Below are 41,517 nucleotides of genomic sequence, written 5' to 3'. Positions count from 1 at the left end.
GCAGCCCAATTACGCATGCTCTGGGCCGGAAGCGTCAGGAGACGTGATGGCAGACTGCTCTGGAACCACGAACGCTCCCCTGTACATAGCGATCCTTCTTGCGCCTTGGTGCAGAAGGTCCGGTTGGGTCAGAAATGCTTGGCAATTGGGTCGGAATTGCTTGGCGCGGCCCACTGAAAAGATTCAGAAAATTCGCGGCCAAGAGTCGGAAATGCGCGGCATTCGACATTCTTGTTAAAATTCTCATGAAAACGACATGCTCGTCAGGTTTGTGACAAAAGTAATTTTGGCTTAGGTGTTTCACTACCTCAAGTTTTAAGCTGATTGGGGTCCTGATGAAGCGCACAATGTGCTCGGTATGCGGGTTCTGCGGACCTCCCAGAGCATAGATGTCATTTAATCTAATGTTCGAGGATATTGCTCTGCGCTCTAGGACGTGAAGGGGCGCAGTGTGCTACAGGTTCTCGCTCTTGGGTCACGTCCCACAAGACCACCTGCTGCACTCGATTGATCGGTTTGTTGATCTGGATAGTATTTGCTCCCATACCGACAAATATCACTCGACTGGCCACGGCATTTCAATCTGCACATAGAGCCCTGCCTTTAACGGCAACTGAGGGTTTTCCGAGAACAACAACTCCGCGCCATGAAGATTTGCGATGGTTTTGACGAGCGAAAGCCCCAGCCCCACGCCTTCGGTGGTTCGGCTGCGTTCCAAGCGGTAGAGAGGTTGTGTGACATGGCCGAATTCTTCAGGCGGGATGCCCGGCCCGTCATCTGCCACACCAATCTGTCGACCATGGGCCAAAATCCAGATCCGCGTGCCCTTGGGGGTATGGCGGATCGCGTTTTCCAGCAAGTTGGCGATCGCCTGCATCAACAGGACGCGATCTCCCGACACGACGACGGGGTCGGTTTTGTCCAGCATCAAACTCCGCCCGGAGTCCTCGACCACATAGCGATAGGTCTCGAACATATCTTCCGCGACCTGCCCCAAATCCACTGGCGCAAAAGAGGCGCGCGCCGTGCCTGTTTCAAGCTTGGCGATGCGCAGGAAAGCATCAAAGATTGCAGTAATCTGTTCTGCCTGCGCCACGGCGGCTTCAATAGACGTTGTGCTATTGCCACCATCTTCGCTCGCCATCAAAGCTTGATCCAGACGGATGCGCAGACGCGCCAGCGGGGTCTTGAGATCATGGGCGATATTGCTGGCAAAGTCCCGCGACTGCCGGATAAGTGCGTCAAGTTGATCGAGTGTTGCATCCAGCTGCCGCGACAGATCACCAAGGTCATCGTGGCGTGTGGAGCCTCCTACGCGCGCTGAAAGATCACCAGTGCCGAAGCTGCCAAGAGCACCGGATATCGCGTTGATCCGGCGCTGTGTCCGCGCTCCCAAGTAAAGGCCCAGACAAAGGGCGGAGAACGCCGCCCCAAGCCCGACAAGCCCCATGGTTTCCAGCATGATTTGCAGGAAATCGTCCTGACGGCGCAAGTCCGTGGCCACGATCAACTGCCCGCCTCTCACCGGACCGGCCAGATAAATCCAGTCCTCATATCCGTCAAGCTCGCCTACCTGCGGTGACGCGGATTGCCCGCGCTGCCAGAAACGCCAGTCAAGTTCCAGAGAATTGTGAATTCCCTCCGCGATATCCCCGCGTCCGGGGAAATATTCGATGCGTTCGTTCTTGGCGTCAGGATAGCGGGCCGGATCGAACCCGAGACGTTCGATATCGGTGCGAACTTCGGCAAAACGGATCTGGAGTTCATCCTCGATCCGTCTTTGCGTCTCGCGTTCAAAAGCAGAGATGGCTATCGCTCCTGCCACCACGAGGATCAGGAGAAAGGTAATCGTGATTGTAATAGCCTGCCGCATGGCCGACATGCGCGAGATCGCGGCCAGATCAGGAAACCGGTTCAAAGACATAGCCCGCCCCGCGTCTGGTCCTGATGACGATGTCGCCAAAGGGCTTCTCGATCTTGGCGCGCAAGCGGCTCACATGGGTTTCGACGACACTGGTGGTCGGATCGAAATTCATGTCCCAGACCTTTTCCAACAGCATGGTGCGCGTGAGCACACGCCCGTTTGAACGCACAAACGTTTCCAACAGACGAAATTCCTTCGGGTTCAGATCGACCGGCTTGCCTTGCCGCACACAACGTTGCTTCAACAGATCAAGCCGGATGTCGCCCGCAACAAGTGTGGTTTCGTCCGCGTTGGACAAATCGACATGACGCCGCCCTAAAGCGGCGACACGGGCATCAAGCTCGGTAAATGCAAAAGGTTTGGGCAAATAATCATCCGCGCCGGCGTGTAGACCTTCGACCCTGTCATCAACATCCCCAAGTGCCGTCAAAAGCAGGACCGGTACATTGTTCTTGGCCGCACGAATGGCGCGCAGCAGGGACAGTCCGTCTAGACCGGGTGTCATGCGATCTAGGATCAACAAATCATAATCGGAACGCGTTGCTGCAACCAGAGCCTCTCGTCCATCCAGCAACCAGTCGATCACATGGCCGGACCGGCTCAACCCGTCGCGCACCCATTCGCCGATTTCGGGATCATCTTCCAATAGGAGGATCTTCATGTGCAGCCTTATCTTTACGCGTTGATACCTATGCGGAAAAACGCCTGTTCACCGGCGGTATTCTGTCATGTCTTCCCCCCGTTCATAGTCGTGAATAGCCAAAGGAACAAAACGCAAATACCTTACAAATTTGTAATCTTCCCTTCAGCCCTCAGCAAAGTCGTGGGGCTATGTATGGAATCAGACGAGGCTTTGCGCCCGAAAACAAGGAAATTGATCATGCACTTGAAACTTGCACTCCTGACCGCTTGCACGGCGCTCGCCAGCGCAGCTCATGCCGACACTTTCGCCGCTGACGTCTGGGTCGACAACTGGTTCTCCATGAGCGTCGATGGCGTGCAGGTGGCGGAGGACAGCGTTCCGATCACGACCGAGCGCTCGTTCAATGCAGAAAGCTTTACCTTCGAGGCAGAGCGCCCCTTCGTGATCGGCCTGACGATGAAGGATTTCAAGGAAAACGACACCGGTCTCGAATATATCGGCACGCGTCGCCAACAGATGGGCGATGGCGGTGCAATCGCACAGATTCATGATGCCGATGGCGGGCTTGTCGCGGTGACGGATTCAGAGTGGCAATGCCTTGTCATACATAAGGCTCCCCTTGATCCGGCCTGTGCTGACGAAAGCGATCCCGTAGCGGGGGAAGGTGCCTGTGCGTTCGAGATCACGGAAGAGCCCGAAGGCTGGGATGCAGCGGATTTCGACGCATCCGGATGGACTGCGGCCACCGAACACAGCGCTCGCGAGGTCAGCCCGAAAGAAGGTTACGACCTGATCGACTGGGATCCATCGGCCAAGCTGATCTGGGGTCCGGACCTGAAAACGGACAACACGATCCTGTGCCGTCTGACCGTGGAATAAACGGAACCGATCGTCTTGCGAAAAAGCGGACTGCCCCTTTGGGGGCAGCCATCCCACCGGACGTTATTTGAAAGAGAACCCCATGACATTGCCCACCTCCGTTACTTCCGCCACCCGCAAACTTGGCACCCTTGCAGTGCTCTTCGGTTCGGTCTCGGCCTTCGCCGCGCCGTTGCAAGCGCATGAGGATCATGTGCGTAGCGATCAAACTCTCGATGCAGAGGCCCGTTGCGAGGCGGTGAAAACCTCGGTCGCAGAGGCGGGCTTTTCCGACAAGGTGACAGTCACATGCGAGGATGGAAAGGCGATCATTTCGTCAGACACCTATCCCGATCACGAGATGATGACCGGCATCGTCGGCACGAACGAACAAATCCCCGTGCCCGCCAAACAGTATGATGCGCCGATCCCGCTGGAGCCGGCGCTGGGCGACACACCGCAAACCCGTGACGCGGCTCTTGGCGTGGCGGTCAATGGCGTGCCGATCTTCGACTATACCGGCGGCGGTGAGATGACACAGGAAGATCTCTATCACTACCAGACCCAGCACGACACCTATCAGACACAACAGCTTGATGCCTGTGGTGGTCACGCGGGGCGCGGCGATGATTATCACTACCACATGAAACCCGTCTGCATGATCGCTGACATGGAAAACGCAGGGGATGATGCGATCATCGGCTGGGCCTTCGACGGCTTCCCGATCTATGGCGACAACAATCCCGACGGCACGCCGATTGTCGAGGGGATGCTGGATGTCTGCAACGGCCAGACGGACGAAACCTTCGGCTATCGTTACCATACCTCCGAGGACGCCCCCTATATCGTGCAATGCCTGATGGGAGAGGTCGAGGATTTGCGTGATCTGCCGCGCACGGCGCCTTTGGTCGATGCAGCCACAGGGCAAGGGACAGAGCCCGGACGTCCTCCCGCTGGTGGCGTCGAGAACCTGATCTTCACGCAGGAAGAGGACGGCAGCCGCAGTATGGATTACAGCTATCAGGGCGAGGATTACTACATTCGTTACAGCCCGTCTGATACCGAGAACTGTTACAATTTCGAAACCAAGACCGTGACCAATGGTGGCGAAATCAAAACCGGGGAGTTCTGCCGTTGAGACAGCCATTCAAGCTCGCAATCGGCATGGCTCTTCTCTCAATGATGAACGGTATCGCAGGATGTGCAACAGCAGGAACGGCCTTTACACTGACAAGCCCGGCGCTTGAGGATGGCGGCCGTCTTCCCGCCGATCTGAAATGCACCCGAGATGGCGGTGAAGGTCTGTCGCCGCCCCTTGAATGGACCGGTCTTCCTGCGGGGACCAAAAGTCTGGCACTCATCATGCACCACTATCCACGCGGAACCGCCGAAGGGCGCGACGCCCCCAGTCAATACTGGCTTCTTTGGAACATCCCCGCCGACACGCAAGCGATCCCGAAAGGCAATCCCGCATCAATTGGCGATGAAGGTTCTGACAAGGATGGCAACTTCACAGGTTACACCCCACCGTGTTCTCCCGGCGCGGCGGTGCATGAATACACGATCACACTCTACGCACTTGATGCAGCACCAGACACCTTGCCCGATCACGACAGTATCGCCGTTGATTGGGCGGCAATGATGACGGCCATTGAAGGCACTGTGATAGATCAAGGCAGCCTGACGTTTCGGAATTGACTATGAATATGCTTGCCATCAACGCCTAAGGCATCCTGAATGGCTAAGGGGCTGAAAACCAGAGCCGGATCAAGAGAGATGGTTTAAACATGGTTGCGGCGGGCATCCGGGATGGATAGCGCCCGCCGCAAACGGCAAATCAAAGGTTTCGGGGGGGGTGAACCCTTGATCTACCGTATTCTTGTCCGGCCCTATTGGCGCGGAGGTTGGGGGAGGGCTTCGGTCAAAGCATCCTCGCTGACACCCAGTGTCTCAGCCGCCACCGCAAGATCAGGACGATCCTGACCGGACGATATGAGCGCCTGCAAAAGTTCTGTCGCGGTAACGCCGAGTTTTCCGGCCGCTTCATCAAATCCCGGCGGGGTGTTCATGTGACCAGCGCCAATGGTGCCTTCGTGACCTGCCGCATGTCCCATATCCTCGCCGCGCGGGGCGCCGATGCCGACGGACGCTGTGGTGGTGAAGTTGTCCTGTGCCTGCACACCCACCAGACAGGGAGGCAGGTTCGGGAAGTCTTCGGAAGCGTGATAGTGATAGGTGATACCAAGTGAGGTTTCCCCGACATGACCATTGCATGTGTCGAGGTCTTCCGGTTTGGAGCCATCTTCTTCATCGCTGCCGAACATGGGATAGCCGTCAAAAGCGTAGCCGAACTGTGCTGTTTTATCCTGTTCAAGGTGACAGTGGGCATCTACGCCTTCGGTTTCGAATACGGTCTCCACATCCGTGGCTGTTGCATGCCAATGATACCAGCCGCCGGGATCAATATGGCCGCCGCACAGATCAAGCGCAGGCATATGACCTGTGTCCAGCACACTGGGCGCATCGGCAAAGACGGGAACACCGTCCAATGCAACACCAACTTTACCCACGGTGCCAATCTCTTCGGGGTCTTCGGCCATTTTCGGATCGATGGGCAGAAGCATCGTCACGGTGACATCGGGATCTGCCGTCACATTGATACAGGCATGATCGGCTTCGGGACGGGTATTGGCATTGTCTACGATGTAGACATTGCCGTCCTCGTCAAAAAAGCGATAGCCCAGTTCGTCAAGCATGGTCAGGAAGTCTTTGTCGATCCGGTAGAGCTTGGCATTTGCACCGTCCCAATCCCAAAGACCGCCTTCATCGTCGATTGTGACCGGACAAAAGGGACCGATATCCAGTCCTTCCGGCAGATAGTTGACGGTGATTTTATAGCAGGAGGCTGCGGTCCCGTCCTCAAGCGTACACGACACGACTTCAGGGGCGCTGATGAAGATATTGTCTTCAAACCGTGAGAGGTCTGTGTGGGCCATCGCCGCTGAAGGCACCATCAAAGCGATTGTGCCATGTCGCAAGAGCGAGAGGACGGAAAACTGGGTCGGCATATATGGGTCCTTTCGGGGCGGCGTTAGCTGCGCGGTCCGCCTTCGGGAGTGCAAGCCAAAGGGGCGTTTGAATCAGGCGAGCTACAGGTGCCGGACATGGATTCTCCATCGCGGCCCGAGAAGCTGCAGGAGGCACCCGAAGACTTGCCGGAACAGGCATCCATCGCTTCGCTCGGCGGGCGTTGTTGCTGTCCACCCGAGGATTGCGCAAGGATCAGATAGCCGTCGGCTGTGCTGGCAAAATCCATGGTGCGTGTTTCAGCTTGGGCCGTAAGGCCGTTGGTCAGAGCCAAAGTTGCGGTGAGAAGGAAGGTCTGCGTGTTCATTTGTGCCTCTCGTTGTGCATTCTGTTTCGATGCATCCGGTATGCGCCCTCTATGCGCAGTAAAATTGCAGCAAATTTGCAGTTTTGATGCAGATTGAGAAAAAACACGCTTTGTTGGTGGAAAAACACAAGCGCGCAACGGAATTTACAAGAAGGGTGCTAAAGCCATTTGGCATGAATATGAGGCATGGTTGCGGCCCTAACCCTTAGTCTTCAAACGCATATCCGACACCATAGACGGACCGCACCGGATTCCAGTCTGAAACCGCCTCGCATTTGCGGCGGATGTTGCGGATGTGGCTGTCGACGGTGCGATCATAGACATCCGCATCATCGGGAAAAGCCAGAGCTAGAAGTTGGTCGCGGGAATAGACCCTTCCTGGATGGGCATGAAGAGTGGCCAGGATTTTGAATTCCCGCCGTGTCAGATCAAGGTTCTGACCATCCAAGGTTACACGCCACCGGTCATGATCGACGAACAACCCCTTGTCACTATCACTGACTGCTTGCGGCGTTTGGGGTGTTTGAGATCTGCGCAGAACGGCACGAGTACGTGCGACAAGTTCTCTTGGGGAATACGGTTTGCACAGATAATCGTCCGCACCAAGCTCAAGGCCCAGCAGGCGATCGATTTCTTCGACCTTGGCGGTGGTCATGATGATCGGGGTTGTATTGCAGGCTCGCACTTCGCGGCAAATGGTCAATCCGTCTACTTTGGGAAGCATGAGGTCCAGAATGACCAGATCATAGTTGCCGGAACAAATCTGTGCGACTGCTTCTCCACCGTCCGGCAGATGATCTACCGCCATACCATCGGCGAGAAGGTAGTCGCGAACAATTTCCGCAAGGGCAATTTCATCTTCGACAATGAGAATGCGAGGGGAGGTCATGAAGAAAGCTCCGGAAAAGTGATGACAATACGCAAGCCACCCAGACCGGATGTCTCTGCGTGAATGGTTCCATTGTGCGCGACAACAATCGCCTGAGTGATCGACAGGCCAAGCCCTGATCCTCCAAGCGCGCGTGCGCGCGAAGACTCGGCGCGATAGAACCGGTCAAAAAGGTGCGGGATTTGCTCGGCTTCAGGCGCAGGTGCGCTGTCCTCAAACAGGCAGATCAGTCTGTCTTTTTCAGAGTGCAGGGACAGTTTCAACCGCCCCGGCGCATCAGTATAGCGCAGGGTGTTTTGCAAGATGTTCTCGATCACCTGTGACATACGATGCGGATCGCCCTCGATATATGCCGCCTCGGGCAAGCTCGTCTCCACCGATATTCCGCTCCGTTCAAACAGCGGCTGTAAGGTGGTCAGATGTTCCGAGATGAGGTCTGCGAGGTTCAATCGTTGCGTGTGGGTGATCAGTTCGCCCTCATTGGCAAAGCTCAGAATTTTCAGATCTGAGACAAGCTGCGATAGCCGTGCAAGGGTTGCGTGCATTTCCGAGAGCGTCTTTTCGTCCGGCTGGCGAATGCCGTCTTGAATGGCTTCAATCTGGGCGCCGAGCACGGCGATCGGGGTCTGCAATTCATGGCTGGTGTTGGAAATCCATGTCCGTTCGGCTTGTGTTTTGCGTTCCAGCGTTTCCGCCAAGACGTTGTAATGGGAGATCAACTGCCCGAGCTCATCATTTCCGTGAGGTGGAATGCGCGAGTCATAGGCACCGTTGGCCAGTCGTTTGGCGCCTGTCTCCAGTGATTTGATCGGCCCCAGAATGCGGCGTGTGACAGGGAATGCGACCAGACCGGACAGGATCAAGGCCACAAGGGCCGTCACGCCGAGAGAGAAATACTGTCGGGAAAGGAAAAACTGATCGGTTGCCGTGATGGCATTGATCGGGGCGCTCAGGCCGAGATAGCCGATAACAGGTTGTGTGTCGCACGCGTTGTCGAGACAGATCGGGCTGCGCTCGAAAAGCTCGTTGTCGGAACGCGCCCCTGCAATCAGGGTGCCGTCTGCATCATAGAGCACAAGGCGCGCATGGGGCGGACCGCTAAGGGTGCTCTCGTCAATTGGTGGAAATTCATTCTGCGCTATAGCGTCCGTTGAACGTGGGTCAACTCCGACCTGATCCGGCATGGGGCCACCGTGAGGCGGCTCGTTTGGCGGCGGTCTCTGTCCGGACATAAAGGGAGGAAGTGGAGCTTTGTTCCCTCTTCCGGAAAGTTCCTCCATGAGAAACTCCGTCCAGATTTCTGGCGGACCGAAGGAGGGCCAAACTCCGTCGTTTTGGGCGTAAACTTCCGCAAGTGTCTTGCGAAGTGGTGTCATACGGGACAATTCCGTGCGCAAAAGATGCGTGGCAAAGCCTTTGCGGATCGACAAGGTGGCGGTTAGGGCCATGACGACAATCATCAGGATCGCCGTGGCGGCAATGGCCGTGAAAATACGCAGGGTTAGAGAGTTTTCGAACTTGATCATACCGATGCGTTTCCAGAGAAATGTGCAAAGAGAGTGCAGAGGATATGTTCTCGCACAGAGTTCGGTCAGCTGTGGCACAGTGAGCACAATTCCTCCGATACGTCTTGCCTCCAAAGCCTCTCTGTGCGCAGTGGAAACCTATGTCAGCCGAAACCATTATACCAGCGCGACGCGGTGGTTTCTTGTTTGATGGGGCGGATTGCGGCAACCCGCCCTCTCTCGAGCGCATGGAGTGATGGGGTCGGATTACGGCGCAGGAACCACCACGACCGCAGAAGCGGCAGGGGGCGGAGCTGCAACAGGGGCAACAAATGGCGGAAAGCATCCGGCCAAACAACTTATGCCGATGATTCCAAGAACAAGTGCGATTGTGTGGATGGTCATTTTCGATCCTCGTTTTACAGGAAGTGACCAAACCTGACGCCAATAATATGAAGCCAATGTCCACGAAATGTTGTGGTGGTTTGAAAGCTGTTCGCCCTACAAAAATGTGATTGGAAAGACGGGGAACACCACCCATCTGCGAGGCGGTTCATGATGGTTCGTCTCGTTCGTTCTGCGATCCTTCTGACACAGCGCTCCGAATCTACGCGGAGCCCCCTTTCGCGGACGTCATCATGCGCCGAATACGTTACGCATCATTTCCGGGTTTTCCTTGATCCACACGGCGGCCCCTTCGGCGACAGTCTGGTAGACTGCGGCTCCTATGGCTTCTCCCAAAGCTGTGTGAAGCCCTGCATAGGCTGTGTCGCCTTTGGGGGCGGCGATGGCGATGCAATCTGTGCCGGTGCCTGTGACGGGGCCGTGAGGCAACCGCAATCCGGCGTCCACCACGGCGGCTGTGCGGGCCTGTGTTGCGATGCTCAGGGCTTCGATCTGGGCCGCTTCGGTCAGCCCTTCGGTAATCTGCACTGCGATGTTGATGGTCCCGTAGCGTTCAAAGGACCAGTCGCGGGGCGTGCGGGTGCCGATGCGTTCGGCGTTGCCCAGCCCGACCGTGGCGATGGCGGCCACGCGGGCACCTTCGACACGCGTCTCTTTGCGCTGGAATTTCGTGACATCGCGGGAGGTGAGCATACCCACCGCTTCTGTATGTCCTGCCTCGGTCATCTCCGCCGTGACCCAGTCGGAAACGGCAAGGTCCACGGGCAGGTCGGCATTGCGCAATTCGCGCCAGACGATCCTGTCGGCCATGACGAAACCGGAGCGATAGGGGGCAAAGCTCAGCACGCGCAGGGAGGCGCCCAGTTCGGCGACGAGCCAAGGGGGCTCAAGACGGGGATGCAGCAGGGGCGGGGTCATGCGCTGCCCTGCGTGATATGGCCGAGGGGTTGCACCACAAGCCCTTCGGCGGCGTCCGAGATATAGCAGCGGATTGAAAAGACCTCGGACAGGAGCGCTTCGGTCAGGACATGACGCGGGGGGCCGTCCGCGACGATCCGGCCCGCGTGGATCACCACAAGGCGCGTGCAATGACGGGCGGCCAGCCCCAGATCATGAAGCGACGCGACAACCGCGCGACCATCCTTGGCGATGCCGGAAAATGTCTCCATACAGGCGATCTGATGCGCCGGATCAAGGCCCGCTGTCGGTTCGTCGGCCAGCAAAAGCGGCGTGTCCTGTGCCAGCGCGCGGGCAATCAGCACACGGGCCTGTTCGCCGCCCGAGAGCCCTGTGGCTTTGCGATCCGCGAGGGCTGTCAGGTCCATGCGCGCCAATGCTGCAAGGACTTCGGGCGCGTCTTCGCGTTCGTTTTGCGCCAGAGAAACAAGATGCGCGACCCGCACCGGCCATGCGATCTCGCGGGCTTGGGGCAACCATGCGACTGCCTTGGCTCTTTGGGCGGGGGAAAGCTTGGCGAGCGAGCTGTCACCCTCTGCGGCAATGAGGCCGAGAGCGGCGCGGAGCAGCGTGGATTTGCCTGCGCCATTCGGTCCGATGAGACCCACAAATTCGCCCGGTTCGACTGTTAGAGACGCATGATCGAGCGTGACGCGCGCGCCATGTCTGACGGTCAGGTTGTAGGTGGTGAGCAAGCTCATGAGCGCCCCCGCATCCGCCAGATCAGATGGAAGAACACCGGCGCACCGACCAGTGCCATCAACACGCCCAGTTTGAGGTCGCGTCCGGGCAGGATCAGCCGCACGGCAATGTCTGCGGTTAAGACCAGAGCCGCTCCGCCCAATGCAGAGGTGAGCAGGAGGCGGGCAGGGCGGGCGCCGACCAGCGGGCGTAGCACATGGGGCACGACCAGCCCGACAAAGCCGACGGCGCCTGCAACGGCCGTGGCCGCACCAACGGAGGCCGCCACGCCGCCGACGAGGATCAGGCGCAAACGCTTGAGATTGATACCCATTGTGGCGGCGGCTTCTTCGCCCAAAGTCAACCGGTCGATGCCGCGTCCAGTGAAGGCGAGCAAGGCCCATCCGACCAGCATCACAGGCAGGGCCGTCCAGACGTGTAGGAACGAACGATCCGCGAGCGATCCCATCATCCAGAAGACAATTTCATTGGCAGCAAAAGGGTTTGGCGAAAGGTTGAGCACCAGCGCGGTGAGGGCCGAGGACAGGGCGGACACGGCGATTCCCGCGAGGATCAGGGAGAGGGTGCCGCCGGAGCCGGCGAGCAGGAGGATGAGGAGGACGCAGAGGGCGGCGCCGGTCAGGGCGGCGAGGGGGAGAGCCAGTGCGAAGAGCGCGGCCAGACCGCTCTGGAGCGCGATCACGGCGCCCAGCGCGGCGGAGGCGGAAATGCCGATCACGCCCGGTTCGGCCAGAGGATTGCGTAGATAGCCCTGCATCGCGGCCCCCGACAGGCCGAGGCTCACCCCCACCATCACGCCCAGAATGGCCCGCGGCAGACGGATCTCGCGCATCACGATCGGCAGCGGCCCCTCACCGCCGCCAAACAGCGCGGCAAGGCTGTCCATCACGGACACATCCGCCACACCGACCAGCAAAGAGGCCATAAATAGCCCAGCAACCAACACGGTCAGAACGGCAAGAAGCCTCGGGTAAGTCATTCATCCTGCTCCAGTTTTTCCCGCTCTGCACGCAACTCTCCGATGGCGTCCAGCACAGAGGGTAAACCGCAAATCCAGTCCTTGTCCTGCATGGGCATATGCCCGCCCGTGAGACGGGTCAATGCCGGGTGCGAGAGCACCTCCTCGGCGCGGGCGGTGCCCGGATAGTCGGCTCCGGAAATCACCAGATCGGGGTCCGCCATGACCAGCGCCTCAAGCGGCACGAAGCCGCCCGCAGGCAGGCCGAGCTGCGCGGCAAGCGTGGCAAATCCGGCCGTGTCGATGATCTCGCCCGACAGGCTCTGCGCGCCGGAGGTGTAGCCGTTGACCGCGTAAGTGGCCGCTGTGGGACGTCGGCCTTGCGTCGGATTTATGTCGGACAAGTGTCGGGCAAAATCGTCCGCCATCTCGCGTGCCACATCCGCACGTCCCAGCGCCTCTCCCATCTTCACCATATTGGCGGAGACATCCTCCAGAGACTGCGCAGGGGCGAATTCGACAACCTCCACCCCGAGGCGGCGCATCATCGAAACGGTGGCCCGCGCGGTGAACTGTCCGGCCAGAACCAGATCGGGGTCCAGCAGGTAAATCTCTTCGGCCAGCCCGTTGTTCGTCGGATAGGCGCGGGCCTGCTCCGCCATGACCGAAGCGCGCGGGTCTCGGGCCATAGTGGTGACCGACACCAACTGCTCCGGCGCGGCGATCATCATGGCAAGTTGGTCGGTGCACAGATTGATCGACACGACACGTTGCGGCGTGGCATCGGCACAAGCCGCCGCCCCCGACAGAGCGAGGGTGGCTGCGAGGGATATGACACCCGAGTTTCGCACTCAGAACGACGCTTTGAGACCGAGATAGGCCGAGCGCCCCGGTGTGTTGTAGCCGGAGGCCGTCTCGTAATCTTCATCGGTGAGATTGTCGGCCCGCAGATAGAGTTGAACCGTGTCGGTCAGATCGTAAGACAGGCTCGCGTTGAAGAGGGTGTAGTCGTCGAGACGTGTTGATGTGTCGAGAAGATCGGCGACGTGTTGCACGCTGAACGTGCCGGACAGGCGATCCGAGAGCGTCGTGTCCAAACCCGCCACGACATCATGGCGCGGAACCCGCGTGGCACGCGCGCCGTCGTTTTCTGAATCTGTATAGGTATAGCTGCCGAACAGGGTGACGCGTTGGGACAGGCGATACTGACCGGACAGCTCGACGCCTTGCGACGTGGTGGTGCCGCCGATTTGTTCGTATGCCCAAGTGTCGTAGTTGTAGTTAATCTTGTCATCGATTTCCGTATAGAACAGCGTCGCCTTCACAAAATCATCACCCATAAACCGGCGCTCGACACTCAGTTCTGCGCTGCGGCTGGTCTCTTCTTTGAAATCGGGATCTCCGCCGTAGCCGAAACGCTCGGAGAGGGATGGTGCGCGGAAGCCGGTGCCCAACACCGCGCGGAGGGTCCAGTCGGGTGCAACCTCCCAAGCGGCGGCAAGACGGCCCGAAATATTCTCGCCGAGATCGGAGTGATCATCATAGCGCAATGCGGCAGACAGGTTCAGCCCTGCCATCGGTTCAAAGAGAAACTCGCCCTTGAGGGCTGTGTTGCGATCAATGCCGTTTCCATAGGTGCCGTCATAAGATTCTTCGAGATATTCCGCGCCGAATGTTAGAGTCGTGCTGGCCGAAAGGTCCGTTGATCCAAGATAGCTGACTTCTTTGCGCTCGCTCGAATAGTAATAGCTGGAGGAGCCGGAGCCGTAGGTGCGGTCGGATTGAAAGAAAGAGGCGCTCAATTCGTGCGAGATTTGCGCTGTTTCGAACTGGGCATATGTTCGCACCCCTTTTTGTTCGCGGGTGGCGGTCGCATCAATGTCCCAATCCGTATCATACTCAAGGTCGCTGTCGCGGTAGAACCCCGTCAGGCCGAGCGTCAAGCTGTCATTGATGTCATGTTCAAGGCCGAAGGTCAGGAAGGTTTCCTCAAACCCGTCATCTTCGTCATTGCTGGACGAGGATGAAAACCCGTCGGTTTTGAAATGCGAGAGGCTGAAGGCGATATGCCCCTTCTCGCTCTCGACCATATTGGTCACGCCGGCGGAATATGTGTCGTAGCTGCCGGCTTCGAGCGTTGCTGAAAGGCCGGGGGTTTGTGGTGTGGTGTTCATCTCTACAAGGCCGGCAATGGCTTCGGAGCCGTAGAGCGCGGATTGCGAGCCTTTGACCACTTCGGCGGAGGCAATGCCGTAGGAGCGTAGCCCGCCAAAGTCATAGGCAGACTGTGGGGCGGAAGGGTCGGTGATGTCGATGCCGTTGAGACGGACACCAATATATTCCGATCCGAGACCGCGGATGCGCAGGGTGGCTGAGGCGCCAATACCGCCATTCTTGCTGACAGAGATGCCGGGCAAGGTATCGAGAATATCGGCAACGGTCTTGCTTGGTGTCGATAGGGAGTCTTCTCCCACCGTTTCCACCGTCGCGCCGGTTTCGCTTTTGGCGACGGGGATGAGGCTTCCCGACACGATGATTTCATCCAGCAGGTAAATCTCGCCGGTGTCTTGTGCGAGCAGGGGGGAGGTGGTCAGGGCGAGGGCGGCTGTGGTGAGGCGCAGGAGGCGCGATGTGGGGCGGGTACGCATGATTTCGATCCTTGAGCGGGGGGGCGTTTGCCCCGTGGATGTGAACGCGTCCGGGAGGAAATCTCCGCAGACAGTGAGAGCGTCACCGCTGCGGGTCTACCGCTTCCGTGGCACCCCTCGCGCCCGGAAAAGGGTGAACATTCAAGCAGGTCTCCTGGCTCACGGATCGCAGCGGTCGCCCACCTTCCCGGGGGTATCCCAGTGGTATGAGAGGCGTCGCTCACCGTTCACAGTTGCGGGGGCAGCCACGGCTTTGATCCTGCATCTGTGGCGGTGGACCATCCCGTGTTCCCTTTTCATCGGCGAGATCACCGAAACTTGAACAGGGCGCAGGAAAGCGAAATGGCCGGAGAAGTCAAGATTCTCCGGCCTGTCGCGGGCTGTTCTGTGGCGTCACGTCGCGGCAGGGGCACGCCTGCGCGGGGGATCAGCGGTTTTTCTTCATGGCATCCATGAGTGCGGCCCCCAGTGCGCCGGTGCTGTTGCCTTGGGAGGCGTTGCGGGGTTTTGCGGGTTTGGATTTGGAGCCGCGTGCGGGAGTGGCGTCCTTGCGGGGCTGGCCGGTTTTGCCTTGGGGCTTGCCCTGTGTCGGGCGTTCGCCACGGTCGGGTTTTGTGCCGTCCTTGCGCATGGACAGGCCGATGCGCTTGCGCGCGATGTCCACTTCGGTGACGCGCACGGAGACGATGTCGCCCGCCTTGACGACTTCATGCGGGTCTTTGACGAAACGGTCGGCCAGCTGGCTGACATGGACAAGCCCGTCCTGATGCACGCCGATGTCCACAAAGGCCCCGAAGGCGGCGACATTGGTTACCGTGCCTTCAAGGCGCATGCCGGGTTTGAGGTCTTTGATTTCCTCGACCCCGTCGGTGAAGGTGGCGGTTTTGAATTCCGGACGCGGGTCACGGCCCGGTTTTTCAAGCTCCGCGAAAATGTCGCGTACGGTGGGCAGGCCGAAGGCGTCGGTGACGAAATCTTCGGGGCGCAGGCCCTTGAGCGCGGAGGGGCTGCCCATGATGTCGCGCATGTCGCGGCCACAGGCTTTGACGATCTTGCGGGCCACGTCATAGGCTTCGGGGTGGACGGAGGAGGCATCGAGCGGCTCGTCCCCGTCGCGGATGCGCAGAAAGCCCGCACATTGTTCAAAGGCTTTCGGGCCGAGGCCGGAGACTTTCAACAGGGCTTTGCGGGAGGGGAACGCGCCGTGACTGTCGCGATGGGTCACGATGGATTGCGCAAGCGACGGCCCGAGACCTGCGACGTGGGCGAGCAGCGGGGCGGAGGCCATGTTCAAATCCACCCCCACGGCGTTCACCGCATCCTCGACCACGGCTTCGAGCGCCTGCGACAGGCGGCGCTGGTCCACGTCATGCTGATACTGGCCGACACCGATGCTCTCCGGCGTGATCTTCACCAGTTCCGCCAGCGGGTCCTGCAATCGCCGCGCGATGGAGACCGCGCCGCGCAGGGACACGTCGAGATCGGGAAATTCGGCGGCGGCCAGTTCCGAGGCGGAATAGACCGAGGCACCGGCTTCGGAGACGACCACCTTGGTGGGCGCATTGATGCCTTGGGGCAGGAGCTTGAGCGTCTCGCCCACAAGTTTCTCGGTCTCGCGGCTGGCGGTGCCGTTGCCGATGGCGATCAACTCGACACCGTGGCGGGTCACCAGATCAATGATCTTCGCCTCCGCCCCGCGCAGGTCCATCTTCGGCTGGAACGGGTAGAGCGTTGCGGTCTCCAGCAGCTTGCCGGTGGCATCCACCACCGCCGCTTTCACGCCTGTGCGAATTCCCGGATCGAGACCGAGTGTGGCCTTGGCCCCCGCAGGGGCGGCCAGTAGCAGGTCTTTGAGATTGCGCGAGAACACGGTGATTGCATCCTCATGGGCGCGCTGGCGCAATTCGCCCAGAAGATCAATGTGTAAGGAGATGGAGAATTTCACCCGCCACGCCCAGCGTGCCACGGTGCGCAGCCAGAGATCGCCGGGCTGGTCCGTGCCCGCGCCGAGATAGGCGGCAATCATGGCAATCGCCCGATCCGCGCCTTCTTCCGGCTCCGGCGCAATCTCCATCGAGACGATCTCTTCCTTGGCCGCGCGCAAAATCGCCAGAGCGCGGTGGGAGGCAATCTCGGACCATTTCTCCGAATGGTCGAAATAGTCGGAAAACTTCGCGCCGGCCTGTTCCTTGCCCTCGATCACCTTGGCGGTCACACGCGCCTCGCGCCGCATGAAGTCGCGCAGCTTGCCCAGAAGCTCGGCACTCTCAGAGAGTTCCTCGGTGGCAATGTCGCGCGCACCGTTGAGCGCGTCTTTGACGGTGGGCACGGCCTCCGTGACAAACCCCTCGGCCAGAACTTCCGGCGCTGCGCTGCGCTGGGCTTTGATCGCCTGCAACAGCGGCTCCAGTCCGTTTTCACGCGCGATCATCGCCTTGGTGCGGCGTTTCGGTTTGTAGGGCAGGTAGATGTCTTCGAGCGTGGATTTGCTGTCCGCCCTGGCAATGGCGCGTTTTAGATCGTCGGTCAGCTTGCCCTGCTCGTCGATGGATTTGAGAATCGTCACCCGCCGCGATTCCAGTTCGCGCAGATAGGACAGCCGGTCGTTCAGAAGCCGCAGTTGTGTGTCGTCGAGACCGCCCGTCACCTCTTTGCGGTAACGCGCGATGAAGGGCACGGTCGCACCCCCGTCCAGAAGCCCGATGGCGGCGCTGACCTGACTTTGCGAGGCCGCGATATCTGTGGCGATGGTGCGGGAAATGCGGGCGGCGGTTTGCGGATCTGTGGCGGTGCTCAAATTTGGTCCTCCTGTCGGGAAGACCGTCTTACCCTCCCCGACAGGCCGCGCCAAGAGGGGGCGTGACGCAAGAGGACCGCGTCAGCAGAACGCAGCCCATCTCGGTCTTCGGTTTGCAGAGACGGCGAAGGTCTCAGGAGCGCGGGCGTTCCTTTTTCGGATCGTAATGCGGGAAGGGCGCGACGCGGGCGGAGTAGCGTTTGAGGTGTCCGTCCAGCTGGCCGACCTCGACATGGGTGCCGATCTCCGCATGGGCCACGTCGATGCGTGCCAATGCGATCCACTGGCCGGTGCGCGGGCTGCGCATGGCGGAGCAGATCTCGCCCACCTGTGCGCGTCCGATGCGGATGCAATCCCCGTGCGCCACGGCATTTTGCCCGTCGATCTCAAGCCCGACGAATTTGCGTGAGGGCGTTTCCTTGCGCCGCAACAGCGCCTCGCGCCCGACGAAATCGGCGGTCTTGGATTTCAGCGGCACGGTAAAGCCGACACCGGCTTCGAACGGGTCGGTCTGGTCGGAGAAGTCATAGCCCGCAAAGACCAGCCCCGCTTCGATCCGCACGAGGTCCAGCGCCTCCAGCCCCATCGGTTTCATGCCGACCTTCTGGCCTGCCTCCCAGACGGCTTTGAAAATCTCCGCGCCATGTTTCGGGTGGCAGAAAATCTCGTAGCCCAACTCGCCCGTGTAGCCGGTGCGCGAGATCACGACGGGGATGCCCTGATCATCGCCAAGGCGGGCGGGGGTGAAGCGGAACCAGCCCATCTCGTTGAGCGCGGGTTGGTGCGGTGCGGTCCAGAAAAGCTCGCAGATCAGATCGCGCGATTTCGGGCCTTGCACCGCGAGGTTGTGCATCTGGTCGGTGGAGGAGCGGATCATGACGTTGAGGCCGAGACGCTTGGCCTCTTCGCGCATCCACACGCCGCCCTCGTCGGAGCCGCCGATCCAGCGGAAGTTATGCTCTCCCAGACGGAACAAAGTGCCGTCGTCGATCATGCCGCCGTGCGGGTAGCACATGGCGGAATAGACCACCTGACCGATGGCGAGTTTCTCGACATTGCGGGTCAGCACCCAGTTCATCAGGGCTTCGGCATCGGGGCCTGTGACTTCGAATTTGCGCAGGGCCGAGAGGTCCATGACCACCGCGCCTTCGCGGCAGGCCCAGTAGCTTTCGATCGCGTCACATTCGGGGAAGGAATTTGGCAGCCAGAACCCGTTATAGTCGGAAAAGTCGCGGGTCATGGTTTTGAAGCTGTCATAAAAGGCGCTTTCACGCGTCATGATCGGATCCTCGTCAGGGGTCGGGCGCCATGCAGTGGCGCGGGAAAAGCGTTCTTGAGCGCCATAGGTGCGCACATGGATGTCGGTGAGGTGCCAGCCGTTGGCCGCCGAAGTGTCATCGGGGCAGGAGGAGGACACGCAGATGAGATCGGTCAGCGCGCGCAGCAGGACATAGTCGCCGGGCCGCGACCACGGCTCGTCGGCCAGCATCACGCCATGTTCGTCCACGCCGGTGTTGAAAAAGAAATTCGCCGCCATCCATCCGGCACGGGCGGGGATGCCGTAGGGATCGAGCACGCCGTTGAAATTGTCGGAGCAATTCGCGTGCCCCGGATAGCCCAGATCGTCGTAATATTTGGCGTTGCAGGCCAGTCCGAAGGCATCGTGGCGTCCGCAGGTGTCCTGCACCACTTCGACGAGCGCGGTCTGGTCATGGTCGAAATATTTCGCATGCAGGCCGGGCATCGGGTAGGCGTGGCCCTGAATGGTGCGGGTGGTGGTGACGTCGAGCGGGAGGAACATGCCCTTGTCCACCTTGCGCGCGTCGAAACACTGGAAATCGGTGCATTGGCGGCCATCGACATCCATGATCTGGATGAATTCGCCCTTTTTGACCGTGTAGGCCTGTGCCGTGGCGGAGCTGATGCGGATGTCTTGCAGCGTGTCGGCCAGCGGATCGGGCAGGGCAAAGCTGCCTGCCATGCGCGGCTCTGCGCGGGTGAGTGTGACCGTGAGCGGCGTGGCGGTGGTCTGGGCCTCGAAATCCGGTTCTGGTGCGGGGGCGGTGACGAGCAGCCAGCCTGCGGCCTGTGCGGTGAAGCTGACGCCTTCGCCTGCGGCACTGGTGGCGGAGAACAGGCCGATGCTGCCAGCGCCTGCAAGCGCGATCCGGCGTTTGGCAAGGCCGAGGCGCAGGCGGGCCATGCCGGGCAGGGGGCTGTTCACGGTGGCGCGCAGGGCCTCGCCCGTGGCATCCGCCGCCCAGCCGAGCACGCCGGCATCCACGCGCCCGTCGGTATGGGCGGCCAGCAATTCGCAGCGCTGCCCGCCCTCTGTGTTGGTGATGGTGATCCGGTCACCGGTCTTGAGTTCCACGAGCGTGGCACCGCCGCCCTGAACGGTGTGACGTTCCTCGTCGGGCGCAAGGCTGTAGGCCGAGGCGCGGCGGGGCTGTGAGGGGTGCGGAGGGCCCGCACGGAAGGGAAGGCCGGAAGGATCGAGGATCAATTGGATCTCCATCGGTCATAAAAAAATCCGGGGGTGCAAGGTCGCAAGCCCCCGGATCAGGGGAGAGGGACGCGCCCCCGATGGGGGGCACGCGTTGGATCAGTTCTGCAAATAGGCTTCCATGCTGTCATCGAGCGCATCTTTCCACGGGGTGTGGTGCGCGGGGGCCAGCGTGCCCGTGATCGGGGAGACATAGGCATTGTTGCGGAAGGTCATGATGCCTTGCTTCTTGTGCTTTTTCCATTGGAAGAACGCCTCGTTGGCCGCGTCGACATCGAAGCTCGGATAATCCGTATCCGCGATCAGTTCTTTGACATATTCGCCTTGGTAAGCGATGCAGTCGTTGTCGGTCTCGTTCTTGGCCTCTGCGGCCACACGCGCCTCGACATCTGCGGCCATTGTCGCGGCATCGGGCAGGTCGATCCGGCCCAGAATGATGTCACGCACATACCACGCCTGCGCGTCGAACATGTTGAACGTATACCACTGGTCCTGCATGCCGAGATAGAACATCTTCGGGTTCGGATTGTAGACCACCCCCTTGTAGAGATCCGCCGTGGCCAGAACATTGGCTGTTTTCAGGCGCAGATCGTCGGGCAGGAAGGGGAAGTAGTGTTTGTAGCCGGTGCACAGGATGATGGCATCGACATCTTTGGTGGTGCCGTCCTTGAAATAGACCGTCTTGCCCTCGACCTTTTCCAGCGCCGGTTTCTCTTCCCAGTTGTCCGGCCATTTGAAGCCCATCGGCGCGGAGCGGTAGCAGCTTGTGATCGACTTGGCGCCGTATTTCCAGCATTGCGAGCCGATGTCTTCGGCGGAATAGGAGGCCCCGACCACCAGCACATCCTTGCCGGAAAACTCGCGTGCATCGCGGAAGTCATGGGCGTGGATGATCCGGCCGTTGAACTGGGCAAATCCCGGATATTCCGGCACGTTCGGGGAGGAGAAGTGACCGGAGGCCACGATCACATTGTCGAAGCGTTCCTTGTAGACGCGGTCGTTTTCCATGTCGTGAACGGTGATCTCGAAATCGCCCTTCTCGGCGTCATATTCGACCCAGCGAATCACGGAGGAGAAACGGATCCACTTGCGCACATCGGCTTTCTTCACGCGGCCTTCGATATAGTCGAACAGCACAGCGCGCGGCGGGTAGGAGGCGATCTGTTTGCCGAAATGTTCCTCAAAGGAATAATCCGCAAATTCCAGACCCTCTTTCGGGCCGTTGGACCAGAGGTAGCGATACATCGAGCAATGCACAGGCTCGCCATTCTCGTCTACGCCGGTGCGCCATGTGTAGTTCCAGAGCCCGCCCCAGTTTGATTGTTTCTCGAAGCAGACGATTTCCGGAATCTCGGCGCCTTTTTGCGCGGCGGACTGGAAGGCGCGCAGTTGTGCGAGACCGGAGGGGCCTGCGCCGATGACAGCGACTCGTTTGGTCATGATAAAACTCCCGTTGGATGTTGGTATCTGTGCGTTGTGTTCTGGTATGGACCAATGATTTGAATTGGTTCTTTTGGATTAACTCCGGTTTGGTCCAAAAATTTTCTGCTGGTCAATGAATTTTCCTTAGAGGAATATGTTATTCGGAAACTATCTGGGTCTTTTGACCTATTTTTGGGCGCGAGGTGAAATTATGAGCAGCGGATCGCTGGCGCAAAGACTGGCCGTTGCAGGCTCCCTGCCGCGTTTGAGCGTGCAGGATCGCGCCCCTGTCCGCATCGGTGCGCTTGTGCCCATGTCAGGCGGCGAAGAGTTCTGGGGCCGGCCCGGTGTCGAGGGCTGCGAGCTTTGGGTCGACTGGATCAATGCTCATGGCGGCATGATGATTGGCGGGCGGCGGCATCTTGTGGAACTGACGGTCTGTGACAGTGGCGAGGGGCCGGAGGCCACGCTGGAGGCGGCGCGTCAGATGGTCGAGACCCAGCGCGTGCGGCTGGTGCTGACACTGGGCGGCAGCGACATGCGGCTGGCCCTGCCGTATCTGATGCAGCGGCGGATTCTCACGGCGACGCTCTTGCCCTCCGATCTTTCGCCGGACTTTCCCTATCTCATCGCCCCTGCCGAGGTGCATCCGTTCTTCAATGTCACAGGCGTGGACTGGCTTGCGCGCAACCGGCCCGAGGCCCGACGCGTGGCCCTGTGTTCACAGACCGACCTTTTGGGTCTGCCCTCTCTGGCCACCTATCGCGCCGCCTTTGATGTGGCCGCGCGCGAGGTGGTCAAGGAAGTGCTCTATGACGTGGGCGGCGCCGATCCCGCCGCGATTGTGGCGGAGATGATGTCGGTCTCGCCCGATGTGCTGTGCTGGTGTTCGTCCAACCCGCAGATGATCGAAGAGATGACCGTGGCGGCGTTCGAGGCCGGATTTGCGGGGGAAATTCTGGCCTGCACCTGTGACAACTACCAGCAGTTGATCGCCAGAACCTCGCCGGAGTTCATGGAGCGGTTCACTTTCCAGTTTCCCGATTTCGACGATCCCGAACTTGCGGATACGGGGTTCTTCTTTCACCGCCCGAAAGCCTTTTATGACCGTTACACAGAGCGTTTCCCCGGTCACTGGACGGCGGTCAGCTGGGAATATGCCTCGATCCTTGATCTGTGGCATGAGGCGGTGGAGACGGCGGACAGCCTGACCTCGGTCTCCGTGCTGGCGGCGTTGAAGCGCGGGCGGCGGATGCCCCATGCCTTTGGTCTGGCGACTTGGTGGGGCATGGATGTCTACGGGATCGACAATGCCTTGGTCGGGGACTGGCCGGTGGTGGCGATCCGCGATGGCAAGGCGCGGATACAGGAGTTCGGCTCCGTGCTGGGCTGGCTGGAGGCGCATGGTGCACGGCTGATGACGGAGCTTGGCGCACTTGGCCAGCTTTGGCACCAGCGCGACACGCCCGATCTGGCCCGCGCCTTGGCGCGTGAATGAGTAAGAGAGAATGAGTGTGACAGGAGAGACAGGTTTGAAACAGGAAGATACAGCTTTGCGCCAGAACCCCCATGCGGTGAAAGAGCAGCGGGAGAAGAATCTGGAAGTGGCCATCGGGCGGCAGGTGCGCGAGTTGCGCAAGCGCCAGAGGCTCACGGGGGCCGATCTGGCCGCGCAGACGGGGCTGTCTGTGGGGATGTTGTCCAAGATCGAGAACGGGGTGATCTCGCCCTCGCTCAATACCATCTCCGCGCTGGCCCATGCGTTGCGCGTGCCGTTGGTGCAGCTGTTCTCCGGCTATGAGGAAGAGCGCGGCTGTATGCATGTGAAAGCGGGCGAGGGGGTTGAGATCGAACGCGCAGGCACACGCGCGGGGCATCAATACAGCCTTCTGGGTCATATCGGGTCCAACAATTCCGGCGTTGTGGTGGAGCCCTATCTGATCACGCTCGACAGCACGTCGGACCGGTTTCCGGCGTTCCAGCATGAGGGGATCGAGATGCTCTATATGCTGGAGGGGCGGGTGAACTACCGCCACGGCGAACAGATTTACGAGTTGGAGCCTGGGGATTCGCTGTTGTTCGATTCGGATGCGCCGCACGGGCCGGAGGTGATTGTCGAGCTTCCGGCGAAATACCTGTCGATCATCACCTATCCGCAGGCGCGTTGAGGTGCGGCGATCTTTTCATTTCGCCTAATTTTGGGGCGAATCGCCGCTTTGCTCCGCGAGTCTGAGTAAAAAGCAGGCAGGTTTCCTGAGGGTAAGAACTTTTTCCAAATAGGATAAAAACTTTCTTGAAAGGAAATTAGGTTTCCCACTAGTGAGGTTGTGACGGCGCAAGACGCCGCTGAACACACCCACTATGGAGGAACCTATGTGTGGCATTGTTGGCCTCTTCCTGAAAAAGGATGAACTGCGCCCCCAGCTGGGCGATATGCTGACCGATATGCTTATCACCATGACCGACCGCGGCCCCGACAGTGCAGGGATCGCGATCTATGGTGAAGAAGCGGACGGTATGGTGAAAATCACGGTCCAGTCGGATACGCCCGACGCGGCCTTCGCCGATCTCGATGCCGCCGTATGTGCCGCCGTCGATGCGCCGGTGACGATCAAGGTGGTCGATACCCACGCGGTTCTGACCCTGCCTGAGGCGGTCGAGCAAGAGGCCATCGCCTATCTCGAAGAGAAGGGCCTGCGGATCATGGGCTCCGGCGCGACTATGGAAATCTACAAGGAAGTCGGCCTTCCCAAAGACGTGGCGGCCCGTTTCGGCCTGCGCGACATGGGCGGCTCCCACGGCATCGGCCACACCCGTATGGCGACCGAATCCGCTGTGACCACGATGGGGGCGCACCCGTTCTCCACCGCCGACGACCAGTGCCTCGTGCACAACGGCTCGCTGTCGAACCACAACCAGATGCGCCGCAAACTCGCCAAGAAAGGCGTGTTCACCCGCTCCGAGAACGACACCGAAGTGGGCGCGGCCTATATCTCCTCGCGCATTGCCGAAGGGGCCTCTCTGGGCGAAGCGCTTGAAGGCACGATCAAGGATCTCGACGGGTTCTTCACCTTTGTGACGGGCACCAAGAACGGCTTTGGCGTCGTGCGCGACCCGATTGCCTGCAAACCCGCCGTGATGGCCGAGACCGACGACTATGTCGCCTTTGCCTCCGAATACCGGGCCTTCGCAGACCTTCCGGGCATCGAAGCAGCCCGCGTCTGGGAACCGGAACCCGCAACTGTCTATTTCTGGGAGCGATGATCCAATGACCACGACACTTGATAAAACAGTGCTCGATATGACCGCCATGGAACTCCGTGAGGTCAACACCACGCTTCAGGCCGCCGCCAAGGCACAGGCCAATGCAGCGTTTGAAATCATCAACCCGCGCGGCTCCCATGCGATGGCCTGCGGTCTTGACGGTCCGCTCGATGTGACGATCAAGGGCTCCACCGGCTACTACTGCGCCGGTATGAACAAGGACGCCACCGTCACCGTCGAAGGCTCCGCCGGTCCGGGTGTTGCCGAAAACATGATGTCCGGTGTCGTCACGATCGAAGGCGATGCCTCGCAATATGCGGGCGCGACCGGTCATGGCGGGCTTTTGAACATCAAGGGCAATGCCTCCTCGCGCTGTGGCATCTCGATGAAAGGCATCGACATTGTCGTGCATGGCAACATCGGCCACATGTCCGCCTTCATGGCGCAATCGGGCAATCTGGTTGTGCTGGGCGATGCCGGTGATGCGCTGGGCGACAGTCTCTATGAGGCACGCCTCTTTGTGCGCGGCAATGTGAAATCTCTGGGTGCCGACTGCATCAAGAAAGAGATGCGCCCCGAGCATATCGAGATCCTCAAGGAGCTTCTCGAAAAGGCCGGAGCCGACGCCAAGCCCGAAGAGTTCACGCGCTACGGTTCTGCCCGCAAGCTCTACAATTTCAACATTGATCACGCCGACGAATACTGAGGAGCGCGAGATGGACAAGACACCACAAACCGAACCGCGTCAGAGCTGGACCTTCTCCAACTCCGTCAACTCGGAAATCCGTCGTGCGGCCGACACCGGCATCTACGACATTCGCGGGGGTGGCGCGAAACGCCGCGTGCCCCATTTCGACGACCTTCTGTTTCTGGGCGCGTCCATGTCGCGCTATCCGCTCGAAGGCTATCGCGAGAAATGTGACACCTCCGTTCTGCTGGGCACCCGATTCGCGAAAAAGCCCATCGAGCTGAAAATCCCGATCACCATTGCGGGCATGTCCTTCGGGGCGCTTTCCGGTCACGCCAAAGAGGCCCTTGGCCGCGGTGCGACGATGGCGGGCACCTCCACGACCACGGGTGACGGCGGCATGACCGAAGAGGAACGCGGCCATTCCGAGAAACTCGTCTACCAATACCTGCCGTCGCGCTACGGGATGAACCCCGACGATCTGCGCCGTGCGGATGCGATTGAAATCGTGGTTGGCCAGGGCGCGAAACCCGGCGGTGGCGGGATGCTTCTGGGCCAGAAAATCACCGAACGGGTCGCGGGTATGCGCAACCTTCCGGTGGGGATCGACCAGCGCTCTGCCTGTCGCCACCCCGACTGGACCGGACCGGATGATCTGGAAATCAAAATCCTCGAAATCCGCGAGATCACCAACTGGGAAAAACCGATCTACATCAAGATCGGTGGCGCACGGCCCTATTATGACGTGGCGCTTGCCTGTAAGGCGGGGGCGGATGTGATCGTCCTCGACGGGATGCAAGGCGGCACCGCGGCCACGCAGGACGTGTTCATCGAACATGTCGGCCAGCCGACACTGGCCTGTATCCGTCCGGCGGTTCAGGCGCTTCAGGATCTGGGCCTGCACCGCGAAGTGCAGCTTGTCGTCTCCGGCGGCATCCGCAACGGGGCGGATGTGGCCAAGGCGCTTGCGCTGGGTGCGGATGCTGTGGCCATCGGCACGGCGGCTCTGGTGGCGCTGGGCGACAACGACCCGAAATGGGAGGCCGAGTATAACAAGCTGGGCACCACGGCGGGCGCCTATGACGACTGGCACGAAGGCCGCGATCCGGCGGGGATCACCACGCAGGATGTGGAACTCATGAAACGTCTCGATCCGGAAGTGGCGGGCCGCAAGCTGCGCAACTACCTCAACGTGATGACACTGGAGTGCCAAACCCTAGCGCGCGCCTGTGGTCACAATCACGTCCACAACCTCGAGCCGGAAGACCTCTGCGCCCTGACGATGGAAGCGGCGGCTATGGCACAGGTGCCGCTCGCGGGCACCAACTGGTATCCGGGCAAGCCGGGCTTTTGATCTAGAGGGGCCTTCGGGCCCTTCTTTCGTAAAAGACAGACAACAGGGATTAAAAGATGAGCAAACTTGCAAAATTCGCCGAGGAAAAAGGCGTAAAATATTTTATGGTGTCCTACACCGATCTCTTCGGCGGGCAGCGTGCCAAGCTGGTGCCTGCGCAAGCGATTGCGGATATGGAAGAAGACGGCGCGGGCTTTGCGGGCTTTGCCACATGGCTGGACCTGACGCCTGCGCACCCCGATATGCTGGCCGTGCCGGACCCTGACGCGGTGATTCAACTGCCGTGGAAACGCGATGTGGCATGGGTGCCCGCCGACTGTGTGATGGAAGGCCAGCCCGTCGAGCAGGCCCCGCGCAATGTGCTCAAGAAACTGGTCAAGGAAGCCGCCGAGACCGGCCTGCGCGTCAAGACGGGGATCGAAGCGGAATTCTTTTTGCTGACGCCGGACGGAGAGAAAATCTCCGACCCGTTCGATACGGCGGAAAAGCCCTGTTACGACCAGCAGGCGGTGATGCGCCGCTATGATGTGATTGCCGAGATTTGCGATTACATGCTGGAGCTGGGCTGGGGCCCGTATCAGAACGACCACGAGGATGCGAACGGCCAGTTCGAGATGAACTGGGAATTCGACGATGCGCTGGTGACAGCGGACCGCCATTCCTTCTTCAAATTCATGGTCAAATCCGTGGCCGAGAAACACGGGCTGCGCGCGACCTTTATGCCCAAACCCATCGAGGGTCTGACCGGCAACGGCTGTCACGCGCATATCTCGGTGTGGGATCTCGACGGCAAGACCAACGCCTTTGCCGGCAATGCCGGTGGCCAGATCGGTGAGGTGGGTCTGTCCGAACAGGGCGGGTTCTTCCTTGGCGGCATCATGAAACATGCCGAAGCTCTGGCGGCGATCACCAACCCGACGGTGAACTCCTACAAGCGCATCAACGCGCCGCGCACCATGTCGGGGGCCACTTGGGCGCCGAACACGGTGACGTGGACGGGCAACAACCGCACACACATGGTGCGCGTTCCGGGGCCGGGCCGCTTTGAATTGCGCCTGCCGGACGGGGCGGTGAACCCCTATCTGTTGCAAGCGGTCATCATCGCCGCCGGTCTGTCGGGTATCCGCTCCAAAGCAGATCCGGGCCCGCGCTATGACATTGATATGTATGCCGAAGGTCACAAGATCGAAGGCGCGCCGAAACTGCCGCTCAACATGCTCGATGCGATCCGTGCCTATGATGCCGACCCTGAGTTGAAATCCATGCTGGGCGACGATTTCTCGGCCTCTTTCATCAAGATGAAGCATCAGGAATGGAATGCTTTCGTGTCGCATTTCTCGCGGTGGGAGAAAGATAACACGCTCGACATCTGAGTGCGAAATTCCCTGAGTGAGGGTTTCCCCGCCTTCACTGTCCCTGAGGGCCCGGTTTACGCCGGGCCTTCTTTTTTGCGTAAGGCTGAGGGGGCCATGCCGAAGGCTTTGCGGAAGGCATCCGAGAAATGCGCCTGAGAGGAAAACCCCGCCATCTGCGCGATTTCGGCCAGAGGGATGCGGGTCGTCTCGATCAGTTCCTTGCCGGTTTCCAGACGGATGCGGCGGTATTCCTCCATCACCGAACGGCCCGTGGTCTCGCGGAACTGGCGTTGCAACTGGCGGGTGGAGAGGCCGGAGAGCGCGGCGATCTGGTCCTGTCCCAGAGGATCGGCGATATGCGATTGCATCAATTCCAAGGCCGCGGCGACCCCGTCGGGCAGGGGGCCATAGCGTGCGGCAAAGGAACTGCGCTGGGGCGCTTCGGCGGCGCGGACCTCGGTCTGGATGAACCAGTCGGAAATCTTCTGCGCAAACCCCGTGCCGTGGTCGCGTGCGATGATGGCATGCATCATGTCCAAGGGCGCTGATCCCCCCGCGCAGGTGTAACGGTCGCGGTCGATGACAAAGAGCTTGCGCTCCAAAAGCCAGTCGCCGGGCAGGGTCTCGAAATCGTCGTAATGGTGCCAGTGGACGGTGAACCGCCGGTTCTCCAGCAGCCCCGCTTTGGCCAGAACCACCGCCCCGCCGGAGATGCCGCCAAGCGCCACGCCGTTGCGGTCGGCCTGTCTGAGCCACGCGAAAAGAGCGGGGTCGGTGATGCGCGCAGGCGTGCCGCCCGCGACCACGAACAGCACATCATACAGCGGCATCGCATCCTGAAACGGGCGCGTCTGGAAGCTGGCCCCGACGGAGGATCGGGCCTCTGTGCCGGTGGCGGAGAGCAGGGTGATGTCATAGCGCAGGGTGGGCGAAAACAGGTTCGCCGCGCGCAGCGGTTCGAGGGCCGAGGCGGTCGACAGAAGCGCATATCCGTCGAGCAGGAGAAAGGCGATTCGGCGCATGGGCACACTCCGGCAGGTTTTTGGACATCATGTCCTGATAAAGAAACTATATGACCTTATGATGGAAGAACAGCGCCAAAATCACCGCTAGAACAAAGGTGTGATGAAGGAGCGCATCTATGAAATTCTCAGGTTTCAAAGTCGTGAAAGAGGCCCTGACCGGGCATAAGGGTTGGACGCCTCTGTGGCGCAATCCGGAGCCGAAACCCGCCTATGACATCGTGATTGTCGGCGGCGGCGGACATGGGCTTGCGGCGGCCTATTACCTTGCCAAGACCTTTGGCAAACTGAACATCGCCGTGTTGGAAAAGGGCTGGATCGGGTCCGGCAATGCGGGTCGGAACACAACGATCATCCGCTCCAACTACCTGTTGCCGGGCAACCAGCCCTTCTACGAGTTCTCGATGAAGCTCTGGGAAAATCTGGAACAGGACACGAATTTCAACTCGATGGTGTCCCAGCGGAGCATTATCAACCTGATCCATTCGGACGGGCAGCGCGATGCCTTCCGCCGTCGTGGCAATGCGATGATGATCTCGGACGCAGGTGCGCGGCTGTTGAGCCGGGAACAGCTCAAGGACATGGTGCCCTTCCTGAATTTCGACAATGCGCGGTTCCCGATCAAGGGCGGGCTGATGCAGACCCGTGCGGGCACGGCGCGGCACGATGGTGTGGTCTGGGGCTATGCGCGTGGCGCGGATATGCGCGGCGTGGACATTATCCAGAATTGCGAAGTCACCGGCTTCAAGATCGAAGACGGGCGTGTGCTCGGGCTGGAAACCTCGCGCGGCTTTATCGGGGCGAAAAAGGTCGGCGTCTCTGTCGCGGGCTCTTCAAGCCGTGTCATGGCCAAGGCGGGGATGCGCCTGCCGATTGAAAGCCATGTGCTACAGGCCTTTGTCACCGAAGGGCTGAAACCCACTATTCCGGGCGTCATCACCTTTGGCGCGGGGCATTTCTATGTCAGCCAGTCCGACAAGGGCGGGCTTGTATTCGGTGGCGATATTGACGGCTACAATTCCTACGCACAGCGCGGCAATCTGCCGGTGGTCGAGGATGTGGTCGAAGGCGGCATGGCGCTCATGCCGATGATCGGGCGCGCGCGACTATTGCGCGGTTGGGGCGGTCTGCTGGATATGTCCATGGACGGCTCTCCGATCATCGACAAGACCCATATCGACGGGCTCTATCTCAACGCGGGCTGGTGTTACGGCGGGTTCAAGGCCACGCCGGCCTCCGGCTATGCCTTTGCGCATTTGCTGGCGACAGACACCCCGCACGAGACCGCGACCGCCTTCCGCATGGATCGCTTCAACCGCGGTTATGTCATTGACGAAAAGGGCGTTGGCGCCCAACCCAATTTGCACTGAGGTAGAGAGCTATGTTGATCCCTCATCCCCTTCTCGGCCTGCGCGACAGTCAGGAATTTACCTATCTGGGCGACGCGGCGCTGATGAACCGGCCCGATCCTGCCACCCCTGACGCCGAAGCGGTGTTTTGCGACTATGTTTTCCTGCGGGACAATCCGGCGGGCGTGCATCGTGAACTGTGGTTCCACGAGCAGGGCGACCGGAGCTGGCTTGTCGTCACGCGCGACACCACGACCCATGAAATCCTCGGTGCCGAACTTGCCTCCGATGTGAAAGGAGCTGCCAAATGACCCGTCTCACAGGTGGTCTCGTTGACCGGTCCAAACCGCTGAATTTCACCTTCAACGGCAAATCCTTCAAAGGTTTCGAGGGCGACACGCTGGCCTCGGCCCTGCTGGCCAATGGCGTGCAGCTTATGGGGCGCAGTTTCAAATACCACCGCCCGCGCGGGGTGTTTGCCGCAGGGTCCGAAGAGCCCAACGCTATGGTCGAATTGCGCACCGGCGCGCGGCAGGAGCCGAACACACGGGCCACAGTGACCGAGCTTTTCGACGGTCTCACGGCGCGCTCGCAAAACCATATGGGGCCGCTGGAGCGCGACCTTCTGGCGGTTAATGACGTGCTCTCGCCTTTCTTTGCGGCGGGGTTCTATTACAAGACCTTCATGTGGCCGAAAGCCTTCTGGGAAAAGCTCTACGAGCCTGCGATCCGCAAGGCGGCGGGGCTTGGGTCGCTGTCGATGCTGCCCGATCCCGATGATTACGACAAAGGTTTCCTGCATTGCGATCTCCTGGTCGTAGGCGGCGGGGCTGCGGGGTTGTCGGCGGCGCTGACCGCGGGTCGCGCAGGGGCCGAGGTCGTTCTCGCCGATGAGGATTTCGCGCTTGGCGGGCGGCTTTTGATGGAAAGCGACCTGCTGGACGAGGCGGAGGCCACTGCATGGATTGCGGCGGTGAAGGCCGAGCTTGAGAGCCTGCCCAATGTGCGCATCATGACCCGCACCACGGTGTTCGGCGTCTATGATCACGGCATTTTCGGCGCGGTGGAGCGGGTGTCGGATCACCTGCCCACACCGGGCGACAATGTGCGCCAGACCCTGTGGCGGATCACCGCGAAACGGACCGTGCTGGCGGCAGGGGCCACAGAGCGGCATATTCCCTTTGCCGACAATGACCGCCCCGGCGTGATGCTGGCCGGTGCGATGCGGGCCTATGCGAACCGCTGGGCGGCCAGTCCGGTCAAACAAGGCAGTGACGCGATTGCGATTTTCACCAATGGCGATGACGGGCACCGCACGGCGATGGACCTGATGGCCAAAGGCGCGAAGGTGCTGGGCGTGATTGATGCCCGCGCGGACGCCAAAGCCTTTGGCGATTACGAGCTGTTCGCAGGGGCGACGGTCACAGGCACCAAGGGGCGTCTGGGCCTGAGCGCTATCGAGATCACCCGTGGCGGCCAGTCGCAATGGCATTCCGTGGGCGCTCTGGGTGTGGCTGGCGGCTGGAACCCGAATGTGCATCTGTCGTCCCATCATCGCGGGCGTCCGGTCTGGGACGAGCGGCTTCTGGCCTTTGTGCCAAGCCCCGACGGGCCGAAAGGTCTCATCCCTGCCGGTGCGGCAGCGGGCAAGGGCGGCACGGCCGAGGCGTTGCAGGACGGTATGGCTGCGGCAATCAGGGCTTTGGCCGAGCTGGAGATCACAGCCGCCGAGCTTCCCCTGCCGAAAGCTGAAAATGCCTCTGCGGAACAGGCGGCCTTCTGGCATGTTCCGGGGACAAAGCGGGCCACGAGAAAAAGGGCATGGGTGGATTTCCAGAACGATGTGACCGTGAAGGACATCGCGCTGGCGCATAAGGAAAATATGAAGCCGGTCGAGCATCTGAAACGCTGGACCACGCTGGGTATGGCCACGGATCAGGGCAAGACCTCGAACATTTCCGCGCTGGCGGTGATGGCCGAACTGACCGGCAAATCCATCCCCGAGACAGGCACGACGATCTTTCGTCCGCCTTACACGGGGGTTTCCCTGTCGGTGTTGGGCGGCGGTGATACGGGGCCTCTCTTCCGCCCGCGCCGTCTGACACCGACGCATTATTGGGCCGAGGCGCAGGGCGCTGAATTTGTCGAAGTGGGCCAATGGATGCGGGCACAATATTTCCCGCAAAAAGGCGAGACCACATGGCGCGAGACCGTGGACCGCGAAGTGCTGGCCGTGCGCTCCGGTGTGGGGTTGTGCGATGTGACCACACTGGGCAAGGTCGATGTGCAGGGCGCGGACGCGGGCGAGTTTCTCAACCGTATCTATGCCAACATGATGGGCACGCTGAAAGTCGGCAAGGTTCGCTATGGCCTCATGCTGCGCGAGGACGGTCACGCCTATGACGATGGCACCTGTGCGCGGCTGGGTGAGGATCACTATGTGGTCACGACGACCACTGCCAATGCGGGTCTGGTCTATCGCCAGATGGAATTTGCCCGTCAATGCCTCTGGCCGGAGCTTGACGTGCAGTTGATCTCCACCACCGACGCATGGGCGCAGATTGCCGTGGCCGGTCCGAAGTCGCGCGAACTTCTGTCGCGGCTCGTGGACGGGTTCGATATGTCGAACGAGGCCTTCCCCTTTATGGGCTGTGCCGAGTTGACCATCTGCGGCGGGTTGCGGGCGCGACTGTTCCGTATCTCGTTTTCCGGTGAACTGGCCTATGAGATCGCCGTGCCTGCCCGTTTTGGTCAGGCGCTGATGGAGCGGCTGATGGAGAAGGGCGCGGATCTGGGCGTGACCCCTTACGGGACGGAGGCGCTGGGCGTGCTGCGGATCGAGAAGGGCCACGCGGCAGGGGCCGAACTCAACGGCCAGACCACGGCGCAGATGTTGGGTCTGGGCAAGATGGTTTCCGCCAAGAAAGACAGTATCGGCGCGGTGATGTCGCGGCGCGAGGGCCTTGCGGCGGACACGCGGCGGCTTGTGGGCTTCAAATCCGTGGAGCCGCAGACACAGGCCATGGCCGGTTCGCATCTCTTCACAGAAGGGGCGGCGCAGACGATGGACACCGATCAGGGTTGGCTCACCTCGTCGTGCTACTCGCCGCATCTGGAAAGCTATATCGCGCTCGGCTTCCTTGAGAATGGCGATACGCGTCTGGGCGAAGTGCTGGTCGCGGCCAACCCGCTCGAAGGGCAGGCCGTGAAGGTCGAGGTGGTCTCTGCCCATTTTGTTGATCCCGAAGGAGGACGTCTCCGTGATTGATCTTGTGACTGATTTAACCCCGATCTGTGCGCTTGGCGGCACGGTGGCCCGTATCGAGACCTTTGGCGGTCTGACGATTAAGGAAGATTCGGAGCTTGGTCTGGCCTCGCTGGCCTTGCGCAAGGGCCAGAGCGCGCCGCAGCCTTTTGGTTTGACGCTGCCCGATGTGGGGCAGGCCGTATCGAAAGGCAGCTATGGCGCTTTCTGGACCGGACGTGACCAGTGGATGATCGAAGGACAGGGGCAGGGCGCGACTGATTTCGCCGCAGCTGTCAGGGCCGAAGCCTCTGACGCCACTGTGACGGAACAGACCGACGGGTTCACCGCCTTTGAAATCACCTCAGCACACGGGCCCGCTCCGATCGAGGCGCTGATGCGCAAGCTCGTCAACATCGACCCGAAGGCCTTGGGCGCGGGGCAGACCACACGCACGGGGCTGGAACATATGACGGTCTTTCTGATACGCCGCGCCGACGACCGGCTGGCCGTGATCGGGATGCGCACATTGGCGGGGTCGCTGTGGCATGCCTTGGCCGTGGCTGCGCGCCGCCTTGAAGATTGAGTTGGAGAAAAGCATGACTGCACAAATCATTGACGGGAAGGCCTTTGCCGCCACCGTTCGCGAAAAGGTTGCCGCCCATGTGGCGCGTCTGAAAGAGGTTCACGGGATCACCCCCGGACTGGCCGTGGTGCTGGTGGGGGAAGACCCTGCAAGTCAGGTCTATGTGCGCAACAAGGGCAAGCAGACCGTGGAATGTGGCATGAACTCTTACGAGCATAAACTGCCCGCAGAGACGTCAGAAGCCGATCTTCTTGCACTTATCGAACAACTGAATGCCGATCCTGAAGTGCATGGCATCCTCGTGCAACTGCCTTTGCCGGACCATCTCGACAGTGATCTGGTGATCAATGCCATCGCGCCTGAAAAAGATGTGGACGGGTTCCATATCTCCAATGTCGGTCTGCTGGCGACGGGGCAGAAAAGCATGGTGCCTTGCACGCCGCTGGGCTGTCTCATGATGCTGCGCGATCACCTCGGCAGCCTCTCCGGTCTCAATGCCGTGGTTGTGGGGCGCTCGAACATTGTCGGCAAACCGATGGCACAATTGTTGCTGCGGGACAGCTGCACCGTGACCATCGCGCATTCGCGCACCAAGGACATCGAAGAGGTCTGCCGCCGCGCCGATATTCTGGTTGCCGCCGTGGGGCGCCCCGAGATGGTCACTGGCGACTGGGTCAAGCCCGGCGCGACCGTGATCGACGTGGGTATCAACCGGATCGACGCGCCGGAAAAAGGTCTGCGCGAGGATGGCACCGTGAAAACCAAACTCGTGGGGGATGTCGAATTTGACAGCGCCAAGGAGGTTGCCGGTGCGATCACGCCGGTGCCCGGTGGTGTCGGTCCGATGACCATTGCCTGTCTTCTGGCCAATACGGTGACGGCAGCCTGCCGCGCCAACGGTCTTCCCGAGCCCGAAGGGCTCACCGCTTAATCAACGATAAAAACACTAGAAAACAATACCAACATCGAGGGCGCGCTTCAGGGGAGCGCCTTGCATCTGGAGAACAAGATGACGAAATATTGCCTCACCGTGACCTGCGCGACCCAGCGCGGGATCGTCGCCGCCATCGCCACCTTCCTCGCGGAGCACGGGTGTAACATCACCGACAGTTCGCAGTTCGACGACTCGGACACGGGCCATTTTTTCATGCGGATCAGCTTTGAGTCGCAGGAAAACGCGGATCAGGCTGCGCTTGAAGACGCTTTCGCCCCCATCGCCAAAGACTTCGGCATGACCTACGCCTTCCACGACGAGAGCGTGAAGATGAAAGTGGTCATCATGGTCTCGCGTTTCGGCCATTGTCTGAACGACCTGCTCTACCGTGTGCGCATTGGTGCGCTGCCGGTCGAGATCGTGGCGGTGATCTCGAATCACATGGATTATCAGAAGGTTGTGGTGAATAACGACATCCCCTTCCACTGCATCAAAGTGACCAAGGAGAACAAGCCCGAAGCCGAAGCCGCGATCATGAAAGTGGTCGAGGATTCAGGTGCCGAGCTGATCGTTCTGGCGCGCTACATGCAGATCCTGTCGGACGAGATGTGCCAGAAAATGTCGGGTCGGATCATCAACATCCACCACTCGTTCCTGCCCTCGTTCAAAGGCGCGAACCCCTACAAACAGGCCTATGCGCGAGGCGTGAAGCTGATCGGGGCAACCTCTCACTATGTGACCGCCGATCTGGATGAGGGTCCGATCATCGAACAGGACACCGTCCGCGTCACCCATGCGCAAAGTCCGGAAGATTACGTCTCTCTGGGTCGTGACGTGGAAAGTCAGGTGCTTGCCCGCGCCATCCACGCCCACGCCAATCACCGCGTGTTCCTGAACGGCAACAAGACGGTGGTCTTCCAGGCATCGCCGGGCAGCTATAGCTCGGAAAGAATGGGGTGAGAACCGGTCCGGCTTTGCCGGATTTAAAGGTCCAGTGGACCTTTGAAAGGTTCGAACGCCCGAGCACACTTGCGAGGGCTGGGTCTTGCCGCCGCACACTTGCGGGCGCAGGGTAAACGTCCTCGTAGACCAGCGAAGGCCGGATAAAGCCTTCCAAACACCAATATTCCCAAGAGGCGTGGTTTTTCCGCGCCTCTTTTGCGTCTGTGACCGCATCGCTCTGGACCAATTCTCCAAAATTGGTCTAATAGGCGGAGACCTCACAGGATTAATCCCTTGCCCAACGCTTCCCTGCCTCCTTCTCCGACCTCGCTTCCCGGTGCGACCGTGAAATATGTGATCGAGACGCTGACCACGCGGATCGTGACGCAGGAATATGCTACCGAAGAACGGCTCCCCTCCGAGCGTCAGCTGGCGCAGGAGCTTGGCGTGGCACGCAATACCGTGCGCGAGGCGCTGGACCAGTTGGAAACGCGCGGGATGATCCGGCGGCGGGCAGGGTCGGGCTCTTTCGTGACCTATAATCCGGACGGGGCAGGGGCGGCGCTATCGCCTGTGGCCTCGGAGACGGGGCCGCTGCAATTGCAGGTGATGCGCGGGATTTTAGAGCCTGAAATGGTGCGGTTGGCCATCGTCAACATGTCGCCGAAACAGATCGAGGCGCTCTCTGTCGTGCTCTCGAAGATGGAAGCGGTGCAGGCGGATGCGACCGCCTTTGTCACGCTGGAAGAAGAGTTCCACCGGCTGATTGCGGAGGGCACGGGCAATCCGCTTTTGATTGCGTGCTACAATCTGGTGCTGGACGCGCGGCGGCAATCGTTTCGTGCGGCCATGTATCGCCGCCACCTGACGCCTGCGCGGATCGAGATATACCAGCGCGGCTATAACGGGCTGTTCAACGCCATCGCGGCGCGGGACATTGAGGAGGCTTCCGAGTTCATGAAACTCGCGTTGATTGAAGACCAGCGCCTGTTGCTTCAGGAAGACTGACCTTCGCAGGGCAAATTGGTTGGGCCAATTTCCGGACTGTCTCTTGCGCCCTACGTCTCTCACATGATCCAGTTTTCAGGTCCAAGACCTCGCCGCGAATCTGTCTAAACGGAGGCGCGGGGGCTGTGCGGCACCATATCCAGCGTGAATGTGCCCTGTCATCGCTGTGTTTCTCAGGTTTTCGGGGTTCGCGCGTCGCTTATAATTTCATCATGGGGCGATCATGTAGTGGTCGTTTGACCTAAAAAGTGGCGTCCGCAGGGTGAAGCTAAATTCCTGACAGGAAAAAAGTTTGACCGGTGGTGATCCGCACCCCCTCATGAAAGGCACTGAGTGAGCCAGTTCGCACAATTGGTATAAACCAAATCTGGCTTGGAATTTAGGTCACGTTCACAGGACAGGGAGAACGACTTGGAACAGGATCTTGCATCCTTGGCTGCCGCGGTTGCGGAGCTACAGGGGAATCACGCCGCGACAAACGGTACATTTTCCGAGACTTTCTACTATCTGACGATCCCGCTCATGGTGCTGATCCATGCCGGGTTCCTCGCATATGAAATGGGGGCATCGCGCTCGAAGAACGCGTTGGCCTCGGGCATCAAGAACATCCTCGCCTTCGCGATGATCGTGCCTTTCTTCTACTTTATCGGCTGGTGGATTTACTGGGCCTTCCCGACAGGTCTGACGCTGTCCGAAGGGGCCATGGGCATCTCCGGTCTGGCCTATGCCAATGACGTTGCTCTGCCGTGGAGCCAGTATATGGGCCCGAACCTCGATGACCGCGCATCCGGCGTGTTCTGGGGGGCCTTCGTGCTGTTCGCGGCGACCACGGCCTCTATCATGTCAGGCGGTGTGATCGAGAGGATCAAGCTCACGGGCTTTGTTGTTCTGGCCATTGTTCTTGGCTCTTTCGTCTGGATTCTGGCAGGCGCATGGGGCTGGCATGCAGATGGCTGGCTGGTTACCAAGTTCGGCTATCATGACTTCGGTGCCGCAGGTGTTGTGCATATGATCGCGGGTTTCTTTACCCTTGGTGTGCTCATCAATCTCGGGCCGCGGATCGGCAAGTTCAACGCGGACGGCTCGGCCAACAACATTCCGGGTCACTCCATGCCGATGACGCTCATCGGTCTGATGCTGATCATCGCCGGTTTCTGGGGCTTTCTCATGGGCTGTGTGATTGTTCCGGGTGAAGCCTGGTCCTGGGGTAACGAGATCGAAGCCACGATCTACGGCACGCCCATGACGATCTCCGGCATGACCTTCAACACGTTGATGGCCTTTGCAGGCGGTATCATCGGCGCATGGATGGTGACACGCGATCCGTTCTGGATGATGTCCGGCGCTCTGGGCGGGATCATCTCGGCTGCTGCCGGTCTGGATCTCTGGTATCCGCCCATGGCCTTTGCCATCGGCTTTATCGGGGCCTGCATGATGCCCTATGTGGCCTCTTTCATCGAGCGTCGTGGCGTCGATGATGCGGTTGGTGCCTTTGCTGTGCACGGGTTCCTCGGCATGTGGGGTCTCATCTCGGTGGGTATCGCGGCCCAAGGTTATCCGGCGCTGTTCGGTGAAGATGTCATCGAGACCTCTTTCCTCGGCCAGCTTGTCGGTGCCATCACGATGGGTCTTCTGGGCTTTGTTCCGGGCTATGTGGTCTCTTACCTGCTGAAAGTCACCGGACAGCTTCGCGTCCCGAAAGAAGCAGAGATCATGGGTCTCGACGCGGTCAAAGTGCCTGCCGATGCCTATCCCGAATCCCTTCATCCCTCGGTCAGCCCGGCTGAGTGATCCCTCGAAAAGGAAAGGACTATCAATATGGAAGCTCCATTTGACGCAACATCCTGGGACGGCATCACCGGCGCGATCTACGCTGGCTACGGTTCCGTCGAAGGTCTCTGGCTCCTGCTGGTTCTGGCCATGGTCGTCACCGCGATCGTGTTTGGCTGGAAACATGAAGAGCACGCCTACAAGGCGACCGAGAAGAAAGACTGATCTCACGAGATAGGGGTTTACCCCTTTCCCTGAACCGGCGGCGCCCCCGCCGCCGGTTTTCCTAAAACGCAAAAGAATACGACCCTAAGGACAAGACAATGATCACATCATGGAGATTTTCCGCTCTGGCAGACCGGCACCGCGCGCTTGGCTCTGATCTGGAGGACTGGAGCGGTATGGGCACGGCCTGGAGCTATGACAAGGATCAGACGGAGGAATATCTGGCGATCCGCACCAAGGCGGGTGTCATGGATGTCTCGGGGCTGAAGAAAGTCTATGTCGTCGGCCCTCATGCGCAATATGTGCTCGACAAGGCTACGACCCGTAATATCGAAAAGCTGAAACCCGGCCGTTCGACCTATGCCACCATGCTCAATGACGCTGGCAAGTTCGTGGACGACTGTGTGATCTACCGCCTCGGGCCGCAGAATTTCATGGTTGTGCATGGTTCCGGCGCGGGTCACGAGCAGATGACCAAATATGCCGCCGGCCGCAATGTTGCGGTGATCTTTGACGATGACCTGCATGACATTTCTCTGCAAGGGCCGCTGGCCGTGGACTATCTGGAAAAGCATGTGCCGGGCATCCGTGACGTGGTCTATTTCAGCCATATCCAGACGACGCTCTTTGGCAAGCCGGTGATGATTTCCCGCACGGGCTACACAGGTGAGCGCGGCTACGAGATTTTCTGCCGCCGTCAGGATGCCGTGGAAATCTGGGACACAATCGTTGCGGAAGGCGAGGCGATGGGCATCATCCCGACGCGCTTCACCACGCTCGACTGGCTGCGTGCGGAGAGCTATCTTCTGTTCTTCCCCTATGACAATTCGGAAATGTATCCGTTCGAGAACGAAGGCCCCGGCGACACGCTTTGGGAACTGGGTCTCGATTTCACCGTATCCAAAGGCAAGACCGGTTTCCGTGGTGCCGAGGAGCATTACCGTTTGAAAGGCAAGGAGCGTTTCAAAATCTACGGTGTGAAACTCGAAGGCACAGAGCCCGCCGCCGAAGGCGCGCCTTTGCTCAAGGATGGCAAAGAGGTGGGTGTTGTGACCATCGGCATGTATTCGCCTTTGAACGAGCACAACGTGGGCATTGCCCGTATGCCGGTTGATTGCGCCGTGGAGGGCACGGAACTGACCGTGAAGAACCCCGATGGCGAGATCAAGGCCGTGGCACATCCGATGCCCTTCTATGACGTCGACAAGAAGCGACGCACCGCCAAGGGCTAACCCTCATAACGCACAAAGACTTATGAGGCGGGCACAGGTCGGTGCCCGCCTCCTGAGACCAACAGGATTTCGCTGGAAACACGCAATGCCGAACACTGAATTTACCCCTTCAATCCCGAGCAGGCCGACCTATACGGGGCTTGTCTCGCAAGGCGCGGCCCCCGCGATCATGGTCGCGGATGAGGCGGGCGCGGGTGCGCTTGCCGATCTGGCCGCCTCTGATGCCTCCGTCATGGACCATGCCTATGTGGTGTTGATCGGATGTGGCGTGGATGTGCTGCGCACTCCCGCCCCCGCTGCCGTGCATGAAGCACCGGATTTTGACGCCGCCACACCTGTCATCACGCAGCTTCTGGGCGAGGCGCGCATGGGCACGCAGCTTTATCTGGCCGGCTCCGAAGGGCTGATCGGCCATGTCAGTGCCATCGCTTTCGCCCAAGGTCTGCCGCTTGATGTCATCCAGAGCGAACATCGCGGCCCTATCGCGCGCCGGATGCAATGTGTGCATTGCAAGGGCATCACCGAGGATGTGACGACCGATCCCTTTACCTGTAGCCACTGCGGGCTGACGCTTTTCGTGCGGGACCATTTCTCCCGCCGTCTGGGCGTGTTCCAAGGGGTTTGCGTCGATGCGGAAACGCCGGGTGTGGTGCCTGAAACCGTGGAGATCCGCCCATGAAGCTTGCGTTGAAAGTCACCGAAGTCGAAACGCTTTCGCCGCTGGTCAAACGCTTCCGCTTTGAAGACCCGACAGGGGCGACGCTGCCGGTATTCTCGGGCGGGGCGCATATCACGGTGGAGATGCCGGAAGGCGATATCATCCGCCGCAATTCCTATTCCCTGATTTCCGATCCCTATGACGGGTCGGCCTATGAGATCGCCGTGCGGCGTGAGGATCAGGGGCGGGGCGGTTCGCTCTATATGCATACGAAAGTG

General features: G+C 60.1%; 36 protein-coding genes and 1 riboswitch (1 of these 37 cut by a window edge). Of the genes, 21 read left to right on the top strand and 15 right to left on the bottom strand.

What is annotated here, in order from left to right; genetic code table 11:
• Positions 1 to 556: 556 nt before the first annotated feature.
• Together KO492_RS16445 and KO492_RS16440 are read right to left on the bottom strand one after the other, a co-directional pair.
• A complete protein-coding gene (locus KO492_RS16445; protein WP_252735588.1) occupies positions 557 to 1,450 on the bottom strand; it encodes a sensor histidine kinase in 894 nt (297 codons plus the stop codon).
• Between the two features lie 451 nt (positions 1,451 to 1,901).
• Positions 1,902 to 2,585: a winged helix-turn-helix domain-containing protein gene (locus tag KO492_RS16440; RefSeq protein WP_216045908.1), complete on the bottom strand. Its 684-nt coding sequence runs from the start codon at positions 2,583 to 2,585 to the stop codon at positions 1,902 to 1,904.
• A 219-nt stretch (positions 2,586 to 2,804) separates the two neighbouring features.
• Between KO492_RS16440 and KO492_RS16435 the strand changes: the two genes are divergently transcribed.
• From KO492_RS16435 to KO492_RS16425, 3 genes are all read left to right on the top strand, one after another.
• The gene (locus tag KO492_RS16435; protein ID WP_216045907.1) at positions 2,805 to 3,446 is read left to right on the top strand and encodes a PEBP family protein; all 642 of its coding nucleotides are present in this window, start codon (positions 2,805 to 2,807) and stop codon (positions 3,444 to 3,446) included.
• A gap of 82 nt (positions 3,447 to 3,528) precedes the next feature.
• A complete protein-coding gene (locus KO492_RS16430) occupies positions 3,529 to 4,563 on the top strand; it encodes a YHYH protein (RefSeq protein WP_216045906.1) in 1,035 nt (344 codons plus the stop codon).
• Positions 4,564 to 4,589: 26 nt separating this feature from the next.
• Complete coding sequence (locus KO492_RS16425) at positions 4,590 to 5,123, top strand: YbhB/YbcL family Raf kinase inhibitor-like protein (RefSeq protein WP_216045905.1); 534 nt, start codon at positions 4,590 to 4,592, stop codon at positions 5,121 to 5,123.
• A 191-nt stretch (positions 5,124 to 5,314) separates the two neighbouring features.
• Here the strand turns inward: KO492_RS16425 and KO492_RS16420 are convergent, their stop codons facing one another.
• The 12 genes from KO492_RS16420 to KO492_RS16365 all read right to left on the bottom strand — a co-directional run bounded on the left by KO492_RS16420 (position 5,315) and on the right by KO492_RS16365 (position 21,626).
• Positions 5,315 to 6,493, bottom strand: coding sequence for a YHYH protein (locus KO492_RS16420; RefSeq protein WP_216045904.1), 1,179 nt, complete (start codon positions 6,491 to 6,493; stop codon positions 5,315 to 5,317).
• Between the two features lie 23 nt (positions 6,494 to 6,516).
• Complete coding sequence (locus tag KO492_RS16415; protein WP_216045903.1) at positions 6,517 to 6,819, bottom strand: hypothetical protein; 303 nt, start codon at positions 6,817 to 6,819, stop codon at positions 6,517 to 6,519.
• A 205-nt stretch (positions 6,820 to 7,024) separates the two neighbouring features.
• On the bottom strand, positions 7,025 to 7,708 hold the full coding sequence (locus KO492_RS16410) for a response regulator (protein WP_216045902.1): 684 nt from the start codon (positions 7,706 to 7,708) through the stop codon (positions 7,025 to 7,027).
• Positions 7,705 to 9,234, bottom strand: coding sequence for an ATP-binding protein (locus tag KO492_RS16405; RefSeq protein WP_216045901.1), 1,530 nt, complete (start codon positions 9,232 to 9,234; stop codon positions 7,705 to 7,707). The genes KO492_RS16410 and KO492_RS16405 overlap by 4 nt, the downstream gene beginning before the upstream one ends.
• A gap of 615 nt (positions 9,235 to 9,849) precedes the next feature.
• Positions 9,850 to 10,536, bottom strand: coding sequence for an adenosylcobinamide amidohydrolase (locus tag KO492_RS16400; protein ID WP_289847592.1), 687 nt, complete (start codon positions 10,534 to 10,536; stop codon positions 9,850 to 9,852).
• Entirely contained in the window at positions 10,533 to 11,276 is a 744-nt protein-coding gene (locus KO492_RS16395; RefSeq protein ID WP_216045900.1) for an ABC transporter ATP-binding protein, read from the bottom strand. The genes KO492_RS16400 and KO492_RS16395 overlap by 4 nt, the downstream gene beginning before the upstream one ends.
• Positions 11,273 to 12,256: a FecCD family ABC transporter permease gene (locus KO492_RS16390; RefSeq protein WP_216045899.1), complete on the bottom strand. Its 984-nt coding sequence runs from the start codon at positions 12,254 to 12,256 to the stop codon at positions 11,273 to 11,275. Before KO492_RS16390 ends, KO492_RS16395 begins: the two co-directional genes overlap by 4 nt.
• A complete protein-coding gene (locus tag KO492_RS16385; RefSeq protein WP_303578308.1) occupies positions 12,253 to 13,086 on the bottom strand; it encodes an ABC transporter substrate-binding protein in 834 nt (277 codons plus the stop codon). Before KO492_RS16385 ends, KO492_RS16390 begins: the two co-directional genes overlap by 4 nt.
• The gene (locus KO492_RS16380) at positions 13,087 to 14,883 is read right to left on the bottom strand and encodes a TonB-dependent receptor plug domain-containing protein (RefSeq protein WP_216045898.1); all 1,797 of its coding nucleotides are present in this window, start codon (positions 14,881 to 14,883) and stop codon (positions 13,087 to 13,089) included.
• Positions 14,884 to 15,010: 127 nt separating this feature from the next.
• Positions 15,011 to 15,220, bottom strand: a riboswitch (cobalamin riboswitch).
• Positions 15,221 to 15,310: 90 nt separating this feature from the next.
• On the bottom strand, positions 15,311 to 17,680 hold the full coding sequence (locus tag KO492_RS16375; RefSeq protein ID WP_216045897.1) for a Tex family protein: 2,370 nt from the start codon (positions 17,678 to 17,680) through the stop codon (positions 15,311 to 15,313).
• 133 nt (positions 17,681 to 17,813) lie between these two features.
• Positions 17,814 to 20,183 carry a DUF1989 domain-containing protein gene (locus KO492_RS16370; RefSeq protein ID WP_436835705.1) on the bottom strand — a complete coding sequence of 790 codons (2,370 nt, stop codon included), beginning with the start codon at positions 20,181 to 20,183 and terminating at the stop codon, positions 17,814 to 17,816.
• A 102-nt stretch (positions 20,184 to 20,285) separates the two neighbouring features.
• The gene (locus KO492_RS16365) at positions 20,286 to 21,626 is read right to left on the bottom strand and encodes an NAD(P)-binding domain-containing protein (protein WP_216045895.1); all 1,341 of its coding nucleotides are present in this window, start codon (positions 21,624 to 21,626) and stop codon (positions 20,286 to 20,288) included.
• A 193-nt stretch (positions 21,627 to 21,819) separates the two neighbouring features.
• On the opposite strand from KO492_RS16365, the gene KO492_RS16360 reads away from it, so the two are divergent.
• The 6 genes from KO492_RS16360 to glnT all read left to right on the top strand — a co-directional run bounded on the left by KO492_RS16360 (position 21,820) and on the right by glnT (position 28,287).
• Positions 21,820 to 23,106 (top strand): ABC transporter substrate-binding protein, encoded by a 1,287-nt coding sequence (locus KO492_RS16360; protein ID WP_216045894.1) that lies wholly within the window; start codon positions 21,820 to 21,822, stop codon positions 23,104 to 23,106.
• A 34-nt stretch (positions 23,107 to 23,140) separates the two neighbouring features.
• Positions 23,141 to 23,776, top strand: a complete 636-nt coding sequence (locus KO492_RS16355) for a helix-turn-helix domain-containing protein (protein WP_252735554.1) — start codon at positions 23,141 to 23,143, stop codon at positions 23,774 to 23,776.
• Positions 23,777 to 23,981: 205 nt separating this feature from the next.
• Positions 23,982 to 24,872 (top strand): class II glutamine amidotransferase, encoded by an 891-nt coding sequence (locus tag KO492_RS16350; RefSeq protein WP_216045892.1) that lies wholly within the window; start codon positions 23,982 to 23,984, stop codon positions 24,870 to 24,872.
• A 4-nt stretch (positions 24,873 to 24,876) separates the two neighbouring features.
• Complete coding sequence (locus KO492_RS16345) at positions 24,877 to 25,578, top strand: protein GlxC (protein ID WP_066599101.1); 702 nt, start codon at positions 24,877 to 24,879, stop codon at positions 25,576 to 25,578.
• A gap of 10 nt (positions 25,579 to 25,588) precedes the next feature.
• Positions 25,589 to 26,914 carry an FMN-binding glutamate synthase family protein gene (locus KO492_RS16340; RefSeq protein ID WP_066599106.1) on the top strand — a complete coding sequence of 442 codons (1,326 nt, stop codon included), beginning with the start codon at positions 25,589 to 25,591 and terminating at the stop codon, positions 26,912 to 26,914.
• A gap of 56 nt (positions 26,915 to 26,970) precedes the next feature.
• A complete protein-coding gene (glnT, locus tag KO492_RS16335; protein ID WP_216045891.1) occupies positions 26,971 to 28,287 on the top strand; it encodes a type III glutamate--ammonia ligase in 1,317 nt (438 codons plus the stop codon).
• Between the two features lie 56 nt (positions 28,288 to 28,343).
• Here the strand turns inward: glnT and KO492_RS16330 are convergent, their stop codons facing one another.
• Positions 28,344 to 29,291, bottom strand: coding sequence for a GlxA family transcriptional regulator (locus tag KO492_RS16330; RefSeq protein ID WP_216045890.1), 948 nt, complete (start codon positions 29,289 to 29,291; stop codon positions 28,344 to 28,346).
• A 119-nt stretch (positions 29,292 to 29,410) separates the two neighbouring features.
• Between KO492_RS16330 and KO492_RS16325 the strand changes: the two genes are divergently transcribed.
• The 12 genes from KO492_RS16325 to KO492_RS16270 form a co-directional block, all read left to right on the top strand.
• A complete protein-coding gene (locus tag KO492_RS16325) occupies positions 29,411 to 30,661 on the top strand; it encodes a sarcosine oxidase subunit beta family protein (RefSeq protein WP_216045889.1) in 1,251 nt (416 codons plus the stop codon).
• Positions 30,662 to 30,672: 11 nt separating this feature from the next.
• Entirely contained in the window at positions 30,673 to 30,951 is a 279-nt protein-coding gene (locus tag KO492_RS16320; protein WP_066599115.1) for a sarcosine oxidase subunit delta, read from the top strand.
• Positions 30,948 to 33,908, top strand: coding sequence for a sarcosine oxidase subunit alpha family protein (locus KO492_RS16315; RefSeq protein WP_216045888.1), 2,961 nt, complete (start codon positions 30,948 to 30,950; stop codon positions 33,906 to 33,908). Before KO492_RS16320 ends, KO492_RS16315 begins: the two co-directional genes overlap by 4 nt.
• A complete protein-coding gene (locus tag KO492_RS16310) occupies positions 33,901 to 34,470 on the top strand; it encodes a sarcosine oxidase subunit gamma (protein ID WP_303578309.1) in 570 nt (189 codons plus the stop codon). Before KO492_RS16315 ends, KO492_RS16310 begins: the two co-directional genes overlap by 8 nt.
• Positions 34,471 to 34,483: 13 nt before the next feature.
• On the top strand, positions 34,484 to 35,401 hold the full coding sequence (gene folD, locus KO492_RS16305) for a bifunctional methylenetetrahydrofolate dehydrogenase/methenyltetrahydrofolate cyclohydrolase FolD (protein ID WP_216045887.1): 918 nt from the start codon (positions 34,484 to 34,486) through the stop codon (positions 35,399 to 35,401).
• Positions 35,402 to 35,479: 78 nt separating this feature from the next.
• Positions 35,480 to 36,364: a formyltetrahydrofolate deformylase gene (purU, locus tag KO492_RS16300; RefSeq protein ID WP_216045886.1), complete on the top strand. Its 885-nt coding sequence runs from the start codon at positions 35,480 to 35,482 to the stop codon at positions 36,362 to 36,364.
• 276 nt (positions 36,365 to 36,640) lie between these two features.
• A complete protein-coding gene (locus tag KO492_RS16295; protein WP_216045885.1) occupies positions 36,641 to 37,354 on the top strand; it encodes a FadR/GntR family transcriptional regulator in 714 nt (237 codons plus the stop codon).
• 411 nt (positions 37,355 to 37,765) lie between these two features.
• The gene (locus KO492_RS16290; RefSeq protein ID WP_216045884.1) at positions 37,766 to 39,145 is read left to right on the top strand and encodes an ammonium transporter; all 1,380 of its coding nucleotides are present in this window, start codon (positions 37,766 to 37,768) and stop codon (positions 39,143 to 39,145) included.
• 27 nt (positions 39,146 to 39,172) lie between these two features.
• Positions 39,173 to 39,349, top strand: a complete 177-nt coding sequence (locus KO492_RS16285; protein WP_156444344.1) for a hypothetical protein — start codon at positions 39,173 to 39,175, stop codon at positions 39,347 to 39,349.
• Positions 39,350 to 39,447: 98 nt separating this feature from the next.
• Positions 39,448 to 40,581, top strand: a complete 1,134-nt coding sequence (locus KO492_RS16280) for an aminomethyltransferase family protein (protein ID WP_216045883.1) — start codon at positions 39,448 to 39,450, stop codon at positions 40,579 to 40,581.
• 85 nt (positions 40,582 to 40,666) lie between these two features.
• Complete coding sequence (locus KO492_RS16275; protein ID WP_216045882.1) at positions 40,667 to 41,260, top strand: dimethylamine monooxygenase subunit DmmA family protein; 594 nt, start codon at positions 40,667 to 40,669, stop codon at positions 41,258 to 41,260.
• On the top strand, positions 41,257 to 41,517 hold the start of the coding sequence (locus KO492_RS16270; RefSeq protein WP_216045881.1) for a PDR/VanB family oxidoreductase. Its footprint extends 684 nt past the window's final position; 261 of the gene's 945 nt are visible here — the first part of the coding sequence; it begins with the start codon at positions 41,257 to 41,259; its stop codon lies off the right edge, out of view. The genes KO492_RS16275 and KO492_RS16270 overlap by 4 nt, the downstream gene beginning before the upstream one ends.

Source organism: Celeribacter halophilus, assembly GCF_018860305.1.
Lineage (GTDB): Bacteria > Pseudomonadota > Alphaproteobacteria > Rhodobacterales > Rhodobacteraceae > Celeribacter > Celeribacter halophilus_A.
This window is presented reverse-complemented; position numbering and strand designations above follow the sequence as displayed.

Coding starts and splice junctions, on each gene's coding strand:
- KO492_RS16400 (WP_289847592.1), bottom strand. CDS start 10,536: ATGACCCCGCCCCTGCTGCATCCCCGTCTTGAGCCCCCTTGGCTCGTC.
- KO492_RS16430 (WP_216045906.1), top strand. CDS start 3,529: ATGACATTGCCCACCTCCGTTACTTCCGCCACCCGCAAACTTGGCACC.
- KO492_RS16420 (WP_216045904.1), bottom strand. CDS start 6,493: ATGCCGACCCAGTTTTCCGTCCTCTCGCTCTTGCGACATGGCACAATC.
- KO492_RS16390 (WP_216045899.1), bottom strand. CDS start 12,256: ATGACTTACCCGAGGCTTCTTGCCGTTCTGACCGTGTTGGTTGCTGGG.
- KO492_RS16325 (WP_216045889.1), top strand. CDS start 29,411: ATGAAATTCTCAGGTTTCAAAGTCGTGAAAGAGGCCCTGACCGGGCAT.
- KO492_RS16280 (WP_216045883.1), top strand. CDS start 39,448: ATGATCACATCATGGAGATTTTCCGCTCTGGCAGACCGGCACCGCGCG.
- KO492_RS16425 (WP_216045905.1), top strand. CDS start 4,590: ATGGCTCTTCTCTCAATGATGAACGGTATCGCAGGATGTGCAACAGCA.
- KO492_RS16340 (WP_066599106.1), top strand. CDS start 25,589: ATGGACAAGACACCACAAACCGAACCGCGTCAGAGCTGGACCTTCTCC.
- KO492_RS16435 (WP_216045907.1), top strand. CDS start 2,805: ATGCACTTGAAACTTGCACTCCTGACCGCTTGCACGGCGCTCGCCAGC.
- KO492_RS16315 (WP_216045888.1), top strand. CDS start 30,948: ATGACCCGTCTCACAGGTGGTCTCGTTGACCGGTCCAAACCGCTGAAT.
- KO492_RS16320 (WP_066599115.1), top strand. CDS start 30,673: ATGTTGATCCCTCATCCCCTTCTCGGCCTGCGCGACAGTCAGGAATTT.
- KO492_RS16330 (WP_216045890.1), bottom strand. CDS start 29,291: ATGCGCCGAATCGCCTTTCTCCTGCTCGACGGATATGCGCTTCTGTCG.
- folD (WP_216045887.1), top strand. CDS start 34,484: ATGACTGCACAAATCATTGACGGGAAGGCCTTTGCCGCCACCGTTCGC.
- KO492_RS16350 (WP_216045892.1), top strand. CDS start 23,982: ATGTGTGGCATTGTTGGCCTCTTCCTGAAAAAGGATGAACTGCGCCCC.
- KO492_RS16380 (WP_216045898.1), bottom strand. CDS start 14,883: ATGCGTACCCGCCCCACATCGCGCCTCCTGCGCCTCACCACAGCCGCC.
- KO492_RS16415 (WP_216045903.1), bottom strand. CDS start 6,819: ATGAACACGCAGACCTTCCTTCTCACCGCAACTTTGGCTCTGACCAAC.
- KO492_RS16395 (WP_216045900.1), bottom strand. CDS start 11,276: ATGAGCTTGCTCACCACCTACAACCTGACCGTCAGACATGGCGCGCGC.
- KO492_RS16360 (WP_216045894.1), top strand. CDS start 21,820: ATGAGCAGCGGATCGCTGGCGCAAAGACTGGCCGTTGCAGGCTCCCTG.
- glnT (WP_216045891.1), top strand. CDS start 26,971: ATGAGCAAACTTGCAAAATTCGCCGAGGAAAAAGGCGTAAAATATTTT.
- KO492_RS16285 (WP_156444344.1), top strand. CDS start 39,173: ATGGAAGCTCCATTTGACGCAACATCCTGGGACGGCATCACCGGCGCG.
- KO492_RS16410 (WP_216045902.1), bottom strand. CDS start 7,708: ATGACCTCCCCTCGCATTCTCATTGTCGAAGATGAAATTGCCCTTGCG.
- KO492_RS16445 (WP_252735588.1), bottom strand. CDS start 1,450: ATGGGGCTTGTCGGGCTTGGGGCGGCGTTCTCCGCCCTTTGTCTGGGC.
- KO492_RS16440 (WP_216045908.1), bottom strand. CDS start 2,585: ATGAAGATCCTCCTATTGGAAGATGATCCCGAAATCGGCGAATGGGTG.
- purU (WP_216045886.1), top strand. CDS start 35,480: ATGACGAAATATTGCCTCACCGTGACCTGCGCGACCCAGCGCGGGATC.
- KO492_RS16345 (WP_066599101.1), top strand. CDS start 24,877: ATGACCACGACACTTGATAAAACAGTGCTCGATATGACCGCCATGGAA.
- KO492_RS16405 (WP_216045901.1), bottom strand. CDS start 9,234: ATGATCAAGTTCGAAAACTCTCTAACCCTGCGTATTTTCACGGCCATT.
- KO492_RS16365 (WP_216045895.1), bottom strand. CDS start 21,626: ATGACCAAACGAGTCGCTGTCATCGGCGCAGGCCCCTCCGGTCTCGCA.
- KO492_RS16275 (WP_216045882.1), top strand. CDS start 40,667: ATGCCGAACACTGAATTTACCCCTTCAATCCCGAGCAGGCCGACCTAT.